Origin of the sequence: Runella sp. CRIBMP (assembly GCF_009905605.1) — a bacterium.
In the GTDB taxonomy this organism is placed as follows: Bacteria; Bacteroidota; Bacteroidia; order Cytophagales; family Spirosomataceae; genus Runella.
In genome coordinates, this window is the sequence record NZ_JAAAKZ010000016.1 from 57,672 (window position 1) to 112,101 (window position 54,430).

Sequence of the window (54,430 nt, forward strand, 5' to 3'; positions counted from 1 at the left end):
TACGGTAAGGCTGACGGTACATGAGGTAGTTTCGTTCTTCCGAAAGCCGCTCATTGTTTTCGTTAGAGAGCCAAACTTTGTACCGGCTCACGGGCTTGCCAGCCACGTTGGTGCGGGCTTGGAGGTCGAGCTGCGTAGGGCCAACGGGGCAAACATACACCGCCATTGACGATACATCATCGAGGGCCAGGGCCGTGATCGTTTCGACGCTCCAGTCGTCGTAGGTGATTTCGACCCGTAGCCTCAGCTCCGACGGGGTGGGGCTAAAGTTGGTGATGAAGCCCAAATACTCGGGTTGGTCGGGGCGAAGGGGAGCCCAGTCAGGTTTCCAAGTCAGGAAACGGCGACCACTACCGACGTAGCTCGTAAAGAATTTGTCTTTATAGGCGGCGTAGTCAGTTTCTGCAAAACCACCCCGGTACACATACGATGATGGTTGGATAGTTTCGTCGATGGGAGCGCTGCCGTTTTTGCGGATGGCCTTGGTGTAGTAGGGCCGCACGAGGGTTTCACAGATGGCAATTTGGCTGAGGCCAAACACGGGCACGCGGCTCTCTACCAAGCCGTGTAGTAGATCCTGAATTTCGAAATTTGCGCCCGGGTAGGCCGTAACCCCCGCGACGGTTTGGGGCGGCTCTTCGCTTCCCTCCAGCGTGGTCAATGAAATAAAACCACCCTGATAAAATTCAGGCACAAAAACTTCCAAATAGTAGCGCAGGGGCATCCTGTCGGGGTAAGTGACGGGACTGGAGGCATCGACATTGACGACGATGGGCAGTTTGGAAAGCTGCAAATCCTGATGGGTGATATTAGCTAAGTAATCCATTTGCGGTAAATCTAAGTTCAAATTCTAATCTCCAACCCCAATGACTACCCGCCCAGCCGCGATCGACGGCGGTTTTTTTCATGCCGCTGATGGTGCAATCGAGCGTACCTTTGTTGCGGTTATCCAATCGCATCTTTTTTTGCAAGCCTTGCAGGAGCCGCATCGCATCGACCTCGGCCTGCACCTGCGCGGCGCGGTCATCGAGGGGAGCGGAGCAGATAACGCTGATGCCGCCGTAGTAGGCTTCGATGAGCTGCCCAGCACCGTTGTCTTCCGAGACGATTTCGGGTTGTTCGAGCCAGGCGAAGGGATAGGAGAAATCTTCCTTGGAGGTGGCATAACTGATGCCCAGCTCTACCCCGCCATACAGGAAGAACAGTTGCTGAGCTTCGGCCCAAGCTTTGAAGTAATCAAGATAGTTTTGAAAATCAGCCGTGATAATCATCGTTGGGTTTTTGCCCAAAACAAAAAAATCCTGCCGAGGTACGACAGGACAGGAAAATGATTGAATTTAATTGGACTGACGATAGTTATGGCACTATGGCTATTAGTCATCGTTTTAAAAAAAAACAGTCATTTTTTGATTTAAAACTAAATTCTTGCTATGTGTAATACATTTTTTTTTAGCTTGCGAAGCAAACCTCCTCTTAAGTAGGTAAAGTCTACATAGGTATTAAAAAGTAAAAAATATAATCTAGTAAATGGCACATAGTAAAAGAAAAGGCAAGAATTTTATACCTCCAAAACGTCATAATCCAACCTATCTTGCCCATAAAATTGAAAAGAATGGGGAGGAAATCCAAAAAATCAGGAAACAGAAAGATATGATTTATGCGGCTCTTGAGCGCCATGTAGAATACTTAACAAACTTTACAAGTCATGATATCAAAAACGCCATCCAGAATATGGATAGCGTTGTCTCAAGCTTAGATATAGAAAACGTCACAAATGAAGATATTGAAACAATAAAGGCCTGTTTAGGTAGTATACGTAGTTCACTTCAAAACTTTGCATCCTTAGTGCCGAACTCCACAAAAAAGGAGTTTTATTTAAAGGAACTTTGTATGGCTACTGAACTAATTAATAAACCAGACTTCAAAAAGAATAAAATTAAGTTTGAGTCAAATTATGAAAAAGGTGATAAGACAATAATTACACAGCCTTACCATAGTTTACTTCAAGTTTTAAATAACTTAATGATAAACTCAATAAAATCTTTTGAGGGGCTAGATGTTGAAAAACGAATACGGTTAGACTGCCATTTAAAAGATGGCAATGTAGAAATATCTATTTCTGATAATGGCTGTGGGATATCTGACTCAATAAAGCCTAAAATATTTGACATGTACTTTTCAAATACAAATGGAAGTGGTGTTGGGTTATATCACGCAACATATATTCTTGCAGATTTAAACGGAAAAATTGAGTTACTGCAAAATATTGGAGATTTTGTAACAGTTTTTAAAATTAGCTTTCCTATAATTACGACAAATGAAATCGATACTGATAATTGATGACGAGTCTATCCAAGCCAATAGCCTTGCGAAATCGCTAAAAAAAGAGCGCACAAATATTGACTTTTTTGTGGCAAGTAAAGAAGAAGAAATACTCTACAGTATTGAGCATCTGTACTTTGATATTGCTATTGTTGATTTAAGGATGGATGATTTTGATATCGACGGCTTTCAGGTAATTGATAAAATTATTGAAATAAATCCATTTGCTAAAATAATCGTTGTTTCCGCATTCACTCAAGAATATTTTACTGAATTAAATAAAATTCTACTCTCTGGGAAGATTATAGCTATAATTGAAAAGAAAGAATATAATGTTTTTTTAAGCGAAATAGTACTCGCTATAGCAAAGTATGAAGAGTACGTAACAAAGAACCCTAGTGAGACATCGAAGGCTTTATTGAATTATTATGCAAATGCAAAGAATCAGCAAAATTCATATGAAAAAGGCATAGTTTTTGAACACTTTATTACTCTATTGTTTAATAATATGGGATTTAAAACTATAATTAAAAGAGTAATAGATAAAAGCAGAAATGAAGTCGATTTAATTATTAGAAATGACGTTAATGATAATTTCTTTTCAAAATTCAGGCCATACATTTTAGTAGAATGTAAAAACAAGCCCGACGATGGAATTGGAAAAAACGATTTTATACAATTTTATTCAAAATTGCAACATACGAATGGCCTCTCTGATTTAGGGTTTTTAATAACCTCTGGATTTATTTCGAAAACAACTTACTTAGAAGCAATGAGAACTTCAAAGAATGGTGAGAAAATAGCCTTTATTTCAAATCCAGAAATAGAGAGACTAATAAATTCGGAAAGTCCGATGGAAGAATTGAAAAAAATTATTGACGAGCAAGTTAAAGATAATTAATTCTCAGTAAGTTTATTCACCTTCGTTTTTTTTCTTTGCCTGTTCATCCATTTGAATCTTCCGATGTTTGAGGTACATCCAAATGGTGTGGGCGTTGGTATCACAGACTTTATCGAAGTTGCCATGGACGCCCGCTGAGGCGACATCTTCCAACGTGGCCAGCCAGCCTTCGCCATTCTGAAAAAGGCTGCGGCCCTCGGCCCCGTCGTAGAGGGCTTTGTGGATTTCGTAGAACTCATTGTTTTGCGCTTCCCAATATTGAAGGATGGCAATGCACACGCCAAGGCGTAGCTTTTGGAATTTGACAGCCCGCCGCTCCGCGCGCAGGGAGTTGAAGGGTTGACGGTCCTCGCCGTCGTAGCCGGGCAGGTATTTACGAAACCACCAATTCCATTTTCGCGGGCGGCATATCGTGGCCAGCAAATCAAACAGCCGGGGGGAGTCGGCTTTGGTGGCTTTGACAAAAGCAAGGTAGTGCATGTTGGCCATGGCCAATTCGATGCTTGAGGTATCGGCGTAGTGGAGTTTGGGCAGGAAGTACTGACGGCCTCGATGGCGAAAAGAAGTAAATGGCAGCGTGGTGATTTTATCGACCGTGGCCCAGCGGATGCGGTCAATCAGTTCAAACTTTTTATCGTTGGACAGCAGCTCGTATTGGTTTCGGTCTAGGCGGGTGAGCAGGCATACCAAATCACCGAGCAGCTCCAGTACGGCATCGGGGTAGCTGGCGTAGGATTGAATGAGCAATTGCAGCTCCAGTCCTTCGATGAGCTGAGGGGTAGAGCAGTCTTTCCAGGAAGAAGGGATTTTTACCATAAACCGATTTTCTTAGTAGCAATCAAAAGCACGGCGCCACGCCATGCCCAGTTTTCGAGGCGCGACCAAAGCAGCTTTCGCTTGGCAGAATGGAGAGAGGTGGTAAGCGTTGCCGCTTTGTTTTGTGCGGCCTGTAATTCGTGGGCCCCACTCAGGATGGTTTTGGTTTTACGCTCGCTGTCTTGCCGGTACGTGCTGATGATAGAGTCTTTCAAAACGATGACTTGATTGAGCATCTTGGCTTCTTCGATGGCTTTGAGGGCCATCTTTGCCCCAGCTTCGCTCATACGGATGGGTTTGGCTTCGAGCCTACTTAGCGTGTCCGAACACGCGGTCGACCTCACGCTGGAGAGCAGTGCCACGCAAAGAATCAATGCGAATAATCGCTTTTTCATAGTCATTCTGGAGGCGTTCTTGTCGGCGCTGCAGCGTCCAAATCTGCGAGCGTAATTGGGAATTGCTTTTCTCGGTCAGGTACAGCGTTTTGTAAAATTGGGTAGAGTCTATTCGCGCAGGGTTGGTGATGGACGATGATTGGGAGTGCCGGAGGAAGCTCCCGAAAGGCATGCCGATGGAGAACCCCACAAATAGGAGCAACCAAAATTGCCACCACTGAAGGGGCGGTGAATTCATCGGAACGTTGAGCTTGTGCCCAACGCTCCGAATCAAGTTCAAAAGCTTTGTCAACCATATCACGGTTTGAAACTTTTTAGGCGTTCTAATCGGCGCTTTTCGTTCCAGTCTACCGTGAACTTGGCCACGATGGCGGCGGCACCCGCTGCCCAACCGGCTACATCGGTCAGGAATTTGGGCGGTACCAAACCCACGCTGACGATTTGCTCAATGAACAAATTGGCTCCCGCGCTCAGCGCCACAATGGCGGCCGCCAGATAAAACAGGACTTTGAAAAACTTGGGCATGGGTCCTTGCCAGCGCTCCAAGAGGGTTTTGAAAATTTCCATGGCTGTTATGGATGTAAGGTTTGAAATGCTTCTACTAAGATGGTCCCGAAAATGAGAGCCATGATGATGGACCCGATGATGAGCCAGGCCCATTCTTCGAGAAAATCAAGTACTTTTTTCATCGAATTAGTCGGATGGTGTTACGGACAAAATTTTTGGACCGCTGAATGTTGACGTACACACCATGCTGTTTGGCTCCAGCGGTGGTGTTGCCGCCCGTGGTATAAAAGTACGTGATGCGCGGGTCGAGCGGCCAGTACCGTACCAGCTCAATGTGCGACCATTGCTTATACGTCACCGCATCGGCGGGCAATACCGCCTCTCCAGGGCGGATGCGCTGACCAATCATGCCATTCCAAGTCAACACGGCGGCGGCTCCTGACTTGGAGGGCACCGAAATGCCGCACTGCTTATAGACCCAAGTGACGAAAGCAGCGCACCACGCCTTATGCTGCGGTAGCATTTTTTCGGGGGCCTTGAAGCCGCAGGCCTTCATGTACTCATTGATTTGGGGATGCTCGTTCCGATTGTTTTTTTCCTTCACAAAGGATTGACTTTCGGCGGTTTTGAGGACGCATTCGCGCAGACGGGCCAGGCTATCTACGCGTAGGCGGTCAGGTAGTAGTTGGCAAACACCCACATGACCAAGGCAAAGACACCCAACAAGAAAAACAAGACGGCCCACGAAGGTGCTTCGCTGAGCAGGGTGGACAGGTTTCGTTCGGAATTGATTCGATTGTGCCATAATTGAAATAAATCGTTAAAAAATAACCATACAAAAAACACCCCTACCAAGAAGGTAAGGAAGGTCATATCGAAGGCCACCAACGCGCGGAGCGGGGCGTTCTTCATCATGCTTTGGCCGACAGGGTTGTACGGGTCGTTGATGGCATTCATGCCTACCCACGAGGTGAGCGCGCAGCAGCCCACAAACAGCCCAATCAGCACATAGATAGCGCGAGAAGTGCTGATACCCATTGAGGTACGCGGTTCGGATTTGGGCTGGTCGGCAACGTCACCAAAGCGGCCAATGCCATACTTTTCTTCAATTTCGTCAATATCAGCCTGGTACTTGGCTTTCTTTTCGGAGAGGGCAAGGGCGTCATTGAGCGACAATTTAGACGACATAGCCGCTGCCGAATCAAGCTTTTTGATTTCGGATTTGAGGTTTTTGAGCGTTTCCATGTCCTGCCCGCGCTCTACTTCAAGGCGGTTTTTACGGGCTTTTTCTTCGGCTTGGCGTTGGATCGCGGCCTGTTGTTTCATCTGCTCAATCTTTTTTTCAAGGTCATCGGCAGTTTCGATGTTTTGATTTGGGGTCATGGCTGTCATGGCTTAGAAAGCGAAATAAGAATTTGAACTGTTGTTTTCGATGGAAGTGCCGCGCGGCACTCGGGGAGCCACGTAGACGTTGGTGAAATATTCCGGGAACACCGTGGCCGACGCCACACTGTTGACGTAATTGAGAAAGCGGTTTTTGTATTCCTCGGCCTTGGCTTGGCAGTTGGCCAGCATTTCCTGCCGACGCGCTGTGTCCAAAACGCCTTCGTTGACAATACCGTCGGTTTCGCTCACCAAGCGCCAGTCCTCGCTGATGTTGAGGTACGGGATGCTTTCGGCAAGGGCCTGATGCGCCAAGGCATAACGGGCCAATTTCCAAGCTTGTGCCTCCTGAGGGGTGGGCGTAAGGGCAGGATTGGCCATTTTGGCTACCCAAGCGGCTAGTTGGTCCTCTCCGATGAGGGGAGCCAAAAAGAACTCCTGCGCGGTACTGATGTAATTGCGCACCGACAAATACAACCGGCGCGAATCCTTCGCGGCGGGGAAGTACTTGGTGAGTTCGGTGGCCGACGCCAAAAACAGCGAATGGTCGATGGTGTAGGCATCAGACCCTGCCCAGGTGGGGAAATCGGCTTTGTTGTTCTCCAAATACTGGAGGGCGCTTTCAAGGGCTAAATCAGCTTTGGCAATCGTTTGTTTGATGGCCGTAACGGTCATCCACTTGGAGGGTTGACCCATGTTGGGCATCTGTGGCACTTGCTTGCCCGCATTGGAGGTGTGCATGAAAAGACGCATCCCGCCCAACAAATCGGCGTATTCGGCCACGGCGATACGGAGCCACTCAAGCAGCTTGGTTTGCTTGACAGTGGGGGCGGTCAGTTCGGCCAATTCGTCGTAGAATTCCTGCCCAATGGCGGGAATGATGTAGACCTTTTCGGCCTGACGGACAAACGGCTCGAAGGTAGGCCAGTTCATTTCCTGCTGAATACCGCCCAAGGCAGCTTTCAGCTGTGCGATATTGCTGATAATCATTGCTCTGGTTCGGATTCAGAAGATTTATTATTTGGATTTTGTGACGAAGCCTCAGGAGTCACGTCATAAGTATAGCTGCTTATCCGGTAGATACACAGATAGTTTTCTGGCTCTATCCCATCAATCTTCTGCGCAATGCGCACGGGCTTCAAAATCGTCATCTTATCAAAGTGGGTCATAAAGTCCTGCATGTAGTTGGCCGACGTGGCCAGCTCCTTACCCGACGTACCCAAGCCGTTGTTAAACGCTACACTCGCGAGGTCGGCGCGTACACCGTGGCCCGATGCCTGAATCAAATTAATGCTTTCAAACATTTTCAAAAAGGCCTCATCGTTGATGGGATTTTTGAGGGGCGTGATTTTGACGCCTTCGATGGTTTTGCCATCCACCGAAAGCTTGGAGAACGTAAACAGGATTTTGTTGGCTTTCTCCAGTCCCATCAGCGTATCGGCGATTTGGTCCAGCACCTGCTTTTTCAGTAGCTCTTCCTCCTCTTCATTCAGTCCTTCCTTTTTGAAATAATTGTCGGGAATGTCTACGTGGTGTGTCACGAAGAAACCGTTATCAAAGGCCGCTTCGTAGTAATCAGGAACGCGGTTGGTGATTTTGGTCACGCGCTCAGTGCCCCACCAAGGCTCAAACCCGTAGATTTTTTGGCCAGGGATGGCAGGTTTTACGTGAATGATGCAGACGGGGTACTTGGTCGGGTCCAGCGGGTCGAAGGCAGGCACTTTGACAACATCCTCTTCCTTCACGCCTTTGACGTACCCAAACTTTGAGCTGAGCCAATATTCTAAAATCTTGGTTTCGTTCTCCTTGGGCTTGCGGGCCCGGATTTCAAACGTATCCACCACCTGCAGGGATTCGACTTTCTTCCCGAGGCCCAGCGTCATTTTGACAAACAGGTCACCACCGAAAGCGACCTGGTAACTTGCTTCGGCCAGATAAGTATCCAAGTCGAGCAGCTCATGCCACTCGCGGTACTGCGGCGACCGGGGGATGGGCGTATACTTCAGCTCACCTTTGACGACTTCTTCCTGATGGGGCCCGATGCCTACGCCGCCGATGAAGTTGCGGCGGGTATTGACAAACTGCCATTTGTTGGGCGATTCGGTCAGCAGCTTGTGCAGCTGCACTAACTTATCATCATCCTTGCCGCGCGGCACGTACCCGCCTTTTGAACCTGAACTTTTTCCGCCGGGCTTCTCACCATACGCGGCATCGACGGTCTGCGAAGCATCCTTCCCAAACGTCACCGTGACGGCTGACTGCGGTTTATAGGAAACCAAATAGACGTTACTCGCTATTTTTTTGATGGGGGCCATTAATTAAAATGATTGATGGGTTGACCGTTGAACGTGAGCAGAAAATCAATGAAGACCTCAAACTGATACCCGTCGCGCAAAGCCAGCTTGAGCTTGCCGCTTCGGTTCATTTTCTTTCTTTCGTTGAGGGCATTATCACCGAGCCGCCTCAGCAGGCAGTTTTTCTTCTCACCCCACTGACCGTCTTCCTTTCGGTAGGTGATGTGAAAAACGGCATTCGGTCGGTTGACTTCGGAGAGTACGGCACTCAAATTAATCTTGCTCATGTGCTTTTCTTTGACCGGCAATACTACAAATCATCTCCCGCTTCCGACAGGACACGTTTTTTTTATCGCTTTTTCGGAGGTTTTGCACTCGTTTTTTTTGTGGCTTCCTGATTTTGAAAGCGTTACGCAAAAAAAGCCCCTTTAAAAGGTGTGTTACACCCTCTAAGGTGGCCCGCACTTTATCGGGAGCGGCAATTGCCATGATCGCTTTTTAGGAATATACCTTGCCCTAGCCACCGTAAACGTAAATATGATTTTTGCGTGGAGCGTAGTGCGATAAATACATTTTACACTTGGCCCATAGCCAGTAGTCCAATGCATCGGTACCGTCGGTTGCGTACTCTCGGTTCTTGGTGCTCAGCTCTGAGCTCTTGTCCTTGCCTATGCGCCTTGCCTTCTTATAGGTCTTGTCCGTAGTGACGGGGGTCTGTGTAAGGTTGATGATGAGTACCTTATTATTAAGTTTATTTATAAGTACATGAGGGGCCCTTGGGTTACTCTCTTCAAAGAGCATGTTGATGAGGTGGTATTTGTCCTTATGGGTAGGGTAGCTGGTGAGCTCCCTGCGGTATACGGTCCACCCACGTTTAACCAGTATATCGGAGACCTGGTCGAAGAAGGGGCGGTTGTCTATTTTAGTGGCTGCAGTGGTACTGTTACCACCGGGATCGCCGTAGATATAGACCTCTTTTTTAGTGTGTGGTTCGTAGGTATCGCAGAACCAATGGGCCTGTTTTTCAATGAGGCTGTTTTTTTGATTGGTTACATTTTTCTTTTCTGAAGGTAAGACCTTTTCATAATGGGAGTTAATGACCTTCAGGGATTTGGGGCCTTCCTGACCTACCACACCCCATACAATATCGGTGTTAAAATCAAGGCTGTAATCAAGGGCCTTGTCATTTTCATAATCGTTCGATCGATATAACAGGATACCCGTTTTTTCATCGGGGATGTAGTCATAGGCTTTGGTGTAGCAGTGCTTGTTGGGATTGAAGCCATAGTAAAATCCATTGGGTAGCTTGCCCATGCGTTCGTTGTCTACTTCGACCGCAAATTCAAGGGGGTCGAGTTGGTCACGGAGCTGCTGTTCGTAATCGTCGGGCAGGACGTCCTGATTATCGCGGAAGGTCGATTCCAGGAAAAGAAATTTGGGGGGAATGACCTTCAATTCATTATGACTCAGCTTGGCCCGCTGCTCAAGCATTTCATTGTAGTGCTCTTCGGTTTCGTAGATCCACATTCCTTCCTGCGTCCAGCTCGCCGATGAAAAATCGAAGAATCCTTTGTTCCAAGGGTGGTCACGCCATTTTGCGTATTTATTACCGCGTCGGGCGGGTAAAAGCACCTTTCGAACAAAATCACTGCTGATAGTTGCCGACTCATCAATGAGAATCCCATCAATGCTAAGACCTCTATGGCTCTCTTTTCGGTCTTGGCTTACAAAGTGAATGGTAAAGCCATTGATGAACGTCATACAATACTGGTAACCCAGCCGCCCGACTTTTTTATAAGGCGCGGCCCAGTGGTCGGGAGGGCGAATGCCTACGACGTATACCCCAAGCGGGTTTTCTTTGGGGTGGTATTCGGTATATTTCATGAAGGCCAATGCTTCACGAATGGCAGGCAGTACCACTAAATCAAGCTGCACATACGTTAAGCCCGCCAATACCCATTTGGCCCGGGAGAAATGTTCAAACAGATACCCCACCACAAAACCCAAAACCGTGGACTTGCCAGAGGCACGTCCACCAATAAACGACTTGCGATTGGCCCGCGAACTGAGCACTTTTATCTGTTTGTCGTTGGCGTGAATTTGAACTGTTTTCTCACTCATCCAAGTCCATCTGCTGTTTTTTCAGCACGTTTACGTTGTTGACAAAAACAAATTTGGCGGCTTTCATGAAGTCATCGGGGGTAAAGCCAAGGTCATCTGACTCGTGCAGTTTAGCGAGTTTATCGGCTTTGTCGCGGGCAATGACGGCGGTTTCGTATTGCTTTTCTTTCATGGCCATGTTGGCCATCAGGTCATAGAAGGCCATCGACGCGGCACGTCGGCCGTCCTTATCGACCTGATCCAATTTGCCGTGAATGAACTTTGATTCTTCGAAGATGTACCGGGCCTGCCGTTCCTGAATGCCGTAATCCCGCATCAGCTGGCTCCTGACCATCTCATCGGTTCGGCCCATGCAGTACAAAGCCCAGGCTTTTCGGTACCGCTCCAGCATTTCGCACTGGGTCTCGGTGAGCTGTTCGTATTCAATTTCCTGAGCGTAGTAGCGGAGGTAGACGTCCAAGGTATCTTCGTCTATCCTCAAAACCCGCTTCAATTTACCAATTCCTAACTTTTTTGCCATATCATAAAAAAATCACGCCCGAAGTTGGGGCGTGATTGGGAGATATGATAGGACAGGATTTTTAGACAGCTCTCAATTAATTTAACTTGCAGCACTTTGCTCCAGAAATAACTTTACACAGTTTGTGTCAAGCTATTTCAGTGTAGTACAGAACGCCTTTTGAGAATATTAAGCTAATAAAATACCTTTGCAACAACACAACGATACCTATGGGACAGCGCAAATCATTAAACGAAAAGCGACTGACGAAGAAGCAAGTCCAAGACTTAATAAAGTCTGAAGGACGACTCCACGATGAATACACAAAAGTGTTTAAAGAAACCTATGCATCTGGTTATGTAAAACAAGACTTAGTTTACGAATTACCGAATGACAGAATTCTTTTTGTATTTGACCCGAATGGCACTTTGCTTGCAGGTAAAGGTGACATTTACCCCAAAGACTACTTTGCAAGGTCTGTAAAATGGAATAAACGAGTTAAGGACGACTATGCAAACAATCGAGGTAATTCAGTCGACCATTGGAGATTTTATTCAAAATATCAAATCAACCTCATTGATCAAGCTGACAGACTTATTTCGGAACTCGCAGACAAACTACAAATTGACATTAAGCAACTTGACAAAAGCTATAAGAGTTTAGACATCGTTTCTATACAGATAGAACTTTACGATATTGATAAAGTCCTCACTGACATTTATGACAACTTAGTTGCCTACATTGGAGAAGTAATTCGTACAAAAGTAAACGGACAATGGAAAATCGGTATCGACTACGGCGAATACCCATATATTGATATTGGACATAATAATGTTAATGTTAGATATATGCCTATCCATATTGTTTGGGAAAATTTACAAGGGCTTGACTCTGTTGATTTTAGAAAGTCAATACGAAATGAAGCACGACAAGTTGGCTTTGAAAGAAAATTCAATAGTTAATCGGTAAACAAAAAAGTGGCATATAATATTAGTATTCCTGCAAGTGGGACCGAACATTTAAACATCAGCTAAGTTAGTATCAGTAGCGGTTCGGACTCGAAGAATAAATTCGTCTCAATAAACGGGCGTTTCATGATACTTGATTTCCTACAGGAAAAGTGCCTAATTTAGTCCATAAAAGTGTCTTATAATATTATCTCATGAATCAACGTCTCATTAACTCATTGATAGATGAGTTAATGAGACTTAAAAAGCAAAAGAGCTGCTTTTTAAAACAAACTCGTACCCGTCGGGTCGCCGATGGCCCGCTTGGCGGCTTCACGAAATTCCTCTTCCCGCGCCACCTCAGCACGATTGGCCAGCAGCGTCCCTTCATTAAAGAAATGAGCCCAACCGCTCTTCGTCTATCCGCAAAACCCGCTTCAACTTGCCAATTCCTAACTTTTTTGCCATATCAAATAAAAATCACGCCCCAATTTGAGGCGTGATTGTGAGATACGATAGGACGCAAAATCTAGTACCTTCCCAGTTGCTATGCACAAAAAAATGTAAGATTACATCATCTTTTTCACGAACTCTATTCCTGTTTATCAGCAACTTATATAAGTTTTGTTCTAAATAAATGTACGATTACATTTTTTAGAACAAACTCGTGCCAGTCGGGTCGCCGATGGCCCGCTTGGCCGCTTCTCTAAACTCCTCTTCCCGCGCCACGTCGGCACGATTGACCAGCAACGTACCTTCATTGAAGAAATGCGCCCAACCGCGTTTCAGGCGTTTGCCGCGGTCATTATGTTTGTCGAGCGCAAAGTCCGGCACGGGAATCTTTTTGAAGGGATGGGTAAGCCAGGCGAAGAGCAACGCCCAATCAATGAGCCTACTTTTTCGGGATCGGCACAGGAGCAGTACAGCGTGGGTCAAAAACAACCGCTGAGGCTCGTTACTATCCTCTTTCTTTTTGGCCTGCTCCTTAAACATACAATACAGCGCCCAAATTTCAGAAGATATATTTGGCTCAGCCAACCCAACATCTTCGCTCGACATGATGCGCAGGCGCTTCCAGACGTACTCACTAAAATTACTGTCATACAGCTCCACGGCCCAAAAAAGCGCTTCATCTTCTAGCCCGCGCCTGATACACTTTTGCAGGGCAGAACTACACTCAAAAAAATCATATCCCTTCTTCGTGGTGATTTCGTACTTACCCATGCGTAATAATGATTTTACTGTTCAACACTTCGATTTTCACCACGTCGCCCGGTTCGATGCCCGCCATGGCCAGCCATTGGCCGCTCAATCTCAACTCAGGTACCCACTTTACTCGGCGCATTACATTTACCCGCGCTCGCTTGCTTACTTTTAAATTTCTGCTCATCTTTGCAGTGCTTAGAATGTTAGTCTTAATTGATTGATGTTCAGGAAGCCGCGATTTGCCTCGCGGCTTTCCTTTTTTTTAAAACAGTTTGGTTTGCTTTTCTTCAGCTGCAGATGAAAAAAGCGGGGTATCAGTCCACCCTTTATTGCCAGTTTTTTTAATAGGCAGATTTGGATTTTCCTTTAATGCCTCCTGCAAAAGCTTCTGCTGAGTTACCGGCAGCTTCTTAAATTCATTACGGGTCATTTTCTTCGTTTTTTAGGGTGAAACATTCCTTCAACCTGCGATAAGGTGATTAGGCCTCTATCCAAATTCCAGCTCACTTTCAGGCTCAGGCTCATACTCAGCAATCCTTTGCGAAATAAGCCCCAAGCGCGTACCATCACGACGCGAACGCGCTCTACGTGTTTTTGCCACTTGCTCATTAGGCCCATTTGGTTTGAATGTCCGACAAGGTGTCTTGGTTTGCCTTCACGATTTCGGCGCTGTACTGACGTGATTTGGAGAGGGTTTTTTCGATATCGCCCAGGGCGGTCTCAAAACCGTAGTGCAAGGAGTTCATCAGGATGGCCCGGCGCTCTATCCAGTACGGTTGCGGATGTGTTGACCAATAGATTTTGCGGTTACATTTTGCAATCTCTTTTTCAATTTGGGCCTTGATTTTCTTTTCCATTGTGCTTAGAATTAAGTGTTAAATGATTGATTTATAAGGAGTAGTTTGCCCTACTGCTTATGTAAATATCTCCCGACAGAACGGATATAAAAAGCGTTTTCCCGAAAATATTTATCAGAAAAACGCTTAATTTTCAATTAGTTACAGGAAAGAAAGTTGCCCAAATTTGCCCATCACTGGCTCAGGTTTTACGGCCGTCAACGCTTCTTTTTGAGCGGCCGCCTCTTCCGCTTTCCGCTGCGCGTATTTTTCTTTATCCTGCTGAAATCCCCGCCACTGGAAGCACTGTTCCTTTTCAATACGAGCCAGGTGAGGCAGTCCGCCAAACTCCCGAATCCACGGGTTTACGGCGTAGCCAAACCGCCAATCGTCTGGGTCCAGAGAGTTCATACAAACGGCCTGGCCTTCGCAGCCATGCAGCATCATATTCAGGGCCGTCATCTTCGTGCAGATTGCGTCAACGTCGGCCGCAAAGCAGTAGTTGCCCGGAAAGTGCGCGTGGAATGAAACCAACATTCGTCCCGAGCCTGAGCAAGGGTCAGCGATGCGCTGCCGTGCGCCCTCACGGGCCTTGTCAGCCGTAATCATTGTCAACATATCCACCACATCGGGCGGTGTGAAAAACTGCCCTAAATGGCTCGCTTTACTGGAGGAGGCTATGACCTCATAAAATGCTCCCAAGGCATCGTACCACATTTTGCCCCTGTTGAGTTGTTTATGCTGGGCTCGCAGCCACTCATTAAAGAGTTCCTTAAAAAAGCCGTAGTCCTTTCCGTATTTCTTTTTGAGGTAATCAGCCACTTTAAGGTCGCCAGCAGGAAGAAAACAGGCAACCGAATAATCTATGAAATCCACAAACACATCGCCCCAGCCGTGGCGGTACGAAATATTTTCAAATACTTTATTAAACTCACGCAGCTCGTGAGGTACATCAGTCGTTTTAGGCATAGCGGTAGCTAACTGAGGGACATTGACGCCCCTAAGTTGGTTAAATGGTGAAACAAGGAGGATTAGAAAGGAAGAATATCGATGCCCGATTTCTCGAAATGGCACATTTTCATCAGGTGCTGCACATAGTAGTCTTTGATGCCAAAGGTCGTGACCTCTCTAAATCGCTCTTCGATGCGTTTTACGGTCAGTTCAGCGGGGTTTTTGTAGGTACGTGGCCGCCACTTCATTACGAAGTCAATCAGGTCCTGAACCGTAATCTCAAAGCCGCTGTTCTCACTCATTTCCTGGGCTTGGGTATCCAGGTTCAAGCCATCTTTTTTAAACCACGCACGGCTCACATCAGGGAGGTGATTTTTGTCGCCAAATTGCTCAAAATCGGTTTTCGGAAAAAAAGCCAGGCTATTGGCGATAATGCTCTCTTTGCAAATCCAACTTTGCGCTTCGGCCTGCATTTCGTTCCAAAGTTTGGCCAGCTCCAGCGGGTTAACGCTGAATTCAATCAGGTAGGCATTGACTTCGTTTTCGGGAATACCCAACGGTAACTCTGTCAAAATGTTGGCAAGATGCGAAACGGTGTAGATATCAAATTTCGCACAAACAATTTTGTCGAGGTTATTGATGTGCATTTTCTTGCCAACCTCGCTTGCCCAGGCTTGGTATTCAATTTCGGTTTTGCCGGTAGCGGCCATGTAGCGCTCAAGATTGCGTTTTGAAGGTACTGCGGGGATGATTTGGGTTTCCATTGTGCTTAGAAATGTTAGTTAAGTGATTGATTTTTAAAGAGTAGTTTGCCCTACTGCTTATGTAAAAATCTCCCGACAGAACGGATTTTAAAAGCGTTTTCCCATTTATTTTTGAAGTTTTTTTTAATAAAAAAAGCCCCTGACAGAGGCTTACCAATATGAAATTAATGGGAATCAAAACTGCACTTTATTTTAAAAACATTCAATCATTGTCGCTTCTTGAGGGAATGATAGTTTTATTGTTTATTAATAATTATTTTCATCAATTCCTTTATTTGGGCTTCCAACTGTATAATCTTTCGATTCTGCTCCAGAATTTCGGCTTGTTGTAGGTCACTTCGCTGTTTTAATTCCTTTGTAGCATTGACCAAAGGCATTACAAAATCAGAATAAGCTAATGAGTAAGTTCCATCAGGAGCTTTTTTCAGGCCGCTGAAGTCAACCTCTAACTCCTGCATAACTCTTTCTACATCTTGGGCAATAAATCCTTCATATCGTGTTTTTGCTTTGTCAGCAATATAGTTATAGGAAACGGTTTGTAATTTGTTGATAAAATTGAGCCCCAAACGAGAGGTATAAAGAATATTCTCTTTCAAACGATAGTCGGAGGGATTAGACCATGCTACGGCTCCTTCAATTACAGTAACATTTGCGTCTCCAATGCGCACTTTGTTTGAAGCATTAACTATTGTATTAGCCCCTATTGCGGTGGCATTAGCAAGGTCAAAAGCCGATACATCAGCTTGATAACCTACAAAAGTATTGTTACTCCCTGTCATGAGTACATACCCTGCATTACCACCTATCGCAGTATTAAAATGCCCGGCATTAACGCCTCTAAGAGCCTTATATCCTGTAGCAGTATTATAGTTACCGTTATTGCTAATTAAAGCATTTGTCCCAGTAGCAGTATTTGCAACACCAACTGTATTGCCATGAAGGGCATCTTTACCCGTAGCGGTATTTTCAGTACCCGTAGAGTTAGAATTAAGTGCAGAATAACCAAGAGCAGTGTTCCCTGACCCGGAAGAATTCATGTAAAGAGCTGAATATCCAGTAGCAGTATTTTCTTTCCCTGTAATATTGTTTTGGAGTGCAACACTGCCAGTAGCAGTATTTTCGCTACCAGTAGTATTGCTATAAAGTGCAAAAGATCCATTTGCTGTGTTTCTGGAGCCATTTTTATTACCTCTAAGCGCCTCAAATCCATTGGCCGTGTTATAAATTCCTTCAGTATTATTATATAGAGAATTTGCACCTACTGCAGAATTTCCAATCCCTATAGTATTAAATATTAAGGCTGCACTCCCAATTGCAGTATTATCTTTTGCTAGCACATTACGAGAAAGAGCCTGATAGCCAAAGGCCGTATTATTATTCCCATCAGTGTTTTGAGCAAGTGCTAAAAAGCCCGATGCGGTATTTTGACGCCCTTCTTTATTAGCAGTGAGAGCCTCACTACCAGTAGCCGTATTTGAATACCCGAAAGTGTTATTGGAAAGCGCCATATATCCTATTGCAGTATTTCCTTGGGAAAGCGTATTAATATAAAGTGCCCGATACCCGATAGCTGTATTATAATGACCTGTAGTATTACCGGAAAGGGCCTGAGACCCAATTGCTGTATTATAGCGACCTTGATTGTTGGCATACAGAGCCTGATAACCGGTAGCGGTGTTGGAAAACCCTAAGGTATTATACTGAAGTGCTCCGTTCCCTATTGCAGTATTATAACGAACTTGGACACCAAAATCTGAACCAGGCAAAATACTCTGAAGTGCAGAAGGCCCAAATGAAACGTTTGTTGTATCTGCTAAAGGATTTGTCTGGCCTTGTAATCCCTTAGGTGTTATTACAATAGAACCATTTAACGGTGACTGTGTAAAAATTTGCGCCTTGGCAGATAAGCAACAAATTAGTAAACAAACGAAGAGTGTAGTTCGCATTTATAGAAGGTGTAGTTAATTGAATGGTTTTAAAAAGGCAGCTTCAATGTTTTCTGAAAAGGGTGCTTTGCATTTTGTTGAGACTTTCGGAGTTCCACCACGTCACCAAACACCCGGCGCAATAGATGGAAGTCTTTTTCCTCAGCCTCCAAATTACGAAATTCTGCCAATCCTCCACGGTTTACAAACGTATCTTTTTGCGACCAATAGTACCTGGTATCTTTCCAAATCAGCCGATGATGATAGGCATTCAACAGGCTTATCCAATAGTCCTCATTGCAAATGATATCAGGATTGTACCAGAGCTTGCTCCCCTCCAGTACGCCGTGCGCGCAGCCCGTCACGTAACCATTTAGTTTGATGGGGTTAAAGCTGTCGTAGCTGATGGGAGCAGGCGAGGAGCTGAACCCAAACACATACGCCCCGGCCGCTTTGGCAGCATTGGCCGTTAGTTGAATGATATGATACGCCTCATCAGGCTCAACAATCATCGGCTCACCTTTGCCCGTATAGATTCGCTTCAGGTGGTCAATGTCATCGTCGAGCATCATCACGTTTTTGAAGTGCTGCACTATCCAATCACGCTTCCGAGCCAGCCCCACCACGCCGTCAGGATGGGTCACAATCTCAACCCCCTTATTGCATTTTGCATACAGCTCGCGTTGGCTCTCAGCCACGCAAAGTATCGCATTGTCCACGGCCATCGTGGTCAGCACCCGGTCCCAGCGTTTGTGGGACGGTATCACCACCTTTACTTCCATCGCTCTATCACCTGTTTAGAATCCACCACGTGCATCAATCCCACCTTACTACTTTTATAGCACCGACCTCTCTCGATGCCGAGCTTTTCGGCAATGTGGTTTTCGTCGATTTCATTGCGGCACACAATCACAAACGACGTGTACTTCTCGCTCATCGTGGCCACTATCGGCATTTCAGCCTCGGGAGCCTGCTCACCCGTTACCTCAGCGAGCTGCTTATCCAGCTCAGCCAAATCCAATCCAAAATCTCCGAGGTCCATGTACTGCTCAAATTCCGACTTGAGCATTTCCAAATCGAACTCTCCCGCGTGGCGGTTTTCGATAATCATCACTTCGTGGAGTTCTTCTTCGGTCAGCTTCCTGACGGCCGTGCGCACGTCAATCTCATATTCGCCCAAGCTATTTTGGGCCAGCAGTTCACACCGTTGATGGCCGCTGAGCAGCGTACCGTCGGCATCCCTGACGGGAATACCAATCATCCCAAATTTTTGGAGGCGCTCCCAAAGCTTACGTTTTTCATCGGCTTTTATTTTGCGCGGATTTTTCACGTGCGGTACCAATACCGACACACGGACTCTTTCAGTCCGAAACAATTCATTAATCATGGCTGTACTGTGTTTATTCTGTTAAATCTTCAAACTTCTCTGACTTTGGATTTCGGCCGCTCCGACTCTGAAAATACCAATCAAACTTTCTCCACGTACTGTCAATCAAAGTCGTTACATCGATGTAAAACACCCCGTACTTTTTGGGGTCGATGGGGTTCACATTCACCTCTATCGTATGGATGATCGAAAAATTTGTCCTGAGTTCAATTTTCAGCGGGCCGCTTCGGGCTACATCGTGCGAATTATGAACCTCAAAAAACAGGCGGCGGCTCCCGCTCACCAGTTTTTTAGTGATTAGATGCTTTACGTTCATTATTGGATTGACTTAAAGTATTGGCGAAGTATATCAAGTTCCCGTTCTCCCTTGGCTATTTTCAAGCGGTATTCTGCCTTTTTGGCTTCCGTCTTCGACTGAGCCATCCGTTGTGGCCAACGATAATTCACGTTGATGTTCATGTTTTCAATCAACTTACTGAGCTGGTACCTATCGTTGGGCAGTTGGCTGAGGTAGGCTTCCGCATCAAACTCCTTGGGGCGCTCTTCCGAGGGGCGCTGGCCATTCGCAATCACAAACCGAATCTCATCGCCCAGCGCCATCCACTGCTCGCGCAGTTCCAGGATCTGTTTAGTGATTTCGGGGCAGGGTACGTCTTTGGGCACCGCCTGCAGCTGCATCGATAGCGAGCGTTTTTCGTAGTCCAGGTCACTCTGCTGCTGGCGGAGTTCATCCACGATGAGCGCCACTTCGGGCGCAAGGGTGTCGGCTGCTTTTTCGGATTGCCACGCAGGGCCTTGGGGAGCAGGGGGCGGCGTGGCCGTAGCTTTGAGGGTTTCGGCTGGGGCACTGCTGAAGGTATTCCAAGCCAGCTCCGCACGAGCCACCTCAGCGGCGGTAGCCTTGCCGGCACGTTCCTGCAGGCGCAGATAAGAGAGGTTGTTTTTGAGCTTGAGGCGCTCGGTTTTGATTTCTTCCTCGGTCATCGTTTTTTCTTACCAAGGTAATGCACTCACTGCGGTTTTACCGGGACACTTTCCACGCTGAGCATTTCCAAAAAATCACCCACTTTATCCATGTAGGTCGTGGCATCAATGTACTTTTCGGGAGTCTCGTAGGGGTCAAACAAAGTAGAAGGGTGTTTTTCCTGATATGCCTCCAACAATTCAATGAGCAAATCCATTTCCACGCCACGGCGGCGTAAGAAATCATACAGGGGCGGAAGCTCAGCGGGGCGGATGTACATAATGAAACTGGTTGGTCGCTGCGAACATCTAGCCAAAACACAGGCAAGCGTGTGGTACTTTCACCCACTCGCCAACCAGCAAGCCCTTGAGCTTGCTCGCCTGTGTATTCTAGAATGTTCGCATCACAAAGAAACAAAAAAAGCCCCCATCTATTACGATAGGGGCCTTTTTTGTTTCAACATAATTACGTTATCGCTCTCTGGTGTCAGACAAAACCTCAACGGTTTCTTCCTCTACCTGCACAGCCCTTGCCGAATGAAGTGCTTCCAATTGCTTCTGGGCTTTCAGCTTCAAGTAGTCTTCTTCAGTAGCCGCTTTGATTCTTTCATCGCAATCAGCAATTGATTTTTTGATTTCTTCATTGGCCAAAAAATGAGCACCTATTTCATCGTACACCGCTTCATGAAAAGCGTAGGCTTTGTTTATCACATGGACCGGTTCATCCTGAATGTCCCGAATCCTGCGGTAAGATTTGATGTATACCTCCATCAACTCAATAAGAGTACAGGCCGATAAAGGTTTTGCATCCGCCAAATTATCTTCGAGCGCGGCGGGCGTTTCAGTGTCGGTACCAGCCTCGGCCGACAAATTATCTTCGGTATTAGGCGCGTTTTGCGCGGCGGGTTGCGGCGGCGTCGGTTCCTGCGTCGGTACCAGTTTGGTCGATTTGGACATCAGTCTCAGCGTTTAAAGGTTGAACATCGGCAGGGATTTCCGTGAAGTATTGGGTTACTCCAGCCTCCATCAATGCCTCAATATGAACATCGGCCATATTCTCACGAATGGTGATGAGGCCCCCACCCGGCAACGCATGACGCGCCCCACCTTCGGGAACTGTTACTTTGTATTTTGTAGCCATTTTAAAAAAGATTAATACCCTCCCCTTGTGTTAAGGAGAGGGCAAATTTGAAATGAGGTTAAGCAGCGGGCTGAATCGGCAACGTCGCCACGAGTGCAGGCTGGAGGGGCAAAATATCCCACATGAAGCCGTCCTGTTCGCCCTTGAGCGTAAAGCCGCGCTTATCGCCACCTTTTTTGCCGCCTTTGAAAGACTGCTTCGTAAAGAGCGGGTTGTCGCTGGAGCCAACCACCACGTACTGGCCATCGTTCATCTCTACGATGTACACCGAACCCGCGTTCAAGGTTTTCGAAAGCTCAGCCTGCATGGTCTTGGAGAAGCCCGCAAACATAAACTCAATATTGTGCTTGTAAGACTGAAAGCCTGGATCGCCCTGCTTTTCAGAGCTCACTTCCATCGTGCCATCTGGGCACTCATACACTGCAAATTTCGCCGTAGCCACCATCGTGGGCAGGGTCGTAATTTCACCGGTAACGGTATCGGCTTTCTTGGGCCAAACACCATCAATAAAACGCTTCTCGGCTACCAACAGCGTACGGATACCGCCGGGGTTTCCTTCTTGCTCTGAGGTGGCATTCAAATTCGCAAAATTGACATTTGCCATTATTGAAAAAATAGTTAAAAGGCTGTTAAAGAATAAATTCAGAACCCCTCCCTAAGTGGGGAGGGGCTGGGGTGGGGTTAAGCTACGTCGCCCAACCAGAAAAGACTGTCAAGCGCCCAATCAAAGCCCACTTGGAAGTCCATCACGTACGCCAACGAGCGGTCGCGCTTCGAGTAGTCAAACTCCAATTTGGTCTGCGCACTTTCGTCGTCGTAGAGCCAAGCCAGGTTTTCGCGGCTGGTAATGATCGGCGATTCAAAAGCCGTCAAACCCGTGGTAAGCATACCAGGCTCAACCAAAAACTCGATCATCGTGCCTTCGATTTCCTGCTTGTTGTAGCCCGCATTGTAAGGCAGTGTACCGTAGGTAGCGCGGTAGTTGCGTTCGTACGCTTTCTTGTAAGCCAAGGGAGCAATACAAACTAGCTCATTGTAGTAATGCTCCGTAGGAATCTTATCAACAATCTTCTCAAACTCAGCCACTGCATTTGCCGTCGTGATGGCGTTGATGGTCGCAATCTGCGAGGCACCAATGGCACCACTCGCACGAGCCGCCGCCAACTTCACAAACAAGCCGTCCATGGCCTGCTCGGGTGTGGTACCAGCGTCGTTGCGTGTACCATTGATGAGGGCCTTTTGGCGCAGGTCAGTGCTCACGCGCTTCAATACGTGCTCAATCACCCATTGCTCAAACGGATAGGTCGTTTTGTCGATTTTTCCACCGCGCACCTGACCGTACCAAGACTTATACAACGCCAAAATCTTTTGCTCCGTAAACAGCAAATCCACCTTACAAGGCTTCACTTTCGCAATTTTGGGCTTGATTTTAAACACGTCGTTCGTAGGCGTGAAAGCACCTTTTGCCCCGGATTGGAGAACGCTTTCCAAGTACAACTCCGTCAATACAACTTCATCGTTACCAGGAATCATCATCATAAACTCGTCAATGGGCTTGATAGGGGTATTGGGTGTACCGCTCAAACCCGCCCCGATCAGCTTCGAGAAAATACCCGCTTTGTTTTCGCGCGAATAATCCGTGGCTGTCGTGGCCAATAAACTCAAATCTAAAGCATCTGCCATGGCTGTATAGGTATTAAAAAATTAAAAAATCAATTGTTCCAGGGAGCTTTCTCCCAACTTTTGGCGGCACCGCTTCCAGCCGCTTCGGAGGCATCCTTGCCCACTCCCGCACCTTGGCCTTTCACGTTGTTGTACCACGCCTCCAGCACTTCGTATTTCGGGCGCATAGCATTTAGCTCGCGCTCAAATCCCTCCAGTGCCGCAAGGCGCTCAGCACTGATGCTCACCTGAGCCGCAGGAGCGGCAGGAGCGGCCGCAGCAGCGGGGGCAGGGGTCTCAGCAGGCGTTTCAGCCTCGGGGGTAGGTACCTCAGCGGGTGTTTCAGCCGCAGGAGCTTCGGGTGCAGGTACCTCGGCGGGCGTTTCGGCAGGGGCTTCCGTACCTCCCTGTGCCATGATTACCACTGGGCCGGCCGAATCCTTTTTAAAAAAATTGGATAGTTGCTTAACCATTGTCATATAAAAAATTAGTTGTTTGTCTGCTTACGGGCCAACAAATCAGCGCGGTATACAGCGTCGCCCAAGTACCCGATGCGGTCGGCCATGCCCAGCTGAAGGGCGGCTTTGCCATTGTACATCTTGCCCGTAAACACCTCGCCGATGTTGGGGCGACCCGACTTGACCGTCTTAATAAACTGCGCTTTGATGGGGGCCAGTTGGGCTTTTACGTCGGCCTTGAGTTCTTCACTCAGCCCCTCTATATCGTTGAAGAGCGCCTTGTCGTCGCTACCTTCCGAGCGGATGATTGTCACCTTGATGCCCTCTTTTTCGTAAAAAGCGGAGGCGTCTACGTGCACCGCCAATACGCCGATGCTTCCCACCTCGGTCGAGGTCTCCGACTCCATGATGATCTCGCGGGCTTGGCTCGCTACCCAATAGGCAGCGCTCGCGGCCATGCCCTGTACGTAGGCCACTACGGGCTTTTGGCTCGTGCGCACAATGTCACCGAGCAGCTCCGTACCGTTTACGTCGCCGCCGGGGCTGTCAATCTGTAATACAATCGAAGTGATTTCGTCCAGGGCGTTGGCCTCCAGTATGAAGCTTGAAATATCCTCGGTACCGTAGGCACACAGGTCGCCATAGCGGCTCATAGCGCCCATGATGGGAATGATGGCTACCTTGCCCGTTTTGGTTTGAGCCACATTCCAGCCGAAATGGCGCTGGCCACGGCTGTCGATCCACGAGGCTTTGGGGTCCACTGCCGAGGGGGCCACGCGTTCAGGAATTACAATTGTCGAGTCGCCGCCTTTGGTCATCTTACGAATCAGCGCCAGCGACTGCGCATTATGGAAGCGAGGCTCAAGCGCCCAGACTCTCCCCACTAAAGATTCAATAGTTGTAGTCATCAGTACACAAAATCACACTACGAACATATCGGAATCAACGGGGGCCACACAGGACGAAAAACCCCTGGCTGCAGAGCAGTCAGGGGTTAATATTCTATTGTTAAACCTTTAAAATTTACGCCAATTTACCCAGCCCAAGGCGCGTACATAGCCATACATCAGCCACACCTGCCAAGGCTTCACGCCCGATTCCCGCAGGAGCTTTCGCCAAAATAGATCCACCTCTTTTCGGGAAGCTTTCAAGGGCTTTTTTTCGTACAAAAAATCATGCACCACGCAGGCATTAGCCGTTTTTCCATGCGGCGGTACCAATCCCCAAAATGCCTGAGGCACACTTGCAAAATCGGTCGTATAGCCAGCGGAAATCAAAATACGGCCATAGGGCGAAAGCTCGCACCGTACCCGCACGGGTTCAACCACTTCCCACCAATCATACTTTCCCTGATGCTTCTTCAGGATTATCTCCGGGTATCGCGTTGGCATTGTCTTCTACTTTTGTGGATGGGGTTTCAGGCTTTTTCGCGCGGGCAATTGCCGCGTCGAAACGCATGGCGATTGAATCAGCGTTGCCCATACGGCCCGTCTGGCTCAATTCTTGGATATTCGACTGAATGATAGACATTTCACGCTCGGTGAAATGCGCAATGATTATTTTTTCCATTGATCGTATGATAATATATGAGTGATTAGACTTCCTGCATGGGTGTCACGGCAGGAGCTGCGTTATTAACGACCTGCTCCAGTACGCCATCTTGCTCCTCAATCGGCAACAACTCCATCCCAAACCCGCTCACGATGCCGCTTAAGGTAGCATAACGCTCCTCCTTAGACGTGCCCCCGACCAAATGTAAAATTGCGGTAGTCATCATCGCCTCGGCCTGCGGCTCAGCCTGCGCGGCCTCAAAACCCATATTCATCAGTTGGGTCTGAATCGTTTCCTTGGTGATGATATCGCGATTGGCTTCCCGAATCACCTTGCGGTCGGTGTAGTAGTCCACTTGAAACATCCCGCCACTCGTCGGCTCAACCGTCACGGAGCCATTGAACCGAATTGAAAGCGCGATAAGTGTATACTCACCTGATGTGTCTTTTCCCTGAAAGGGCTGAATTTTGAAGATATTCATATTAAGCTGAAGTTACGGCTTCCCACGCTGAGCCATTGTAGAAGTTTAACTTATTCGTAGTTACGTTAATAATTAGCAACCCTTTTCGTGCGGCCGAAACAGGTACGGCATTTCGTTCTGTTGTTGTCAATTGAGGAAGCAAAAGCCCTTTTGTGTTGGATTTCAGGTCAAGGATGGCCGAGGTATCGGGTGTACTTGTGCCTATGCCTACGTTAGAGCCGTAGTTGGCATGGATAATTTGGGCTAACGACATTTTCTGGGTGGATGCATACACATTCCACCAGTCGCGGGCAGTGCTCCCGTTCCAATCAAAAAAACGGTAATCTACGCCAGAAGCTTCTTTTCTGTGTACCCATTGCCTCGAACCAGCACCAGGCGCACCGGTGAGGGCAAATTGAGATATGTCAGAATATGAATCATTGTTCAATCCAAATACATTATGCGTCAGATTGTAGTTTTCACCCGACCCAAACATCATAATCATTACACCACCAATCCCTACCCTGTGGTAAGTGATACCGGAGCCATAAAACAGGCGTTCAGTACCATCGGAGGCATACTGCCACGTATTTAGTCCCAGCGAAATCGAAGGCGTCTGAAACTTGGCTAAATTGTTGTCAGCCAGACCTCCTACAATTAAATTGCCATTGTGTGCGATTTTTAATCTGACGTCTGCCCCAGTCAGGAAATTGATGTCTTCAGCAAAAGTCCCGTCCGTGCGCAGATTAATTCCATTTTTGGCGACCAATTCAAACTTTCCGTTCCAGTTTTTCAGATATACTTGTTTCGTGGAATCGCCCCACGAATCCATCTGAATGCCGCTTGTGCCCCCAGTATGTCCAACGAGTAGCGCAACATCAGGGTTAACCAGCGACGCCGTACTCGCGATAATTGTAACTGCTCCCGTAAACGTATCACCTGATTTATTGGCCTTCCCAACAATGGAATCTAGCCCTTCACTGACGTAAGTGCCGCAATCGACCAAGGCCGAAAGCATATCACTGGCCAAAACCCCTTCGGAGCCGCCCACGCCGCGCCGGGGCTTGGTGAGCTTATCTGTCACCGTCGTGACGAACTGAGCAAGATTTGCGAACGTAGGCATATATCAAGAATTAAATCCAAGTGAAAAATGGAATGAAAAATCAGCTTCAGGAAACAGCTCCGCGAGGTCGATGCTTTCCAGATAATAAGTGGGCGTCACAAAGCGCCCCGAAATCAAAACCGTAGCTACGTTTCGGCCAGCCACGGTTCGGGTCAATTGCACCTCCAGCCCAATCTCGTCGGTACCCGTGAGGTAGGCCGTACCGTTGAAGTCCTCCCACAGGGCCACGTATTCTTGAAATTGGGTATCCTTCGCCCAGCTCACCACTTCGTAGCGGTCTTTCGGAAATTCCGTTAGAAACTGCACATCATAATAATAGCCGTTGGCATCGCGGCCACGGCTCTCACTGTACGTACAGGATTTAGGTTGGAAGTCGAGCTTGGTCAGCGGCGTACCCACCACCACCGTCAGGGCGTTGACGGGTACCGTCATTGAATTGATACCATTCGGAAACCGCACCGGGTCAAGAAAGCCCTCCAGTTTGGCGCGGTCGAGCAGGTACAGCGTGCGCACGAAGGCAGCGTTGCTGTCTTGCTCCAAAGTGCCTATTTCTTGTGCAGTTACCATAACAAACAAAGGTCAAAAACCACGCTGAAAAAAGGAAGGACACGTTTTTTACAACCTGCTACGGGCAGGACACAAAACCACCGAGATAGGACACAAAACCGCCGAAATAGGACACAAAACTATTTGGTGGCCTGCTCGTTCTTTTTCTCGTCCTTGCTGCGATTCACTACTTTGAAGGCCGCCGAGTTGTCATAATGGTCAGGCTCAATGCCGTATTCTTTATAGAAACAGTTGACCGCTCCCTGCTCACTTTTCAGGAGCGTCATGCGGCCACGGGCGTAGTAAATCAGCGCGTGTTTAAATATCACCTCCAGTGTCATGCCTACTTTGTTGAGGTGCTCGTCGGTGAGCAGCTCCCGGTTAACCCTGAATTTGGGTATCACTTCGATGGTTGGGAGTTTGACCGTTTTTTCGGGGAAATATTCGGAAGGTACTTCCGCTTCCGAAAGCGGATGAAATGAGAAGACGGCGGTAATCAATTCGCCCAGCCAATGGTCTTTCCTGATTTCATACGGGCCTTTGCCAAGGTTGTCCTTATGTTCCAAAAAAGTCTTCACGTGCGCTTTGACTGGTATGGCAATAATTTTGTCAGATTTTTGAGCAGACATAGAGAGCTAAGCGTTATATTTACATGCTTCGTACCACTTAGCTATTTAAGCAGCCCCGCGCTTCCAACACGGGGCTGTTTTTTATATCGGCCTATCTTGGATGCAGGTTTAGGTTTTTGAGCTGGGCATCAATACCGCCCAATACCATCGTGAGGGTAGCTGGTATCATTTCCTCTTGCCAGTTCTTCCAGAGTATCCGGGCCACCGAAACGGGTATCACCACCTTTTGCGGGGTCTTAGGGCCGCGCCGCTCGATGTTGGCCACTTTGGCCCCAAAGCGCTCCGTGAGCCATTCTGAAAGTACAATGTCCGAATCAGGCGCATGACCCTGTAGTTTGGTCACATCCTGCAGTTTGCTGATGAGGTATTCTTTCATCGCTACCGCCTCAAATTCATACAATCGAAGGTTAATGTGCAGAATCATTTTACGGCCCTCCAGACACGGTTTTCAAATTGATAGAGTTTGTTTGAGTTAGGGTCACGCTCGGAGCCGATGAGCGTTTTTTGAAAACGGGTGTCAAAAATCGCCGCCGATTTGGTGTTATTTTTCCAATGAATATCAAAAATATACATCAGTTGATTGACCCATTCGTTCAAACCACCCTTATGCGGCTGTTGCCATTCGTTCGACCACTTTTTGAAGTTATTGACCTCCCTGCCTCCGATAATAACGGGGTTGATGAACTCAACAACCATACAGCAGCTTGCCTTGGCTCTCTGCTCAGCGCGCTGCTCATTGGTGAGCGGCTTGCGCTCGGCTGGTTTTTTCGGTGCCTTTTTTGCCTTCAGCACTTTCGTTTTTTGGTACATTGTCATTTGCTTAGAATTTATTGATTGAAAATTGAAAACAGGTTATAACTCAGAGTAATACCAATCACCTTCGGTCATCCATTCATCCACTTCTACCACGATGGTATCGGCGGCATACATCTTGCGCTGGCGTTTGGTTTGGTAGTATTTGGGCGGTGTGAAGCCACTGGCTTGTTGGTCAAGGTACTGCTGAGCAAATTTCCGTTCGTACTGCTTGCCAAGGCCCGCAAAGATGAGGCGGTAATAATTCCAGAGCTGCAGTTGGGTTTTGCCGCGTACTTCCTGCCGTTGAGCAGCACCAAGAGCAAGGCGCTCAAAGTCCCGTCGGGCCTCCTTCAATAATTTTTCCGCCTTTGCCTCTCGTCGGGATTTTTCCTGCTCATAAATGTATTTTCGGCTGGCCTTTCTTACCTCGTCACGCTTCATCCATGCCTCTAATCCCGCAAAACCGCGCTCATTTTCTTGGTCAAAATAACCCTTGCCACGTATCTGAACGGCATAAGGGTCAGGCAGATAGGCATCGGGGTGATGGTCGTAGTATTTGGCGGCTTTATCCAGTTTTTCCAGCTGACGGGCCTGAAAATCAGCCCATCCCTTGCCATCGCGGGCATCATCGAAGCGGTTGTATACACCGTGGTAAATGGCCACATACGCCGCTTCTTGCTGTTCTTTGCTGAATTCCCGATCTGGATACAGTACCTTCCAGGCATACATCCAAAACTTAACCAGCAGCTCCCCAAAATGCTTTTCCAAGCCCACGGGCAGGGCAGGCGTCATTTTGCTTTTGAGGGTATCGGCCCTTAAATCGCGTTCTTGCTGCGCCTGAGCCATTATTTCTTGCTTTGACCGCCGCGCCGCCCCCAGCCCCTCACTCTGTGCTATCGGCTCCGAAAGCCCCTCCTTTGGACTCTTAGGCGTCTCTGTTCCACCCCTCTCTCCGTAACTGTTCTCTCTGTATCCACTTTTCAACGTTTCCGCATTGTCATTTTCTTTTTCTATAATCACTCCGTTGGTATTACTATGCGGAAAAGTTTTCCCGTGAGTGGCTAAAAAGTCGATTTTTGGCGTTTTAGAAGGGTTTTCGGTTTTCGCTTCTTCGCCATTCCCAAACAGAATTTCGGGAGTTATCCACAGCTCATAATCGTTCCTACGGCCACGAAATTTGGTCTTGATGACTCCCAAGGTCTCCAGCTGCTTGCGGTGATTGTAGATGGTTCTATCGCTACAATCGCACCATTCGCCCATTCGGGCGTTGTTCATAAGCAGAGATGGATAGCGGTCTGATTCGTCGTACACAAAGTCTGGCAGCTTTTCCCGTACGTAGTTATAATTATCAACGTACTTCTTGAGCATCATGTGAAAAGTCGTCTTGACCTGCTCGGGTATGAGGCCAGTACGGCGGTGGATCGTCACCTCCACCACCGTACCGTCCAAACATTTTTTCTTACGGGTGTGCGAGGGCGCTGGGCAGCTGTCATTGTGTTTTCGGTACAATGTCAGAAAGCGAACATACGCCTCCGTACTGTCAATTCTCGGTAATTGTGGCATAGACCATAAGGTGTATACGTTAAAAATAAAGCCAATAAATCCCCTTTCCCCGCGCTGGCGTTACCCAGCGCGGTTGAGGTAGAACCGGCGAACCGGATGTAGAAACTCTGTCCCTACCCTGCTCCTGATGCGGGAGTCGAACCCGCTCTGATGTTTCTCAACACCGTGCCCGATACACTATTCAGGAATTACCCAAACCATTTACGACCTAAGAAAGTAGTTCGCACCTTGACAAACCTAAACCCTTAACTACACTAAAATCCGTTCAATGACGACGTTAGGAAATCCTCCAACGCCGCATAATTTCTCATTTCCAAATACAGCTCGTAGATGATTCCACCGTTGAGCAAGTAATCTTTAAGCTTGCGTCGGCGGTGTTTTCGCAGGCGCTTTTCCCACTGCATCCACCTGCTATGTAATCGTTCCAAATCAGCACAAACCTTCTCTCCAAGGGTCTCCACGTTTTGCGTCTTTTTCATGATGGCAAAGCTTTAGCAAGTCGGGCTTCTTCACGCTCTTTGATTGTACGCTGGAGGAGCTGTTGAGCTTCCCACAATTCACGCCGTCCGCCAAGCTCTTCCATTTCTTCGCCGTTGTCGATGAATACATCCCACGTACCGAGGCGATTCATGTGCAAAAAGCCCAAAATAGTCAGCTCCTTTTTGCCAAATCCATCAGCACGAGGGGCCGTTTTTACGTCTATAAACAGGCGCGTATTGCGCTCCAATAGTGACTCATACCACGTTCTCATTTCTTGTTTCCTCCTTTCTTACAGACTCTCATGTGGCCATTTACTGCTTGGTCGTTTTTGAATCGTTTTTCTCCACATCGTGGGCAAGCCAATAACGGTCCGCCGCGCGGTATCTGCTCTCCACTAGAGAGGGTAGCTTGTTGTATGGGGTGGCCACTGTACATCGCGCAGTCGAAAAGCCAAGTGAGTGGACCTTCGCCGAGCAGGGCGCAGTTCCTAACTATGGTGTCCAATATCCCTCGCTCTTCGTGCTCGCTGAGGGTATTGGGTTTGAATCGGGCCAAGGCTGCCTTCATGGCTCCGATACGTTGTTGTCGTTGTGTCATTAGTGCCTAGATGTTAGTCGTGAAACTTACTTTTTCTTGTTAAAGCGGGATTGCTCGGTGAAGGTCTTGGCGTCTTTACGCAAGTCTCGCAAAAGCCAAAAAGCCGCGATTGTGAGCACGCTAGTAACCACCAGCCCCACCATTTGAAGGGTTAGAACCATTTTGATATGAGTTTATAAATTCGAATTAATTGCCAGATAATCAGGGCTGGAACTCCGAACAACGCGGAGCAAATCAGGAGGCCTTCCAGCCAAAAACGAGCTTCGTTCATGACTGGAGTGAAAATTCTGGAAGCGAGGGTATTGTATTAGTAGAAAAATGATAATCCTCAAAAGGAAAGAAATCTTTCAAAATAGGGACCAGCTGCGCACGCATCTTTTTGAGGTTGTATTTTTGGTGGGCAAGCACGCTTCGTTGGAAGTGGCTGTACAATCCTGCACGTGCGAGTTCGGCTTCGAACTCCGCAAACCGCTCTGGATCTGATTGCGCCAGAAGTTTTACGTGTTGTTTTAGGGTAGCCATTTTTAGTTAACGGTATTGATTATTACACTTTTTGTTACAATATTTGTATCAAATCATGTGCAATTATATATTATAATTCTAATTACTGCAAGTTTAATTCTAAAATTAGAATTATAATTTTAATTAATTTTTCACAATACGCTACTAATCAATTACTTACATTAGAATAAATATTTAATCAAAAAATAAAATAATGGACACGCACCAGAGCACAATCAATGAGCGATTTCAGGAATTGATAAGTATTCTTGGAAAGTCGAATAACGCTTTTGCAATTTCTATTGGCAAAACCTCCACAACCATTAATAATATTGTTGATGGGAAAAGCAAACCCGGCTATGAATTGCTTGAGGCTATCTTTAGTGTATATCCGCAGGTAAGTCGGGACTGGCTAATTATGGGAGAAGGAGAACCCATACGAAATAAGCAGGCAGATGGAGGCAATCAAATGATTGAGAAGATTGAGCATTTTTTAAGTACGAAATACGAGCAACTGCTTGAACAAAAAAATAGCGTCATAGCCGACCAGCGATTTATGATTGAAATGCTGAAGGGCCAATTGGGAAAGCTTGATGGCGTAATTGAAGAGGCAAAGGTGATCCTGCTTTGGGGAGAAAAAGAAGAAATTGGGCAATCTGCCTAATTTTTTACCCATTCACGATTACGTTTGCAATTACGTCATTATTTCCGCACAGCGGAAAAGCCTCGTATTCAACGTTTTATAGAGAGGAAGTTCGAATCTCTTCCTCTCTGCCCAACTGGCTCATTATCAATAAATTAGAAGAAATATTTCAATTTCTAAAAGCCCTAAAATTGATTTTAGGGCTTTTTTGTTTGATTCCCCCTCACTCACTACGCTATTTTACTAGATTTACGTTGTTACTATCCTTTGATAACTTTTTCACATGAATAAAGTAGTGTCTTTGAGTTACTTTAAAAGTATCGTTACTTTTATGCTTCTGTGTGCTCAAGTAATGAAAGTGAACTAGAGTCAAGCCGAAAACCGTTGGTGGCAAATGTAACGAAGGCAATAATAACATTTAAAACAATGCAAGAAATACTATTTAACTTTATATCAAAATATGTTTCACTGACAGAAGATGAGCAGAACGCACTCGTTTCTTTGGACATATTTCGCTCGGTAAAGAAAGGGACGACTTTACTCAAAGAAGGACAAAAATCGAAAGAAAGCTACTTTGTTCTGAAAGGCTGTATTCGAACATATTATGTGTTGGATGGTGAAGAAAAAACTACAGCTTTCTACACAGAAATGGAAGCTTTTACACCCCCTTGTGTAATAAACAAAACTCCGTCCGAATATTATATAAGTTGTGTAGAAGACACGATACTTACAGTTTCAAATTCTGATATGGAAGTAGAAGTTAATAGTAAATTCCCAAAGTTTGAAATAATGTGTAGAATACTGTCGGAAGAATTGTTAGCTAAACAACGAATAGACTTTGACGAGTTTAAGACTTCTTCTCCTGAACAACGATATTTGAATTTATTGCAATCACGACCAGACCTTATTCAACGTGTGCCTCAACACCAATTAGCAAGTTTTTTAGGTATAAAACCACAATCTTTAAGTAGGTTAAGAGCAAGAATTACTGAGAAAGATAAGGGGTAATGTACATTACTTAACTTAAGTGAACGAGATTAGGCCCCACCTCAATCTACCTTTGCATTATCGTTTAACATCAATTAAAACAGATATGCAAAAGAAAATTTTATTGTTCGCTTTGACCTTAATGATGACAAATACTCTACAAGTTAAAGCACAACATACCAAACAAGACAGCACTTTCAAACGGTGGTTTGTTGGGAGTTCATTATTGATGTTAGGAAATTTTTCCAAAGTAAACAACCCTGAGTATGTACAATTAAATGTTGGATATAGAATAACACCTAAAGATGTTGTTTCCTTTGAATTTAAAAGATCTATTTATTCTTGGCCAATAGGTATCCCTTTTGGACCATCATTTGATGCACCGGGCCTAAACTATCCTGGCCATGCACGCATACTTGCACCTACGATAGGATACCAGCGTTTTTGGTGGAAAGGGGTTTATACATCCGTTCATGCATTGAATGCTTTTGAAAAATATATGGATGAGAATAAAAAAAAGATTGGAAATGGCTACACTTTATATCTGAACTTCCATTTGGGTTACCAGTTTAAATTTTTTAAAAACCGTTTCTTCTTTGAACCAGCTCTTGGATGTAGTTATTGGCCTGTAAGAACAAATGTTCCAGAATCTTTTAAATTAGTAGAAAAAAAATGGCCTAACTACTTTATTCAACCTGGGCTTCATTTTGGGTTTAACTTTTAGTATTTATACCTGCAATTTTAACATCTCCACAACACCAATTAGCGGGCTATTTGGGGATTAAACCTCCGTCACTCGGCCACAGACTAGGAGCAAGAATCTTGAAAAAAAGCAAAGAGCAACTTCATTTCTTAACTTAAGTGAACGATTTTAGGTCTATTGCCAATCTACTTTTGCAGTATCATTTAACATCAATTAAAACAGACATGCAAAAGAAAATTTTATGGATTGGACTTGCCTTAGTGTTGGTAAGCAGTTTACAGGTGAATGCACAATATGCTAAAACAGACAGCACTTACAAACGGTGGTTCGTTGGTAGCACTTTATTTTTATTGGGTAATTTTGATCAAGTAAACCCTCCAGGATTTGCTCAGCTGAATTTAGGTTATCGTATTACAGGAAAAGATGTTATTTCTCTTGAACTAATAACTTGGAAACATGCTTGGCCACTTGGTATTAACCCCTTTTATAATGAGGCATACGGAACACCTGAAGAGAAATATCCTGGTTATATAAGAGAATATGGAATTGGCTTAGCTTATCAAAGGTATTTTTGGAAAGGTCTTTACGCAGCAGTACATGTAACGCCAATGTGGCAAAAATATAAGAATGAAAACGGTGACAAGGTGGGTAAGGGTTTCATTATATTCAACACTTATCGAATTGGCTATCACATTAAGCTCTTTAAGGATAGGGCTTTCATAGAACCATCTCTTGGTATTGCTGGTCGTCCTTACTTCACTGAAATGCCTAACGGATTTAAAGAGAAAGATGACAAGTGGCCAAAATGGACACCTGAACCTGGGTTACATTTCGGATTTAATTTTTAATTAATAATCCATGACTACACAAAACTCACTGGAAGACACCAAAGTCAGTGTGAAACTAAAACTTGCCACGCTGTGGGCAAGTTTTATGTTTCTCTATATCTATGTTGATTATTTCGCCTTATATATGCCAAGCAAGATAGAAGATATTCTGAAAGGGAGAGTGTTTGTATTTGATATTACGCAAGGATTTCTTTTGGCCGCACTCGCCTCAGTCACAATTCCAGCACTAATGATTTTCCTTTCGGTTGCCCTGCCAGCTAAAATAAATCGCTGGGCAAATATTATTATTGCCGCGGTGTATATTCCCTTTACATTATTTAATTTGGCAGGGGAGGCTTGGATGCATATGGTGTTTGGCGCCGTTGTAGAAGTCGTAATTCTTTGTCTAATTATCCATTATGCCTGGAAATGGCCTCATATTGAAACTTGAAAAACCTATAAACGAAAGCGGCTTTTTTTAATTCCAAAATCGTTTCTTCCCGTCACTGCTTAACTTCGGCTTCGCTCTGCTGGAGGGCTTCTACAAACTCCATCCAAGCTTCTTCAACAGCCACCCTAAATGTGTTAGGTCGTAGTTGACCTGCGGTATAGCTTTCTGCGCCCAGCCCGCTTACTTCTACTCGAAACAGCGCTGGCTTAGCACTTCGTAATCCGATGGTTTGTATTTTAAGCTCATGAGCAAAAAATACAAAATTTACAGCTTTATTCATCTATCAACAACGCGGGCGAGGTTCAGCACCTCGCCCACGTTATGTTTTCTACCGCAGCGCATTCCAATTCAAAATCGCATTCCAAAGCATTGGCGCATCGTGGTGGTTGAGGTAGCGGTGCAGCGGGTCAAACGTAAACGCTACCACTTGGCCTTTGCCCACGGGAACGTTAAAAATCCCCCCGTGACCAATGATGGTCTGCTCGTTGCGCACCATGCCCGACAGCACGTAAGGCGGCTCGGGTTTGGGCATTGCTGGTTTGGGGTCTTTTACCTCTTTTTTATCAGGCATTCCCATCACAAGGCCCTTGTATTCTTCTTCTTCTTTAAGGGGTTTGGTGCCGTACTGCATCAGCATCATGTCGCGGTCGCGTTTTTCGGTTTGGAGCAATGCCCCCTGACCTTTAAACACGTGAAAAACTTCGGGATAGCCGTACATAATCGGATGGTTGCGGTTGCGGGCTTTCACCTGCACAATCGAACCTGGGTGAAACAACGTGGGTGATTCGTACCGCTTCAACTCACGCACAATGCCCAGGTCAGACATGATGCTCGATGAGTTGTCCAGCGTAATCAATACCCCGCCTGTATCCACAAATTTCTTCAACTCCGCAAGGCCCTCAAAGCCTGGGCCTCCCGTCATGTCGTTGGTGCTGCTTGGCATACCGTGCGACGGAAATTCGGTGGTTTGGGTGTAAGGCATCGGGCCAAACTTAGTATCTACTTCGTGGAGGAAATTAGCGCCTGTACCGCCCACGCGCGGCACCAAAATCACGTCAAACTGCTCCCGTAGATTGCCTTTTTTGAGGTGGTCTTTGTGAATGGATGTGTAAGGAATGCCGCGCTGTTCAAAGGTATAGCGCGACCAACCCTCGTCCTGCGTTTGGTACCAAGTATGGTAAATTGCCACGCGTGGCAGGTTTACTTCGTGCTGTTTTACGGTAGGGAGGTTTTTTGCGGGGATTAAGTCAAAACCAAATTTGGCCGCCACCTGCTTGGCTTGGTCGGCGGTGATGCCCGTAAACACCACAGCTCCTTGCGCCAGCGTATCTTTGCGGCCTTCAAGGGTAGTTTTGGCGTCCAGTACGATGGTTTTAGCGTTTGCATTTTGAGATTTTACCCAATAAGCCGCCGATAAAACCGTATTTTGGGCTTTATAATTCAGCACATAATGGCTACCCTCCCCGTCGACTTTTCCCTCAAATTTAGCATCAGTAGTCAGCATCTTGAGGTCGGCGAGGTCGTATTTCAGGGTGTCTTGCTGCGTAACAGTCACACCGTTGAGGTACTGCAAAGTCCACGCGATAGCATCATAAGGAGGAAATTTGGCTTCTTTGGGATAGTTTTGTTTGGTCAACAACGACACGGCATAGTTGCGGTACGGTTGGTTCAACAATACTACATAATCACCTTGATTTTTACCCGTTTCGGCCTTGTGAACTTCAATTCCTTGGGTACGTAACTGATTGACCAAATAAGCCGCCATGGCGGGGTCGCGTTGGTCTTTGCCTATCACAAAAGCTTTGGGCGTTTCTTTGGCGGCTTTGTTGAGATTATTGAGACTCTTTGTATAAAAATTCTTAAGCAACAACTTTCCGTTGGCCGCTGCATATCCCAACGACGCCAAGACGCCCGCCTGCATGTAGTTGATGTTGTTTCGGAACGACCAATATACTTTTTCGGTGGCAGGGTACGGCCGATACCACTCACGGCTCGTGACATTATCGCCCGCAAATTTGGCATTAGCCAAGTCACGCATAAAGGTATTGGCCCCTGCGTTGCCGTAGGTTTCGTAAAAACGTCCCACGGAGTTGTGGTTATTGGCGACCCAAATACCGTAACCTGGATACCACCCGTCGTAAAACGCCCAATTGAACACCCCTGGCAAACCTTGGGAGGCCAAGGTCGTCATGTCGTGGTCGGCCATTATTTGCCATTCGCCGATGGCCACGGGGTCTACCGCTTCGCTGTAAGGCCCCGTTCCTGTTGAAATATACAACAATGGCACCGACTCGTGTAAGTCGAGCATTACGGTAGGATGCCAGTCGAAATACGCCTTAAAAATACTCTTTGTGATAGCCTGCGATACTTGGAGGCCGTCGCGATTGTTGTCGTGGTACACGTACTTGCCCCAATACGGCGGTGAGGCGGGCATTCCGTCCTCAAAATTGGTGCGTTTTTTGGTGTAACGGTTGTACCAATCCACCATTTTGTCCCAGCCGTCGGGTTCCGAGACGGGGTTGATAATCACGATTAAGTTGTCTCTAATGGCCTTGATTTCTTCAGCTTGGCTCGTTACGAGTCGATAGGCCAGTTCCATGAGCATTTCGGGGGAGCCTGTTTCGGAAGCGTGCATCCCGCCGTTGAGAAAATACACCACTTTGCTATCGCCCACAATTTTTTGTACATCGGCGGGGTTGACTTTACGCGGGTCGGCGAGCAGTGCCAACTGTTTTTTGTAGTGGTCGAGACGCTTGATGGTAGCGGCATTGGCGATAACGGCCATTTGGATGGGGCGGTTTTCTTCGGTCGTCCCGATCTGCTCGGTCACAATGTGGGGCGACGTTTGGGCTAATTTTTGAAAATACCCATAAATCTCCGCCGTACGGTGCAATATCCCTGGCGCGCCGATGATTTGTCCAAACTGTTTTAGAGGCGACGGAATCTTGGGGTCGGTGGCCAAATCCAATACCGACGAAGGCAAAAAACGCGGGTCGGTGGTGGCTTCCTTGATTTTTTGGTTGTAGGTTTCATCAATCTGCTGTGCTGACACAGTCGAGAGGGAAAGGCAAGTCCCCAGAAAAAGACATGCGTAAACATAAAAAGGCTTCATAGAGTAAGGGTTAAGAAAAGCTAATTAGGGAATTAAAACAGTCACGCAAAGGTGCACTGCGCCTTTGCGTGACTGTTCAATCTATTATAGGTTATTTATTGCCTTCGGTTCCGGCAGGCATTGCGGTTCCCAATCCCAACTGATTCCAGTTAATCAGCACGTTCCACACCATCGGGGCATCGTGGTGATTGATGTAGCGATGCAAAGGATTGAACGTAAACGCCACCAATCTTCCAGCGCCAACGGGAACGTTAAAGATACCGCCGTGTCCGACAATGGTCTGCTCGTTCCGTACCATTCCCGAAAGCACATACGGTTCGTCCTTTTTAGGTTTAGCAGCGGCAGTTTCTTTCGTCGTTTTTTTATCTGGCAAGCCCATGATGGGGCCCGTATATTCTTCTTCTTCCTTCAATGGCTTGGTACCGTATTGCAGCACCATCATGTCGCGGCTGTACTTTTTGGTTTGCAACAACGGCGAAATACCTTTAAAAATCGGGAACACTTCAGGATAACCGTATACGATCGGACTGTCAGATTTACGTATTTTGACATTCACTATCGAGCCCGGATGATAAAGCCCGGGGGTCTCTACTTTATCCAGATCGCGGGTAATACCCGTTTCGGCAATCATTGTTGAAGTGTTGTCCAAGGTAACTAATACGCCACCAGCTTCTACAAACAATTTCAATTGGTTAACACCCTCAAAGCCTGGCCCGCCTGTCATGTCGGTTGTAGCATCAGGAAAACCATGAGATGGAAATTCGGGCGTTTTGGTATAGGGCAATGGGCCAAATTTTTTGTCGATTTCGTGAATAAAATCGCTAGCCGTCCCGCGCATTTTAGGAATGACAATAACGTTGTATTTTTTGTGTAAATCACCCGCTTTCAAATCATCTTTTTCAATGGATGTATACGGAATACCGCGTTGGTCAAACGTAAAACGTACCCACCCTTCATCCTGCGTATTGAACCAACTGTGATAAATAGCCACCCGTGGCAACGTCACTTCGTGTTGTTTGACAGTAGCGGTAGCCGTAGTAGCCGCCAAATCCAGCCCAAACTGCGACGTGATGCTTTTGGCTTCGTCGGCCGTGATCCCCTGCAACACTACCGAACCCGCCGACAGGGTATCTTTTACACCCTCCAAAGTCGTTTTAGCCTCCAAAACCATTGCTTTGCTCGTTTTATTCTGATTTTTCAACCAGTACAATGCCGGCAATACCGTGTTTTGGGCTTTATAATGAATGACATAATTTATCCCCTCACCGTCTACTTTACCCGTATATTTTGCATCTTCAGTCAGTAATTTAAGGTCACTTGCTGCGTAGCTGACGTTGTCAAGTGCTTTTACATCTACGCCATCTAAGTACCCTAACGTCCACGCAATATCATCATAGGATGGTTGTTTGGTATCTTTCGGATAATTTTGTTTGGTCAACAATGATACGGCCAAGTTGCGATAAGGCTGCTCCAATAAAACCACGTAATCGTCTGAAGTCGATTTATGCACTTCAATTCCCTGTCCGCGTAATTGATTCACCAAATACGCGGCCATCACTGGGTCGCTTTGTTTTTTAGGGATAACAAACGCGCGCGGCGTTTCTTCTTTGCCTTTTTTAATGGCATTTACGCCTTTTTGGTAAAAATTGGTCAACAACAAACGCCGGTTATTGGCCGCATACGTAAGTCCCGCCAACACCCCCGCCTGCATGTAGTTGATGTTGTTGCGGTACGACCAGTTTACTTTTTCCGTGGCTGGATTGGGGCGATACCATTCTTTGCTAGTGACGGGGTCGCCCGAATATTTTTGATTTGACAAATCCCGCACGTAAGTAGTAGCCCCTGCATTGCCGAAGGTCTCATAAAAACGCCCGACGGAATTGTGGTTGTTGGCGATAAAGAATGCGTAGCCTGGATTCCAGCCATCGTAAAAAGCCCACGTAAATACCCCTGGCAATCCCTGGGCCGCCAAAGCCGTCATTTCGTGGTTGGCCATGGTCTGCCACTCACCGATGGTTATTGGGTCAACGGCATCGTTGTAAGGCCCAGTTCCTGTTGAAATATATAACAATGGCACCGACTCGTGCAGATCCAGCATGACCGTGGGGTGCCAGTCAAAATAAATTTTGTACATGGCCTTGGTCAACGCCTGCGACATTTGCAGCCCGTCGCGGTTATTGTCGTGGTACGTGTATTTTCCCCAATACGGTACGCGCGGAAATCCGTCGTCGTAGTCTTTACGATTTTTGGTGTAGCGATTGTACCAATCCACCTGTTTGTCCCAACCGTCGGGTTCTGATACCGGATTGATGATAACAATGATATTATCGCGAATCGTTCTAATATCTTCTGTTTGCCCAGTAATGAGGCGATAAGCCAGTTCCATGAGCATTTCGGGAGAACCCATTTCGGGCGAGTGAAGCCCCCCATTGAGGTAATACACGGGTTTGGTATCACCCAGCATTTTCTCCATTTCTTGCGGAGTTAGCTTGCGAGGGTCAGCCAACAACGCCAGTTGCTTTTGGTAATGGGCAATCCGCTTCATGGCATCCTGATTACCGATGGCAATCAGCTGAATGGGGCGTCCTTCTTCGCTGATTCCCTGTTGTTGAACCGTAATAAAAGGCGACGTTTGGGCCAGTTTTTGAAAATACCCGTAAATCTCGGTCGTATGGTGCAATACACCTGGCGCGCCAATGATCTGCCCAAAATGTTTACGCGGTGAAGGCACCTTAGGGTCGTCAATCAAATTAAGGACCGAAGAAGGCAAAAACCGCCTATCTGTGGTATACTCCCTGATTTTTTGGTTGTAAACTTCGTCAATCTGCTGCGCTTGCACAGCAGCCATTGAAAACGTAAGGCAGGAAACAACAAATGGTTTTAGTAAGTGTTTGAAGTGCATAGTAGGTTAGGTTAGGGCAACATAATAAAGGATGAAGTAAAGAATTTTAAAGATTGCACTATATAGTTTTTATATCAAGCGCTAATAAAATTTAATTTTAAGTTTGACCAAACACCGTCAATTGCATTCCAAAACTGGAAAGCGGTTACGTATTAATTTCCTATTTTTGGCAAAACAACCCTTTCACGTAATAATCACTTACTTAGCCATGTTAAAACCTCTTTTTAGCGTACCCATTTTTGCAGCCATTTACGCTTTCATCCCTTTGCTTTCAGTAGCCCAATCGGAAGTTCATTTTGCCACCCACCCCACCCTCAGCCCTGACGCTAGTACGGTGGTCTTCGCGTACGAATCTGACCTCTGGAAAACAGACTTAGGGACGGGCCTCACCACCCGTATTACGGCCATGCAGGGCAGCGAATCACGCCCGCGTATTTCGCCCGACGGCAAGTGGCTGGCGTTTAGCGGCACCGAAAGCGGCAACAGCGACGTCTACCTTATGCCCATCGAGGGTGGCACCATCCGACAGCTCACCCATCACAGCACCTACGACTTGGTGGAGGCGTGGTCGTGGGATTCGCAAACCATTTATTTTGAGTCAGGTCCACAAAACGGAGGAACTACGTTTGCGATTTCAATCAAAGGGGGAACGCCCCGCCGTCTGTTCAAACATTATTTCAACCGTACCCACAACATCGCCGAAAGCCCAACGGGAGAGTTGTTTTTCAACGACACTTGGGAAAGCGACGACCAGGCCATGCGCAAAGGCTACAAAGGCGATTTTAACCCTGATATTCAATCGTACAACCCCAAAACCAACGCTTACAAAAAATACACAGAGTACCGAGGCAAGGATATGTGGGCTACCATTGACCGCAATGCCAACATATTTTTTGTCTCCGATGAAGCCAACGGTGAGTATAATCTTTACACCTTTCTCAACGGTCAAAAAACGGCTTTGACGAGCTTTAAAGAATCCATCAAACGCCCGCAAGTAAGCGCCGACGGCCGTAAGGTAGTGTTTGAAAAAGATTATCAGCCCTGGATTTACGACGTAGCCACCAAAACCAGCGCGCCCGTCAAGCTCAACATTGTCCGCAATTTTACCCTTTCCAAAGGCCAAGACTTTAAAGTGAATGGCAATATTTCAGCATTTGACGTTGCCCCCGACAACAAGAAACTGGCCTTTGTCGCACGTGGAGAGCTCTTTGTTTCCGACCTAGAAGGCAAGTTTGTCAAACAACTCAAAACCACCCCCAACGAGCGGGTGTTGGAAGTAAAATGGCTCGCCGACACCATAACCCTGTTGATTGGCCAAACGGTTGGTGGCTATCAAAATTGGTTTACAATTCGTGCCGATGGCAAAGGTGTGCTTACCCAAATCACCAAAGAAACCCAAAGCAACCGCCAAATTTCGCTCAATAAAGACCGCACGCTGGGCGTCTACCTCAGCGGCCGCAATGAAGTCCGCACGATTGACCTCAAAACGAAGGAAAGTAAAACCGTTGTCAAAGATGAATTATGGGGGTTTTACAATGATTCGCCCCGCTTTTCGCCCAACAGCGAGTATGTGATGTTTACGGCTTTTCGCAATTTTGAAAAAGATATTTTTCTGCATCATTTGAAGAAAAACGAAACCGTCAACCTGACCAATACGGGCATTTCTGAAAGCGAACCGGTGTGGTCGCCAGATAGCAAATACATCTATTTTTCGTCTGACAGGCTCAATCCGAACTATCCTTTTGGGCCGCGTAAACAAAAGGTGTATAGACTGGCCCTGACCAAACTGGATGACCCGTACCGTTTGGAGAAATTTGAGGAGTTGTTTAAGCCCGAAGAAAAAAAGAAAGACGCCGAACCAGAAAAGAAAGTTGACGATAAGAAAAAGAAAAAAGGTCAAAAAGACGACAAGCCTAAAGCGGAAAAACCAAAAAAAGAGGAGAAACCCATCGAGATTGATTTGACGGATATATGGGAACGCATGGAACAGGTGGGGCCATCGTACGGCCAACAAGGTACGCCTGCCGTGATTCAGAAAGACGCCAAAACCTACGTGTACTATGTATCTGACCATCAGGAAGGAAACAACAAACTTTGGCGCAGCGTTTATGAGCCTTTTCAGAAAACCAAAACCGAAAAAGCCGACGATGCCGATGAGTATGAGTTGGTTCAGACAGGCGACAAATACTACATTTTAACCTCTGGAAAAATCAAGAAATTCAACTACGAAACCAATAAAGCCGACGAAATCGAAATCAATCATACCTTCCGTCGTACCTTGGAAGAGGAGTTTCGGCAGATGTACTACGAGGCGTGGGCGGGGGTTGAAGAGAATTTTTATAACGAAACTTTCCACGGAGCCGACTGGAAAGTTTTGCGGGACCGCTACGCTAAATTCTTGCCGTTTCTCAACCGACGCGAAGATTTTAGAACGCTGTTTAACGACATGCTCGGCGAACTGAACGCGTCGCATTTGGGCTTTTATTCAAACGGAAAAGAAGAGGATGTTTTTTACAAATCGCAAACGATGGAATCAGGTGTCCTCTTTGACACGCAACGTCCTTACGTGGTGGAACGCGTAGTAAAACGCAGCGCCGCCGACAAACATGGCAAAAAAATATTGCCCGGCGATGTGCTGACGCACGTAAACGGGATGGCCGTGGATACGCTTCAAAACCGCGATTTTTATTTTACCAAACCCTCCAACGACACCGAGCTGGAACTGAGTTTTCGCCGCAAGGGTGTCGATACAGCTTACACCGTGCGAGTGCATCCGCAGGGTTCACTTTCGGGAAATCTGTACGACGAATGGATGGATTGGAACCAGAAATACGTGGATGATAAGTCAAAAAACCGCATTGCGTACGTCCACATGAAAGACATGGGCTTGGGACAATACGACAGGTTTGTGCAGGACATGACCCGCGATTGGTACAAAAAAGACGCTTTGATTTTGGATTTACGCTACAACACAGGTGGCAATGTTCATGATTTGGTCCTAAACTTCTTAGCCCAAAAGCCTTATTTGCAGTGGAAATACCGCGAAGGGACACTTACACCACAGCCCAATTTTGGCGTGGCGGCCAAGCCGATTGTACTGTTAATCAACGAACAATCGCTATCTGACGCCGAAATGACCGCGACGGGCTTTAAGGCGCTCAAACTCGGCAAAATCATTGGCACAGAAACCTACCGCTGGATTATTTTTACTTCGGGTAAAGGACTCGTAGATGGCTCTTTTTATCGCCTACCCGCGTGGGGCTGTTATACTTTGGATGGAAAAAACATTGAAAAAGAAGGCACTGCACCCGATATTTACGTGAAGCAAACCTTCACCGACCGCCTGACCGACAAAGACCCCCAACTCGACAAAGCCATCGAAGAGATTTTGAAAGACCTCAAATAGAAATTCCGCTATCTTTGATGCCCCAATTTAATCGGAAATCGGAAATCGGAAATCGGAAATCGGAAATCGGAAATCGGAAATTCACAATTCACTAAATCACTCATTACATTATGCCAAGCTGGTACTTAGGAAAAATTAAATATCAACAGGAACAGGAAAACGGAGCGCTCAAATCCATCTCAGAAGCGTATTTGGTTGATGCAGTTTCGTACACAGACGCCGAGGCGCGCCTGTACGGCATCGTGGCCGACAATACCCCCGACTTTCAAATCAGCAGCCTCACCCGCATGAAGCTGTCGGATGTGTTTCACTTTGAAGATGAAGGCGGCGAAAAATGGTTTAAATGCAAAACGTTTTACGTTTCTATCGACGACAGCAAAGGCGCTGCTAACATTAAAGAGAAGAAAATTGTGAGTTTTATGCTCGTCAATGCCGACAGCCCTAAGCAAGCCATCGAGCGCATTGAAAAAAGCCTCGCAACCATGCTCATTCCTTACGAAATCACCGACGTAAACCTGACGCCGATTCTGGAAGTATACCCCTACTCTCCCGAAGACGACGCGCAGAAAGTCCCCGCTGGCTTCCGACCGTTAGCAGAAGTACTGGCAGAACAGCAGGGTTAGGTTAGCGCCTGACAACAGAAAAGGGGCGCTGAGAAGTGCTCCTTTTTTGCCTTTTTGTTGGATTTATCACCCAACGGGATACTTTTACTGCGTAAAAAACGCATTGATTATCAAAACTTTAATACATCAACATTAAATACAGAACTAATCCGTAGTCCAAACTCTCATTGTTGAAGGATATGGACGATTCATCCATTGGTATGTACCATAAATTCCCACAATATATGGTTTAGAAGCTGAAGTAATACCAATGTCAGAAACGAAGGAAGTTACAGTTTTGCTCAATGATTTTCCCCATTGATAAAATCCATCCCAAGAAAAAGTAGCAACAAAGCCACTTTGGGTATTTGTGACTAAAAATGGCCCACCAAAATCAGCGTTGCCACTAAAGTTTCCCGCAACTGCAATAAGAGCGAAATTACTACTTCCAGACATCGTAACTTTTACCCCTTCATCATCATTAATACCGCCCCCTCTCACTAATACCCGCGCTACCAGTTTAGAAGAGTCATTATAGTCCCCTATGATATGCGCCAAAAACATATCTTTCCCACCTGAGGACCTTACATTTAGCGTGCCTGAATTAATAGTAGGCATGCTTAAATTATTCGAAAAATACCCTGTAATTAAGTCATCATTATTAATACCATTTGCCACGTCATCACCATTACTCCCTGCTGAAAGTGACTTCACAATGTTCCCATTAATATCAAAATACGCTAAAAATAAATCTTTACCCCCGTTAGAGGTATGTGTTTTTGTACCAAATGTGGCTGTGCCTGTAAAATACCCTACAACTCCAGAATTTTTATTAATGTCTTTAGCCTCATCGTCAACAGCTCCTCCTGCTCGCTGGGCCCATATGAGGTTTCCATTAGTATCATATCTAGCAATGAAAATATCTTTTCCTCCTGCGGAAGTCAATGAGATGTTATTAGATGGCGATTGTATCGTAAAATTTGTATTGCTAAAATAACCTGTTAGATATACAACTGAACCATTAATGGCAAGAGCCCTCCCTAAATCGCTACCACTTCCACCTGCTTTTCTTGCCCATAGTATATTTCCATTTGAATCGTATTTTGCCAGAAATATATCAGTATCACCCTGTGATGTAAGGGTATTTCCATATCCAAAGTCAACAGTCCCCGTAAAAATACCTGTAGTATAAACATTCCCATCATTATCAATAGCAACATCGTATCCTATGGCATCTGTTACCTTTCGTTCCCATGAATTAGCGCCAAATCGAGCTATAAAGTAGCCATCTTTATTCTCTTGAGACAATGGAGTTGAGTTCCATGCCCTACCTGTTACATAATATTCGGAGGTATTTAAACCTGGAGTTACTAAAGCAATAGAATTTGCTTCATCCGCGCCTGATGCATAGAAATATTCTCGTCCTAAAGTGCTTCCTATAATTGGTCTTGGGGGAGCATATTCGTCACTGTAGATATTTTCAGTAAGTTTTATCCACTGAATACCATTAAAATAATTTAAGCACCCGCAAGAAATATTATATATGATAGCTCCCCTTTCTGGCCCTTGAATCTGGTCTCGCTGCACAGTAGTTAGATTCGGAATTACTACCCCTTGGCTATTGGGAGAATTCGTATTGATATTTGGTTGTGCATTTCCAGGTGTTATTATTGTGTATTGTGCTCTTAATGAGTTCCAAATCATTAAAAGGGAAAGAGATAACAACAAATTTTTCAAAGATACCCTCATGGCGTGGTTAGTAACGTGACATATTTTTCTTTTAAGAGCTTAACGTAGCTTTATTTTAGGTCAAAAACCAAAAAAGTTATCAAACGGTCTTGTTTCGCCACTCTTGGTTTTATCACCAATAGGTCTTTTTTGCTCTGATTTTGGGGCAAAAAGATGATTATCAGGATGTTGGTAATAACACCAACATCGGCACCAAATACCTCGTTACTGCCTCCGCCGTGTAGTTGGGAAGGGCGGTGGTGTAGTCGGGGGCGTGGGGATTTGTTTTTTGGTTTGTGCCATATTTCCCATGTTGGTCGCTAAGTTAGTGAGATACACATTTCCTGAGCGAAACATCAAGTTGACGGCATACAGCCTATCTGAAGGTACTCCGTCAAAATGGGCGGGAATCCAACGGGGCATGTCCTTGATGATGTCCGCCAATTGTTGAAGCGTGACAAAAGAGCTATTTTTGAAGGTATGGAGCGTGGCCACGCTATCGGCTTGCACCAATATCACAAACGAATAAAACTCCGTAGCGGCGGGCGGGATATCCTTTAGTTTTTTTCGCAGATACCCCTGCAAGGCATACTCTCCTCCCCGAAACATCGGCTCTCCCGAAAATTCGTAGAACTCAACTTCATTTCCGTCCAAATCGTAGCAGTGCTTGTCCTTTCGCATTCCGTTGCGATACCATTCGCGGCGCTTGATACTGCCATCGGGATAATACACCTTGAACTCCCCAAACTTCTCATTGTTTTTGTAATCGGCAATCCAGTATAAATCCCCATTGGGATAAAAGCCCTTGGCAAATCCCTGACGAATCCCCTCCTTGTAATCCTTGAAATTGGTTTCGGTGAGCAACAGGCCCGCTTTATCGTAAATCCGGAGCGTGGCAAAGCGCTTTTTTTTATCGTAAAAAGTCACTTCTTCGTCGTGGGTAGAAAAGCTTTTACGCTGTACGGTGGTGGCCACGGTATCCGCTACAAAGGCGTTGGCCTCTCCTGCCAGCAGCCAACAAAACCCTAAACAAATGATGAAGATTTTCATAGCCTCAAACGTTTACTTATGCTGAAAAAGCAGTATAAACAACAAATTTCCCCACTAAAGTAATATAAATTCCATAAAAATCAGGGGTTGTTTATCGGCCATATTTTTCAAAAACGGGAGAAGACGCGCGCGGCTGACGAAACAGCTTCTGAAAAATAGGAACCTGCGCGGTAAACTTGATAATACCTTCTTCTAAAGGCACGGGCGGGATAGCCAACAAATCTGCCACCTCTTTTCCCAACAAAAACCGCATCTGAGCCAACGGAAAATTTTGCAGCGCGGGCTGAGGGGCCTGTTGCTGAAGTACCTTGGTCAGCGCTTTGGTGAGGCCGACGCCTGCCTCCGAAGCCTTAAACTGTCGGAGAAAAATAGCACGGTCTAAATGAAATGCTTCGCGTAGATTAAGGGGTAAAAGGGGTTCTTCCACGCCCAGCAAAGCGCCTACCACGCTCCAAAAGTGAAGAAAATCGGCTTCATCAGCTTCGGCGGCGGTGATTCCCAACTTGCGAAGCCCCCGAATGACGATGTAAGAAAATGCCAGGTTGGTTCCCGCCATATCTTCCTGATTGATAGGCAGTCCCCAAGCGGGGTTCCATTGTTCGGCGTGTTTGGTAAAATACCGAATTACGGCGTGCATCAGGCGAATCTTAAGAACCCGAACCGCGTTGCGGCCGTTGCGCCAATCGCGTTCTTGCATGATACCGTACACAAATTCACCCGTTTCTTCCAAACGCTTGAAGGTATCATTTTTGATGCGTTGCGACAGCCAAAGCACCTGTGCTCCGTCGGCGGCGGCGTAGCAGTAAGGCAGTGAATAGCAACCTAATATAAGCGCGATTTGCTCGTTATATTTCCAAAAAAACGCCATTCCCTTGTCCATTTTGGCCAAATCGGCAAAATCAGGAAGACGGCTGTGTAAGGCAAAAAAAGTCTGAACAAAAGGTGGCTGCTCTTCGAGAGAGAGAAGTTCGGGATTCCCCAAAAAACGCATAAATTCAGCCAGTCGCACTCTGCCACCGTGAGCGGCGAGTTGTTCCACGACGGCATCAGCGTCAGCATCTCCCACTTGACGGTACGGTGTCAGCAGGTTATTATCAAAAATTCGGGTGGAAAGGATCGGCATGGCGAGTCATGATATAGTCAGGAAATAGTTATAGAATCATCACCTTTTGGTATAGCCTCCAAACGCAAAGCCCCTAACAACTCCTACCTAATTAACGACTCAAACAATAAAAGGTTTGATGACGCGGGCGTTTTGTTTTTTAAGTTCTACAAACAACCGATTGAGCATTTCTTCGTCGCGATAAATGCCGATAATGGAACCTCCCGAACCCGTAAAAGAAGCCGAAGCGCCACAATTACGGGCGGTTTCAATCATGGCACGGTTGCGGTCGGTGATGGTCATAATCTCGGCGCGGTGGTCCAGATTTTGATTGACGAGTTCGTTCAAACGGTCATAGTTCTGCGCTTTAATCACCCCACGGCCTTCTTCGGCTACGCCTGCGATATTTTGCAGCGTACCCACCACGTGAGGCTCACCTTGCTCCCACCGTTGGCGAATATTATTCAACACTTTTCCCGAAACCTTGCTCAGGTCCGTTTTGTAGGCAATGTATAGTTTTGGCAGCAAGCGCGGGTCAATGGGCTCGTAGTAACCGTAGCCTTGTTTTTCAATCAAATCCCGCGAAAAATCCATGTAAACGCAGCCTTCGTAGCATTGAATGACGCGGTCTTGTAAACCCGCCGTGATCCCCAACTCTTCAACTTCGGCTTTCAACGCCAACGTGGGCAATATGGGAAGTGGAATTTCTACTTTGTAAAATTGCATCAACGCCCGCAAGGTAGCTACCACAATGGCACTCGAGCCAGCCAAACCCACCTGACGCGGAATGGTGGTTCGATAGCGAATGGTAAAATTTTGATTGGGCAACCGAATCGCTTCGCTTTCGCAATACTCCACAAACTTCTTGATCGCCGCCTTCACCAACGGAATCCCCCCATGGTATCCCAAAGTGCTGATTGTATCGCGTAAATGGTATATATTTTTAAACACATTGGAATCCTGCGTTTGCGGCTCAATCTCCAACTCGGGCGATTCGTGCAGCGTAATGGAAGCACCAAAATTGCGAACCGAAATAGAAATGGTTTTACCAAAGTACCCATCAGAGGGGTTTCCTAAAAGCCCTGCACGGGCATAAGCACGGGTTTCAATCATTTTTGTGTATTTGTCACGTATTGTCGGGCTGTAAGCGCCTATTATCACCGCAAAATAACAACAAAAAAGCGAAGGCACTGCCTCCGCTTCTGTACTAATTTGCTGTGTGGGCTAGTTTTTCTTTGTTGTTATCTCAATAACGCCTCTTTTTCCTTTGTCACCATATTTTTTAATAGCCTCTTCTCCCTTCAATACATTCATACTTTGAATGCTGTCAGGGCTCAATTTTTGAATTTGATCTTTTTCCATCTCCTTCCCATCCAAGAGCCATAGCGCATTTTCAGGCATGTTTTTTTCTACTACCTCTTTTCTAACAGCAGCAGCCTTTTTAGTCGTAATATTCACCACCCCATTTTTGGCTTTTTCACCATAAATTTTAGTGGCCGACTCATCTTTTAATACACTGATATTATCAATGTCATCAGGATTAAAATTATTTTCCAAATCAGTTCTCTTTATTTCTTTACCATCAAGGATGTAAAGTGGTTCTGAACCAGTAGCTGTACCAGTAGAAAAAACAGAAACTTTGTTTCCCCCAAGCTCTTTTTCCTGAATTACTTTACCATTATTCAAAAGTGCAATCTTTTCGTTGTCTTTTGATTGACTGAATTTGATTGAAGGGGTATTATCAAACGAAATAGGCAAATTAAATTTCGTATCTACGGCTTCTCCGTTTTTGGTAGCAGGAGTCCAATTCGGCATTTTCATAATTAATTTTATGGCCTCTGCATCGCATCCAAAACCAATTCCTTTGACAATCACTACGTCTTTAATTGCTCCATTTTTTGCCACGGTAAAACCCGTTACTACAATTCCTTCCACATTTGCCCTTCGGGCTGCTTCGGGAAATTTTAAATTAGAAGCAATGTATTGTTGTAAAGCAGCCATTCCCCCCGGAAATTCGGGATCTTTGTCACCATTGGATAACGCAGCTGATTTTTTCTCCAATACAAACGCAATAGGCAAGTTGTACTGAACAGCTACGGCTTTACCGTTTTGTTTACCGGGAACCCACTGGGGCATATTTAGCGTTACCCGCAGGGCTTCCTCGTCGCAGCCAAAACCGATACCTTTCATGATTCTGGGGTCACGAATTTCGCCGTCTTTACCTACCACAAACTGCACAAACACTTTTCCCTGCACATTAGCACGTTGAGCGGCCGCAGGATACTTAATAGCGCGTGCTAAATACCTGCCCAATTCACTCATTCCGCCTGGAAACTCTGGATTTTGCTCTACTACTGTAAAAACCTCACCATTCTTTGTCAGTTTTGACTTTTCCTGTTCTGATACGGCCTCCTTTGATGGTTCAGCACCATACCCTACCACTACTATTTCACTTAATTCTTTGGGTTCAAGTTGCATTATTACGTTTTGCTCACTTTTCGTAACTTCTAGCACCTGCGTTTTAAACCCAACAAACGAAAACACCAATTGCTTCCCTTTCAGAACTTTAATCAGATAATTCCCATCCAAGTCAGTAATTGTACCTTGTTGGGTATTTGCTACAATAACCGCTACCCCTGGCAATCCCTTACCATCTTGGGTCGTTATGCGGCCTTTTACGGTGAGTTCTTCGGCCATTACCTGCTCAGTATCGGGCACTTCCGACTCAGCTCGGCGGGCAGCCACTAGCACTACCAACCCTATAATAATAGGAACAGCGAGCAAATAGCGGCCCAATACCCAACGCGAACTACGATTTTTTGTCAACATGGCGATTCTGTTTTTAAGTTGAGTGGCGTCAAAAAAGTTATTGGTTAAAACATTGGGTGAAACCCCAAAGGCATACCCTACCAAGGTGTGCGCATACTGCATTCGGTCACCGTTGGTGGCTCGCTCATCAGCTATGAACTCGTGGATTTCTTTGAGCGAACGTTTAAAAAAAATCAGAACAGGATTGAACCACCAAAACACGTGAACCAATTCCAGCCACAACAAATCCAAACTGTGCCGCTCCTGAATATGCACCAGTTCGTGGCGCAGTACCACATCGCCGTAGGTTTCAGCGTCTTTTTGACTCACGACCAGGTAATTCAGAAACGAAAACGACGAAATAGACCCATCAGCGACCCGCACCAGAATGTATTTACCAGCGCGTTGACGCTCCCCAGCGCGGATAATCTTGAGCACTTGCCACAACCGAAAGCCCAAACGCCCGAGCATCACCATCACCCCTAACCCGTATACGAGCCACAGCACCTGCTCGGTAGTCATAAAGGGGTCTTCCACGGGTTGGTACACCACCGTCGTAGGTTCAAGGGTGATTTGCGTTATCGGCAACGGCTCGGGCGCTTTCTCGGTCAGTACCACAAAGGGAGCTACCAAAGCAATCAAAAGGGCTGCTAATAGATAAAAACGATTGAAGCTAAAATAGGTGTGTTTGCGCAGCAAAAGCCAATACAGGCCATACAAGGCTACCATCCCTGCACTTGCTTTTAAAAGATAAATGAACGATTCCATGATTTTTGAAACGTTTGAAGTGGACAATTATCGAAACATCACCCTAGCGTTTTAACATCTTAATGATTTCGTCGGCATCTTGAAGACTGATGTTTTTATCCTGCACAAAAAACGACACCAGCTCTTTCAATGAGCCTTCAAAGTAATTATCTACCAGCTTATTAGCTTCGTAGGCACGATAATCTTCCTTGCTGACAATCGGGAAATATTCGTAGGTTTTTCCGCTAATGGCGCGGTGGTCGATGAAGCCCTTTTGCTCCAAAATACGGATAAACGTAGACACAGTATTGTAGGCAGGTTTGGGCTCTGGCAAGTGCTCAATCACATCCCAGACTACCCCTTTTTCTAAATCCCATAGGATTTGCATGATTTCCTGTTCGGCTTTGGTGAGTTCTCTCATTGGGTTAAATCGTTGGTTAAAATAATTTTTAAAGTAGGTAACTAACTTCCCGACCGACAGTTCAATACCGCGAATTGGGTTGATTCAGTATAGTGAAACAAAATAACAACTAAAATTTTAGTTTTGCAAATAAATCAACTAATTTTTTAGTAATACTTTTACCCAAACTGTATTTCATCCTTCTATTGGTTGTTTATGTAATCAAGTAAAAGAAACAGTGTGTTTTTCTAAAATGGAAATGCAGGTGCGCTTGGTTGCTTATAACTCAATGCAAAACGGTTCAAACACATCAAAATTTATGCCCAAACGCTTATCAACTACCCGTCCGACGGTTTGAAACCGTCGGACGGGTATAGAAAAAGGAGGATTCACCCCCAAAAGGGTTATTTTTTCCGTGGGCCACGCACCGCGATTACCGCGATTTCGAGCGCAGCTCCTCCAGGAAGATTATCGACACCAACCGTTGCGCGGGCGGGGAAGTTGCCGCTGAAATATTTGCCGTAAATTTCATTTATTTTGGCAAAGTTGGCGAGGTCTTTTACGTAAATGGTGGTGTTCACCACGTCGTCCAATGAAAGTTTGGCGGCTCCCAATACCGCTTTTATATTCTCCATGATTTGGGTGGCTTCCGCTTCAAATCCTCCTGCCACCAATTGCCGTGTTTGGGGATTGAGGCCGATTTGCCCTGCAACAAAAACCATTCCGTTGGCTTCAATGGCTTGACTATATGGCCCGATTGGCGCGGGAGCGGCGTCGGTTTTGATAACGGTTTTTTGGGCAAAGGTCAGCGTAGCCATAAAGATGAACAGAAATGTAAAACATTTTTTTTTCATAAAAATTGGAAGTGTTATTGTTTGTTGACAAATGAGTAACCTAACTTGCCCCCCAAATTCGTATTTTTCACTCTTAAAAACAACTTTCAGCATGAGCCTTCAATCACTCACTGAACAAATCAAAACCATCGTAGGAATCGACAGCGGCTTGGATGCATCCGTCAAATTTGTCACCGACGAAGGCGTTATTGTCATCGACGCCAAACAAGTTCCCAACGTAGTAAGCAATGAAGATGCCCCCGCCGACTGCACGCTGGAAATCTCAACAAGCGACGCCCTCGATATGCTCAGCGGCTCGCTCAACCCGATGATGGCTTACATGAACGGCAAACTCAAAATCGACGGTGATATGGGAGTAGCCATGAAAATAGCCCAAACTTTTGGG

68 protein-coding genes (2 of these 68 only partly in view) are annotated in these 54,430 nt (G+C 46.2%); 12 read left to right on the forward strand and 56 right to left on the reverse strand.

The window, feature by feature from the left end:
- Both GVN20_RS24615 and GVN20_RS24620 read right to left on the reverse strand, forming a co-directional pair.
- A protein-coding gene (locus GVN20_RS24615) for a DUF5977 domain-containing protein (RefSeq protein ID WP_166560900.1) crosses the window boundary here: on the reverse strand, nt 1-826 show its 5' portion. It extends 1,172 nt beyond the left edge of the window; the window shows 826 of its 1,998 coding nt (coding positions 1-826); it begins with the start codon at nt 824-826; its stop codon lies off the left edge, out of view.
- Entirely contained in the window at nt 810-1,271 is a 462-nt protein-coding gene (locus GVN20_RS24620; protein ID WP_166560901.1) for a hypothetical protein, read from the reverse strand. Before GVN20_RS24620 ends, GVN20_RS24615 begins: the two co-directional genes overlap by 17 nt.
- 256 nt (nt 1,272-1,527) lie before the next feature.
- Here GVN20_RS24620 and GVN20_RS24625 point away from each other — a divergent pair, with 256 nt between their 5' ends.
- Both GVN20_RS24625 and GVN20_RS24630 read left to right on the forward strand, forming a co-directional pair.
- On the forward strand, nt 1,528-2,340 hold the full coding sequence (locus GVN20_RS24625; protein WP_166560902.1) for a HAMP domain-containing sensor histidine kinase: 813 nt from the start codon (nt 1,528-1,530) through the stop codon (nt 2,338-2,340).
- Complete coding sequence (locus tag GVN20_RS24630) at nt 2,318-3,223, forward strand: response regulator (protein ID WP_166560903.1); 906 nt, start codon at nt 2,318-2,320, stop codon at nt 3,221-3,223. The genes GVN20_RS24625 and GVN20_RS24630 overlap by 23 nt, the downstream gene beginning before the upstream one ends.
- A 12-nt stretch (nt 3,224-3,235) precedes the next feature.
- On the opposite strand, the gene GVN20_RS24635 is transcribed toward GVN20_RS24630, so the two are convergent.
- From GVN20_RS24635 to GVN20_RS24685, 11 genes are all read right to left on the reverse strand, one after another.
- Nucleotides 3,236-4,039, reverse strand: a complete 804-nt coding sequence (locus tag GVN20_RS24635; protein WP_166560904.1) for a hypothetical protein — start codon at nt 4,037-4,039, stop codon at nt 3,236-3,238.
- Nucleotides 4,033-4,434 (reverse strand): hypothetical protein, encoded by a 402-nt coding sequence (locus GVN20_RS24640; protein WP_166560905.1) that lies wholly within the window; start codon nt 4,432-4,434, stop codon nt 4,033-4,035. Before GVN20_RS24640 ends, GVN20_RS24635 begins: the two co-directional genes overlap by 7 nt.
- Nucleotides 4,349-4,726, reverse strand: coding sequence for a hypothetical protein (locus tag GVN20_RS24645; RefSeq protein ID WP_166560906.1), 378 nt, complete (start codon nt 4,724-4,726; stop codon nt 4,349-4,351). The genes GVN20_RS24640 and GVN20_RS24645 overlap by 86 nt, the downstream gene beginning before the upstream one ends.
- Nucleotides 4,727-4,731: 5 nt before the next feature.
- Nucleotides 4,732-5,001, reverse strand: coding sequence for a hypothetical protein (locus GVN20_RS24650; protein WP_166560907.1), 270 nt, complete (start codon nt 4,999-5,001; stop codon nt 4,732-4,734).
- Nucleotides 5,002-5,119: 118 nt separating this feature from the next.
- Entirely contained in the window at nt 5,120-5,641 is a 522-nt protein-coding gene (locus GVN20_RS24655; RefSeq protein WP_166560908.1) for a hypothetical protein, read from the reverse strand.
- Complete coding sequence (locus tag GVN20_RS24660) at nt 5,602-6,324, reverse strand: hypothetical protein (RefSeq protein ID WP_166560909.1); 723 nt, start codon at nt 6,322-6,324, stop codon at nt 5,602-5,604. Before GVN20_RS24660 ends, GVN20_RS24655 begins: the two co-directional genes overlap by 40 nt.
- A gap of 12 nt (nt 6,325-6,336) precedes the next feature.
- A complete protein-coding gene (locus GVN20_RS24665; protein WP_166560910.1) occupies nt 6,337-7,314 on the reverse strand; it encodes a DUF6712 family protein in 978 nt (325 codons plus the stop codon).
- Nucleotides 7,311-8,639 (reverse strand): hypothetical protein, encoded by a 1,329-nt coding sequence (locus tag GVN20_RS24670; RefSeq protein ID WP_166560911.1) that lies wholly within the window; start codon nt 8,637-8,639, stop codon nt 7,311-7,313. Before GVN20_RS24670 ends, GVN20_RS24665 begins: the two co-directional genes overlap by 4 nt.
- The gene (locus GVN20_RS24675) at nt 8,639-8,905 is read right to left on the reverse strand and encodes a hypothetical protein (RefSeq protein ID WP_166560912.1); all 267 of its coding nucleotides are present in this window, start codon (nt 8,903-8,905) and stop codon (nt 8,639-8,641) included. Before GVN20_RS24675 ends, GVN20_RS24670 begins: the two co-directional genes overlap by 1 nt.
- Nucleotides 8,906-9,134: 229 nt before the next feature.
- Nucleotides 9,135-10,739 (reverse strand): hypothetical protein, encoded by a 1,605-nt coding sequence (locus GVN20_RS24680; RefSeq protein ID WP_166560913.1) that lies wholly within the window; start codon nt 10,737-10,739, stop codon nt 9,135-9,137.
- The gene (locus tag GVN20_RS24685; protein ID WP_166560914.1) at nt 10,732-11,259 is read right to left on the reverse strand and encodes a hypothetical protein; all 528 of its coding nucleotides are present in this window, start codon (nt 11,257-11,259) and stop codon (nt 10,732-10,734) included. The genes GVN20_RS24680 and GVN20_RS24685 overlap by 8 nt, the downstream gene beginning before the upstream one ends.
- Before the next feature lie 209 nt (nt 11,260-11,468).
- Between GVN20_RS24685 and GVN20_RS24690 the strand changes: the two genes are divergently transcribed.
- Together GVN20_RS24690 and GVN20_RS24695 are read left to right on the forward strand one after the other, a co-directional pair.
- Nucleotides 11,469-12,200: a hypothetical protein gene (locus GVN20_RS24690; protein WP_166560915.1), complete on the forward strand. Its 732-nt coding sequence runs from the start codon at nt 11,469-11,471 to the stop codon at nt 12,198-12,200.
- 200 nt (nt 12,201-12,400) lie between these two features.
- Nucleotides 12,401-12,688, forward strand: a complete 288-nt coding sequence (locus GVN20_RS24695) for a hypothetical protein (RefSeq protein WP_166560916.1) — start codon at nt 12,401-12,403, stop codon at nt 12,686-12,688.
- A gap of 151 nt (nt 12,689-12,839) precedes the next feature.
- Here GVN20_RS24695 and GVN20_RS24700 read toward each other — a convergent pair whose 3' ends face one another.
- The 33 genes from GVN20_RS24700 to GVN20_RS24855 form a co-directional block, all read right to left on the reverse strand.
- Nucleotides 12,840-13,409 (reverse strand): hypothetical protein, encoded by a 570-nt coding sequence (locus GVN20_RS24700; RefSeq protein ID WP_166560917.1) that lies wholly within the window; start codon nt 13,407-13,409, stop codon nt 12,840-12,842.
- On the reverse strand, nt 13,402-13,575 hold the full coding sequence (locus GVN20_RS24705) for a SymE family type I addiction module toxin (protein ID WP_166560918.1): 174 nt from the start codon (nt 13,573-13,575) through the stop codon (nt 13,402-13,404). The genes GVN20_RS24700 and GVN20_RS24705 overlap by 8 nt, the downstream gene beginning before the upstream one ends.
- A gap of 78 nt (nt 13,576-13,653) precedes the next feature.
- Nucleotides 13,654-13,821 (reverse strand): hypothetical protein, encoded by a 168-nt coding sequence (locus GVN20_RS24710; RefSeq protein ID WP_166560919.1) that lies wholly within the window; start codon nt 13,819-13,821, stop codon nt 13,654-13,656.
- The gene (locus GVN20_RS24715; RefSeq protein WP_166560920.1) at nt 13,818-14,000 is read right to left on the reverse strand and encodes a hypothetical protein; all 183 of its coding nucleotides are present in this window, start codon (nt 13,998-14,000) and stop codon (nt 13,818-13,820) included. The genes GVN20_RS24710 and GVN20_RS24715 overlap by 4 nt, the downstream gene beginning before the upstream one ends.
- Nucleotides 14,000-14,248 (reverse strand): hypothetical protein, encoded by a 249-nt coding sequence (locus tag GVN20_RS24720; protein ID WP_166560921.1) that lies wholly within the window; start codon nt 14,246-14,248, stop codon nt 14,000-14,002. Before GVN20_RS24720 ends, GVN20_RS24715 begins: the two co-directional genes overlap by 1 nt.
- A gap of 141 nt (nt 14,249-14,389) precedes the next feature.
- Nucleotides 14,390-15,196: an N-6 DNA methylase gene (locus GVN20_RS24725; protein ID WP_166560922.1), complete on the reverse strand. Its 807-nt coding sequence runs from the start codon at nt 15,194-15,196 to the stop codon at nt 14,390-14,392.
- Between the two features lie 62 nt (nt 15,197-15,258).
- The gene (locus GVN20_RS24730; protein WP_166560923.1) at nt 15,259-15,942 is read right to left on the reverse strand and encodes a hypothetical protein; all 684 of its coding nucleotides are present in this window, start codon (nt 15,940-15,942) and stop codon (nt 15,259-15,261) included.
- A gap of 236 nt (nt 15,943-16,178) precedes the next feature.
- On the reverse strand, nt 16,179-17,888 hold the full coding sequence (locus GVN20_RS24735) for a tail fiber domain-containing protein (RefSeq protein ID WP_166560924.1): 1,710 nt from the start codon (nt 17,886-17,888) through the stop codon (nt 16,179-16,181).
- Between the two features lie 29 nt (nt 17,889-17,917).
- Nucleotides 17,918-18,649, reverse strand: coding sequence for a hypothetical protein (locus tag GVN20_RS24740; protein WP_166560925.1), 732 nt, complete (start codon nt 18,647-18,649; stop codon nt 17,918-17,920).
- Nucleotides 18,640-19,254 (reverse strand): hypothetical protein, encoded by a 615-nt coding sequence (locus tag GVN20_RS24745; protein ID WP_166560926.1) that lies wholly within the window; start codon nt 19,252-19,254, stop codon nt 18,640-18,642. Before GVN20_RS24745 ends, GVN20_RS24740 begins: the two co-directional genes overlap by 10 nt.
- Nucleotides 19,255-19,267: 13 nt before the next feature.
- Nucleotides 19,268-19,570, reverse strand: a complete 303-nt coding sequence (locus GVN20_RS24750; protein WP_166560927.1) for a hypothetical protein — start codon at nt 19,568-19,570, stop codon at nt 19,268-19,270.
- Nucleotides 19,570-20,139 (reverse strand): hypothetical protein, encoded by a 570-nt coding sequence (locus tag GVN20_RS24755; protein WP_166560928.1) that lies wholly within the window; start codon nt 20,137-20,139, stop codon nt 19,570-19,572. Before GVN20_RS24755 ends, GVN20_RS24750 begins: the two co-directional genes overlap by 1 nt.
- Nucleotides 20,140-20,264: 125 nt before the next feature.
- Complete coding sequence (locus GVN20_RS24760) at nt 20,265-20,498, reverse strand: hypothetical protein (RefSeq protein WP_166560929.1); 234 nt, start codon at nt 20,496-20,498, stop codon at nt 20,265-20,267.
- Nucleotides 20,499-20,688: 190 nt separating this feature from the next.
- A complete protein-coding gene (locus GVN20_RS24765) occupies nt 20,689-21,174 on the reverse strand; it encodes a hypothetical protein (protein WP_166560930.1) in 486 nt (161 codons plus the stop codon).
- Nucleotides 21,101-21,358 (reverse strand): hypothetical protein, encoded by a 258-nt coding sequence (locus GVN20_RS24770; RefSeq protein WP_166560931.1) that lies wholly within the window; start codon nt 21,356-21,358, stop codon nt 21,101-21,103. Before GVN20_RS24770 ends, GVN20_RS24765 begins: the two co-directional genes overlap by 74 nt.
- A 58-nt stretch (nt 21,359-21,416) precedes the next feature.
- The gene (locus tag GVN20_RS24775) at nt 21,417-21,962 is read right to left on the reverse strand and encodes a hypothetical protein (protein ID WP_166560932.1); all 546 of its coding nucleotides are present in this window, start codon (nt 21,960-21,962) and stop codon (nt 21,417-21,419) included.
- Nucleotides 21,963-22,039: 77 nt separating this feature from the next.
- Nucleotides 22,040-23,041 carry a hypothetical protein gene (locus tag GVN20_RS24780; protein ID WP_166560933.1) on the reverse strand — a complete coding sequence of 334 codons (1,002 nt, stop codon included), beginning with the start codon at nt 23,039-23,041 and terminating at the stop codon, nt 22,040-22,042.
- Nucleotides 23,042-23,070: 29 nt separating this feature from the next.
- Complete coding sequence (locus GVN20_RS24785) at nt 23,071-23,493, reverse strand: hypothetical protein (RefSeq protein ID WP_166560879.1); 423 nt, start codon at nt 23,491-23,493, stop codon at nt 23,071-23,073.
- 14 nt (nt 23,494-23,507) lie between these two features.
- Nucleotides 23,508-24,386: a S49 family peptidase gene (locus GVN20_RS24790; protein ID WP_166560934.1), complete on the reverse strand. Its 879-nt coding sequence runs from the start codon at nt 24,384-24,386 to the stop codon at nt 23,508-23,510.
- A 108-nt stretch (nt 24,387-24,494) separates the two neighbouring features.
- Nucleotides 24,495-24,869 (reverse strand): DUF1353 domain-containing protein, encoded by a 375-nt coding sequence (locus tag GVN20_RS24795; RefSeq protein ID WP_166560935.1) that lies wholly within the window; start codon nt 24,867-24,869, stop codon nt 24,495-24,497.
- The gene (locus tag GVN20_RS24800) at nt 24,817-25,047 is read right to left on the reverse strand and encodes a hypothetical protein (protein WP_166560936.1); all 231 of its coding nucleotides are present in this window, start codon (nt 25,045-25,047) and stop codon (nt 24,817-24,819) included. The genes GVN20_RS24795 and GVN20_RS24800 overlap by 53 nt, the downstream gene beginning before the upstream one ends.
- Before the next feature lie 25 nt (nt 25,048-25,072).
- Nucleotides 25,073-25,510 carry a hypothetical protein gene (locus GVN20_RS24805; protein ID WP_166560937.1) on the reverse strand — a complete coding sequence of 146 codons (438 nt, stop codon included), beginning with the start codon at nt 25,508-25,510 and terminating at the stop codon, nt 25,073-25,075.
- A 1-nt stretch (nt 25,511) separates the two neighbouring features.
- Nucleotides 25,512-26,612, reverse strand: a complete 1,101-nt coding sequence (locus tag GVN20_RS24810) for a hypothetical protein (protein ID WP_166560938.1) — start codon at nt 26,610-26,612, stop codon at nt 25,512-25,514.
- Between the two features lie 3 nt (nt 26,613-26,615).
- Entirely contained in the window at nt 26,616-27,179 is a 564-nt protein-coding gene (locus GVN20_RS24815) for a hypothetical protein (protein WP_166560939.1), read from the reverse strand.
- 119 nt (nt 27,180-27,298) lie between these two features.
- On the reverse strand, nt 27,299-27,787 hold the full coding sequence (locus GVN20_RS24820; RefSeq protein ID WP_166560940.1) for a hypothetical protein: 489 nt from the start codon (nt 27,785-27,787) through the stop codon (nt 27,299-27,301).
- Nucleotides 27,788-27,878: 91 nt separating this feature from the next.
- Entirely contained in the window at nt 27,879-28,211 is a 333-nt protein-coding gene (locus GVN20_RS24825) for a hypothetical protein (protein WP_166560941.1), read from the reverse strand.
- Nucleotides 28,208-28,603 (reverse strand): hypothetical protein, encoded by a 396-nt coding sequence (locus GVN20_RS24830; protein ID WP_166560942.1) that lies wholly within the window; start codon nt 28,601-28,603, stop codon nt 28,208-28,210. Before GVN20_RS24830 ends, GVN20_RS24825 begins: the two co-directional genes overlap by 4 nt.
- A gap of 36 nt (nt 28,604-28,639) precedes the next feature.
- Nucleotides 28,640-30,145 (reverse strand): hypothetical protein, encoded by a 1,506-nt coding sequence (locus tag GVN20_RS24835; RefSeq protein WP_166560943.1) that lies wholly within the window; start codon nt 30,143-30,145, stop codon nt 28,640-28,642.
- A 254-nt stretch (nt 30,146-30,399) separates the two neighbouring features.
- Nucleotides 30,400-30,624 carry a hypothetical protein gene (locus GVN20_RS24840; protein ID WP_166560944.1) on the reverse strand — a complete coding sequence of 75 codons (225 nt, stop codon included), beginning with the start codon at nt 30,622-30,624 and terminating at the stop codon, nt 30,400-30,402.
- Nucleotides 30,621-30,896, reverse strand: coding sequence for a hypothetical protein (locus GVN20_RS24845; protein WP_166560945.1), 276 nt, complete (start codon nt 30,894-30,896; stop codon nt 30,621-30,623). Before GVN20_RS24845 ends, GVN20_RS24840 begins: the two co-directional genes overlap by 4 nt.
- Nucleotides 30,893-31,222 carry a hypothetical protein gene (locus GVN20_RS24850; protein ID WP_166560946.1) on the reverse strand — a complete coding sequence of 110 codons (330 nt, stop codon included), beginning with the start codon at nt 31,220-31,222 and terminating at the stop codon, nt 30,893-30,895. Before GVN20_RS24850 ends, GVN20_RS24845 begins: the two co-directional genes overlap by 4 nt.
- Before the next feature lie 26 nt (nt 31,223-31,248).
- Nucleotides 31,249-31,383 (reverse strand): hypothetical protein, encoded by a 135-nt coding sequence (locus GVN20_RS29955; protein WP_255455459.1) that lies wholly within the window; start codon nt 31,381-31,383, stop codon nt 31,249-31,251.
- Nucleotides 31,384-31,489: 106 nt separating this feature from the next.
- Complete coding sequence (locus GVN20_RS24855) at nt 31,490-31,744, reverse strand: hypothetical protein (protein ID WP_166560947.1); 255 nt, start codon at nt 31,742-31,744, stop codon at nt 31,490-31,492.
- Between the two features lie 193 nt (nt 31,745-31,937).
- On the opposite strand from GVN20_RS24855, the gene GVN20_RS24860 reads away from it, so the two are divergent.
- The 5 genes from GVN20_RS24860 (at nt 31,938) to GVN20_RS24880 (ending at nt 35,334) form a co-directional block, all read left to right on the forward strand.
- Nucleotides 31,938-32,387: a helix-turn-helix transcriptional regulator gene (locus GVN20_RS24860; protein WP_166560948.1), complete on the forward strand. Its 450-nt coding sequence runs from the start codon at nt 31,938-31,940 to the stop codon at nt 32,385-32,387.
- A 405-nt stretch (nt 32,388-32,792) separates the two neighbouring features.
- The gene (locus tag GVN20_RS24865) at nt 32,793-33,374 is read left to right on the forward strand and encodes a Crp/Fnr family transcriptional regulator (protein WP_166560949.1); all 582 of its coding nucleotides are present in this window, start codon (nt 32,793-32,795) and stop codon (nt 33,372-33,374) included.
- A gap of 85 nt (nt 33,375-33,459) precedes the next feature.
- Entirely contained in the window at nt 33,460-34,077 is a 618-nt protein-coding gene (locus GVN20_RS24870; RefSeq protein WP_166560950.1) for a hypothetical protein, read from the forward strand.
- A gap of 203 nt (nt 34,078-34,280) precedes the next feature.
- Nucleotides 34,281-34,904 carry a hypothetical protein gene (locus GVN20_RS24875; protein ID WP_166560951.1) on the forward strand — a complete coding sequence of 208 codons (624 nt, stop codon included), beginning with the start codon at nt 34,281-34,283 and terminating at the stop codon, nt 34,902-34,904.
- A 10-nt stretch (nt 34,905-34,914) separates the two neighbouring features.
- Nucleotides 34,915-35,334 carry a DUF6326 family protein gene (locus GVN20_RS24880; protein WP_166560952.1) on the forward strand — a complete coding sequence of 140 codons (420 nt, stop codon included), beginning with the start codon at nt 34,915-34,917 and terminating at the stop codon, nt 35,332-35,334.
- Nucleotides 35,335-35,386: 52 nt separating this feature from the next.
- Here the strand turns inward: GVN20_RS24880 and GVN20_RS24885 are convergent, their stop codons facing one another.
- From GVN20_RS24885 to GVN20_RS24895, 3 genes are all read right to left on the reverse strand, one after another.
- A complete protein-coding gene (locus GVN20_RS24885; protein WP_166560953.1) occupies nt 35,387-35,614 on the reverse strand; it encodes a hypothetical protein in 228 nt (75 codons plus the stop codon).
- Between the two features lie 48 nt (nt 35,615-35,662).
- On the reverse strand, nt 35,663-38,446 hold the full coding sequence (locus tag GVN20_RS24890) for a M14 family zinc carboxypeptidase (protein WP_166560954.1): 2,784 nt from the start codon (nt 38,444-38,446) through the stop codon (nt 35,663-35,665).
- A 91-nt stretch (nt 38,447-38,537) separates the two neighbouring features.
- A complete protein-coding gene (locus GVN20_RS24895; RefSeq protein WP_166560955.1) occupies nt 38,538-41,348 on the reverse strand; it encodes a M14 family zinc carboxypeptidase in 2,811 nt (936 codons plus the stop codon).
- Nucleotides 41,349-41,556: 208 nt separating this feature from the next.
- On the opposite strand from GVN20_RS24895, the gene GVN20_RS24900 reads away from it, so the two are divergent.
- Both GVN20_RS24900 and GVN20_RS24905 read left to right on the forward strand, forming a co-directional pair.
- Complete coding sequence (locus GVN20_RS24900; protein WP_166560956.1) at nt 41,557-44,754, forward strand: S41 family peptidase; 3,198 nt, start codon at nt 41,557-41,559, stop codon at nt 44,752-44,754.
- 110 nt (nt 44,755-44,864) lie between these two features.
- The gene (locus GVN20_RS24905) at nt 44,865-45,377 is read left to right on the forward strand and encodes a DUF4494 domain-containing protein (protein WP_166560957.1); all 513 of its coding nucleotides are present in this window, start codon (nt 44,865-44,867) and stop codon (nt 45,375-45,377) included.
- A 144-nt stretch (nt 45,378-45,521) separates the two neighbouring features.
- Here GVN20_RS24905 and GVN20_RS24910 read toward each other — a convergent pair whose 3' ends face one another.
- The 7 genes from GVN20_RS24910 to GVN20_RS24940 form a co-directional block, all read right to left on the reverse strand.
- Nucleotides 45,522-47,105, reverse strand: coding sequence for a hypothetical protein (locus GVN20_RS24910; RefSeq protein WP_166560958.1), 1,584 nt, complete (start codon nt 47,103-47,105; stop codon nt 45,522-45,524).
- A 204-nt stretch (nt 47,106-47,309) separates the two neighbouring features.
- Nucleotides 47,310-48,134 carry a toxin-antitoxin system YwqK family antitoxin gene (locus GVN20_RS24915; protein WP_166560959.1) on the reverse strand — a complete coding sequence of 275 codons (825 nt, stop codon included), beginning with the start codon at nt 48,132-48,134 and terminating at the stop codon, nt 47,310-47,312.
- A 91-nt stretch (nt 48,135-48,225) separates the two neighbouring features.
- Entirely contained in the window at nt 48,226-49,257 is a 1,032-nt protein-coding gene (locus GVN20_RS24920) for an oxygenase MpaB family protein (protein WP_166560960.1), read from the reverse strand.
- A gap of 99 nt (nt 49,258-49,356) precedes the next feature.
- Nucleotides 49,357-50,349, reverse strand: coding sequence for a mevalonate kinase (locus GVN20_RS24925; RefSeq protein WP_166560961.1), 993 nt, complete (start codon nt 50,347-50,349; stop codon nt 49,357-49,359).
- Between the two features lie 111 nt (nt 50,350-50,460).
- Nucleotides 50,461-52,812: a TonB family protein gene (locus GVN20_RS24930; RefSeq protein WP_166560962.1), complete on the reverse strand. Its 2,352-nt coding sequence runs from the start codon at nt 52,810-52,812 to the stop codon at nt 50,461-50,463.
- A gap of 43 nt (nt 52,813-52,855) precedes the next feature.
- Nucleotides 52,856-53,212, reverse strand: coding sequence for a BlaI/MecI/CopY family transcriptional regulator (locus tag GVN20_RS24935; RefSeq protein ID WP_114069313.1), 357 nt, complete (start codon nt 53,210-53,212; stop codon nt 52,856-52,858).
- A gap of 383 nt (nt 53,213-53,595) precedes the next feature.
- Nucleotides 53,596-54,045: a RidA family protein gene (locus GVN20_RS24940; protein WP_206023370.1), complete on the reverse strand. Its 450-nt coding sequence runs from the start codon at nt 54,043-54,045 to the stop codon at nt 53,596-53,598.
- 91 nt (nt 54,046-54,136) lie between these two features.
- Between GVN20_RS24940 and GVN20_RS24945 the strand changes: the two genes are divergently transcribed.
- On the forward strand, nt 54,137-54,430 hold the 5' portion of the coding sequence (locus GVN20_RS24945; protein WP_166560963.1) for an SCP2 sterol-binding domain-containing protein. Its footprint extends 6 nt past the window's final position; the window shows 294 of its 300 coding nt (coding positions 1-294); it begins with the start codon at nt 54,137-54,139; the stop codon falls past the right edge of the window.

Excerpts from the sequence above, each read along its gene's own strand:
- GVN20_RS24840 (WP_166560944.1), bottom strand. The coding sequence starts at position 30,624 with ATGAAAAAGACGCAAAACGTGGAGACCCTTGGAGAGAAGGTTTGTGCT.
- GVN20_RS24635 (WP_166560904.1), bottom strand. The coding sequence starts at position 4,039 with ATGGTAAAAATCCCTTCTTCCTGGAAAGACTGCTCTACCCCTCAGCTC.
- GVN20_RS24770 (WP_166560931.1), bottom strand. The coding sequence starts at position 21,358 with ATGGCTACAAAATACAAAGTAACAGTTCCCGAAGGTGGGGCGCGTCAT.
- GVN20_RS24820 (WP_166560940.1), bottom strand. The coding sequence starts at position 27,787 with ATGTCTGCTCAAAAATCTGACAAAATTATTGCCATACCAGTCAAAGCG.
- GVN20_RS29955 (WP_255455459.1), bottom strand. The coding sequence starts at position 31,383 with ATGGTTCTAACCCTTCAAATGGTGGGGCTGGTGGTTACTAGCGTGCTC.
- GVN20_RS24745 (WP_166560926.1), bottom strand. The coding sequence starts at position 19,254 with ATGATTAATGAATTGTTTCGGACTGAAAGAGTCCGTGTGTCGGTATTG.
- GVN20_RS24750 (WP_166560927.1), bottom strand. The coding sequence starts at position 19,570 with ATGAACGTAAAGCATCTAATCACTAAAAAACTGGTGAGCGGGAGCCGC.
- GVN20_RS24665 (WP_166560910.1), bottom strand. The coding sequence starts at position 7,314 with ATGATTATCAGCAATATCGCACAGCTGAAAGCTGCCTTGGGCGGTATT.
- GVN20_RS24795 (WP_166560935.1), bottom strand. The coding sequence starts at position 24,869 with ATGCCAACGCGATACCCGGAGATAATCCTGAAGAAGCATCAGGGAAAG.
- GVN20_RS24845 (WP_166560945.1), bottom strand. The coding sequence starts at position 30,896 with ATGAGAACGTGGTATGAGTCACTATTGGAGCGCAATACGCGCCTGTTT.
- GVN20_RS24765 (WP_166560930.1), bottom strand. The coding sequence starts at position 21,174 with ATGTCCAAATCGACCAAACTGGTACCGACGCAGGAACCGACGCCGCCG.
- GVN20_RS24650 (WP_166560907.1), bottom strand. The coding sequence starts at position 5,001 with ATGGAAATTTTCAAAACCCTCTTGGAGCGCTGGCAAGGACCCATGCCC.
- GVN20_RS24880 (WP_166560952.1), top strand. The coding sequence starts at position 34,915 with ATGACTACACAAAACTCACTGGAAGACACCAAAGTCAGTGTGAAACTA.
- GVN20_RS24895 (WP_166560955.1), bottom strand. The coding sequence starts at position 41,348 with ATGCACTTCAAACACTTACTAAAACCATTTGTTGTTTCCTGCCTTACG.
- GVN20_RS24915 (WP_166560959.1), bottom strand. The coding sequence starts at position 48,134 with ATGAAAATCTTCATCATTTGTTTAGGGTTTTGTTGGCTGCTGGCAGGA.
- GVN20_RS24910 (WP_166560958.1), bottom strand. The coding sequence starts at position 47,105 with ATGAGGGTATCTTTGAAAAATTTGTTGTTATCTCTTTCCCTTTTAATG.
- GVN20_RS24810 (WP_166560938.1), bottom strand. The coding sequence starts at position 26,612 with ATGCCTACGTTCGCAAATCTTGCTCAGTTCGTCACGACGGTGACAGAT.
- GVN20_RS24715 (WP_166560920.1), bottom strand. The coding sequence starts at position 14,000 with ATGAGCAAGTGGCAAAAACACGTAGAGCGCGTTCGCGTCGTGATGGTA.
- GVN20_RS24830 (WP_166560942.1), bottom strand. The coding sequence starts at position 28,603 with ATGACAATGTACCAAAAAACGAAAGTGCTGAAGGCAAAAAAGGCACCG.
- GVN20_RS24720 (WP_166560921.1), bottom strand. The coding sequence starts at position 14,248 with ATGGAAAAGAAAATCAAGGCCCAAATTGAAAAAGAGATTGCAAAATGT.
- GVN20_RS24730 (WP_166560923.1), bottom strand. The coding sequence starts at position 15,942 with ATGGAAACCCAAATCATCCCCGCAGTACCTTCAAAACGCAATCTTGAG.
- GVN20_RS24685 (WP_166560914.1), bottom strand. The coding sequence starts at position 11,259 with ATGGCAAAAAAGTTAGGAATTGGTAAATTGAAGCGGGTTTTGAGGATA.
- GVN20_RS24790 (WP_166560934.1), bottom strand. The coding sequence starts at position 24,386 with ATGACTACAACTATTGAATCTTTAGTGGGGAGAGTCTGGGCGCTTGAG.
- GVN20_RS24710 (WP_166560919.1), bottom strand. The coding sequence starts at position 13,821 with ATGACCCGTAATGAATTTAAGAAGCTGCCGGTAACTCAGCAGAAGCTT.
- GVN20_RS24885 (WP_166560953.1), bottom strand. The coding sequence starts at position 35,614 with ATGAATAAAGCTGTAAATTTTGTATTTTTTGCTCATGAGCTTAAAATA.
- GVN20_RS24930 (WP_166560962.1), bottom strand. The coding sequence starts at position 52,812 with ATGGAATCGTTCATTTATCTTTTAAAAGCAAGTGCAGGGATGGTAGCC.
- GVN20_RS24815 (WP_166560939.1), bottom strand. The coding sequence starts at position 27,179 with ATGGTAACTGCACAAGAAATAGGCACTTTGGAGCAAGACAGCAACGCT.
- GVN20_RS24870 (WP_166560950.1), top strand. The coding sequence starts at position 33,460 with ATGCAAAAGAAAATTTTATTGTTCGCTTTGACCTTAATGATGACAAAT.
- GVN20_RS24855 (WP_166560947.1), bottom strand. The coding sequence starts at position 31,744 with ATGGCTACCCTAAAACAACACGTAAAACTTCTGGCGCAATCAGATCCA.
- GVN20_RS24835 (WP_166560943.1), bottom strand. The coding sequence starts at position 30,145 with ATGCCACAATTACCGAGAATTGACAGTACGGAGGCGTATGTTCGCTTT.
- GVN20_RS24760 (WP_166560929.1), bottom strand. The coding sequence starts at position 20,498 with ATGTACATCCGCCCCGCTGAGCTTCCGCCCCTGTATGATTTCTTACGC.
- GVN20_RS24805 (WP_166560937.1), bottom strand. The coding sequence starts at position 25,510 with ATGAATATCTTCAAAATTCAGCCCTTTCAGGGAAAAGACACATCAGGT.
- GVN20_RS24890 (WP_166560954.1), bottom strand. The coding sequence starts at position 38,446 with ATGAAGCCTTTTTATGTTTACGCATGTCTTTTTCTGGGGACTTGCCTT.
- GVN20_RS24630 (WP_166560903.1), top strand. The coding sequence starts at position 2,318 with ATGAAATCGATACTGATAATTGATGACGAGTCTATCCAAGCCAATAGC.
- GVN20_RS24640 (WP_166560905.1), bottom strand. The coding sequence starts at position 4,434 with ATGAAAAAGCGATTATTCGCATTGATTCTTTGCGTGGCACTGCTCTCC.
- GVN20_RS24875 (WP_166560951.1), top strand. The coding sequence starts at position 34,281 with ATGCAAAAGAAAATTTTATGGATTGGACTTGCCTTAGTGTTGGTAAGC.
- GVN20_RS24800 (WP_166560936.1), bottom strand. The coding sequence starts at position 25,047 with ATGGAAAAAATAATCATTGCGCATTTCACCGAGCGTGAAATGTCTATC.
- GVN20_RS24940 (WP_206023370.1), bottom strand. The coding sequence starts at position 54,045 with ATGAAAAAAAAATGTTTTACATTTCTGTTCATCTTTATGGCTACGCTG.
- GVN20_RS24690 (WP_166560915.1), top strand. The coding sequence starts at position 11,469 with ATGGGACAGCGCAAATCATTAAACGAAAAGCGACTGACGAAGAAGCAA.
- GVN20_RS24925 (WP_166560961.1), bottom strand. The coding sequence starts at position 50,349 with ATGATTGAAACCCGTGCTTATGCCCGTGCAGGGCTTTTAGGAAACCCC.
- GVN20_RS24860 (WP_166560948.1), top strand. The coding sequence starts at position 31,938 with ATGGACACGCACCAGAGCACAATCAATGAGCGATTTCAGGAATTGATA.
- GVN20_RS24735 (WP_166560924.1), bottom strand. The coding sequence starts at position 17,888 with ATGCGAACTACACTCTTCGTTTGTTTACTAATTTGTTGCTTATCTGCC.
- GVN20_RS24785 (WP_166560879.1), bottom strand. The coding sequence starts at position 23,493 with ATGGTTAAGCAACTATCCAATTTTTTTAAAAAGGATTCGGCCGGCCCA.
- GVN20_RS24825 (WP_166560941.1), bottom strand. The coding sequence starts at position 28,211 with ATGATTCTGCACATTAACCTTCGATTGTATGAATTTGAGGCGGTAGCG.
- GVN20_RS24670 (WP_166560911.1), bottom strand. The coding sequence starts at position 8,639 with ATGGCCCCCATCAAAAAAATAGCGAGTAACGTCTATTTGGTTTCCTAT.
- GVN20_RS24725 (WP_166560922.1), bottom strand. The coding sequence starts at position 15,196 with ATGCCTAAAACGACTGATGTACCTCACGAGCTGCGTGAGTTTAATAAA.
- GVN20_RS24705 (WP_166560918.1), bottom strand. The coding sequence starts at position 13,575 with ATGAGCAGAAATTTAAAAGTAAGCAAGCGAGCGCGGGTAAATGTAATG.
- GVN20_RS24680 (WP_166560913.1), bottom strand. The coding sequence starts at position 10,739 with ATGAGTGAGAAAACAGTTCAAATTCACGCCAACGACAAACAGATAAAA.
- GVN20_RS24920 (WP_166560960.1), bottom strand. The coding sequence starts at position 49,257 with ATGCCGATCCTTTCCACCCGAATTTTTGATAATAACCTGCTGACACCG.
- GVN20_RS24900 (WP_166560956.1), top strand. The coding sequence starts at position 41,557 with ATGTTAAAACCTCTTTTTAGCGTACCCATTTTTGCAGCCATTTACGCT.
- GVN20_RS24695 (WP_166560916.1), top strand. The coding sequence starts at position 12,401 with ATGAATCAACGTCTCATTAACTCATTGATAGATGAGTTAATGAGACTT.
- GVN20_RS24775 (WP_166560932.1), bottom strand. The coding sequence starts at position 21,962 with ATGGCAAATGTCAATTTTGCGAATTTGAATGCCACCTCAGAGCAAGAA.
- GVN20_RS24660 (WP_166560909.1), bottom strand. The coding sequence starts at position 6,324 with ATGACCCCAAATCAAAACATCGAAACTGCCGATGACCTTGAAAAAAAG.
- GVN20_RS24740 (WP_166560925.1), bottom strand. The coding sequence starts at position 18,649 with ATGGAAGTAAAGGTGGTGATACCGTCCCACAAACGCTGGGACCGGGTG.
- GVN20_RS24850 (WP_166560946.1), bottom strand. The coding sequence starts at position 31,222 with ATGACACAACGACAACAACGTATCGGAGCCATGAAGGCAGCCTTGGCC.
- GVN20_RS24675 (WP_166560912.1), bottom strand. The coding sequence starts at position 8,905 with ATGAGCAAGATTAATTTGAGTGCCGTACTCTCCGAAGTCAACCGACCG.
- GVN20_RS24620 (WP_166560901.1), bottom strand. The coding sequence starts at position 1,271 with ATGATTATCACGGCTGATTTTCAAAACTATCTTGATTACTTCAAAGCT.
- GVN20_RS24700 (WP_166560917.1), bottom strand. The coding sequence starts at position 13,409 with ATGGGTAAGTACGAAATCACCACGAAGAAGGGATATGATTTTTTTGAG.
- GVN20_RS24780 (WP_166560933.1), bottom strand. The coding sequence starts at position 23,041 with ATGGCAGATGCTTTAGATTTGAGTTTATTGGCCACGACAGCCACGGAT.
- GVN20_RS24865 (WP_166560949.1), top strand. The coding sequence starts at position 32,793 with ATGCAAGAAATACTATTTAACTTTATATCAAAATATGTTTCACTGACA.
- GVN20_RS24905 (WP_166560957.1), top strand. The coding sequence starts at position 44,865 with ATGCCAAGCTGGTACTTAGGAAAAATTAAATATCAACAGGAACAGGAA.
- GVN20_RS24935 (WP_114069313.1), bottom strand. The coding sequence starts at position 53,212 with ATGAGAGAACTCACCAAAGCCGAACAGGAAATCATGCAAATCCTATGG.
- GVN20_RS24625 (WP_166560902.1), top strand. The coding sequence starts at position 1,528 with ATGGCACATAGTAAAAGAAAAGGCAAGAATTTTATACCTCCAAAACGT.